The organism is Streptomyces yerevanensis (genome assembly GCF_000716805.1).
Lineage (GTDB): Bacteria > Actinomycetota > Actinomycetes > Streptomycetales > Streptomycetaceae > Streptomyces > Streptomyces flaveus.
Map to the genome: position 1 here is coordinate 168,616 of NZ_JNWJ01000009.1, position 56,200 is coordinate 224,815.

At 69.5% G+C, this 56,200-nt stretch carries 54 protein-coding genes and 2 pseudogenes (2 of these 56 running past the window's edge); 34 read left to right on the forward strand and 22 right to left on the reverse strand.

Going from position 1 to position 56,200, the window contains the following annotated elements; all coding sequences use genetic code 11:
• Positions 1-240, reverse strand: partial view of a VOC family protein gene (locus OP79_RS11870; RefSeq protein ID WP_033320067.1) — the 5' portion only. The gene continues 510 nt to the left of window position 1, outside the view; the window shows 240 of its 750 coding nt (coding positions 1-240); the start codon lies at positions 238-240; its stop codon lies off the left edge, out of view.
• Between the two features lie 156 nt (positions 241-396).
• Between OP79_RS11870 and OP79_RS11875 the strand changes: the two genes are divergently transcribed.
• From OP79_RS11875 to OP79_RS11935, 14 genes are all read left to right on the forward strand, one after another.
• Positions 397-723: a gas vesicle protein GvpO gene (locus tag OP79_RS11875; protein ID WP_033320068.1), complete on the forward strand. Its 327-nt coding sequence runs from the start codon at positions 397-399 to the stop codon at positions 721-723.
• A gap of 137 nt (positions 724-860) precedes the next feature.
• Complete coding sequence (gvpJ, locus tag OP79_RS11880; protein WP_033320069.1) at positions 861-1,268, forward strand: gas vesicle protein GvpJ; 408 nt, start codon at positions 861-863, stop codon at positions 1,266-1,268.
• 34 nt (positions 1,269-1,302) lie between these two features.
• Positions 1,303-2,082, forward strand: coding sequence for a GvpL/GvpF family gas vesicle protein (locus tag OP79_RS11885; RefSeq protein ID WP_078491741.1), 780 nt, complete (start codon positions 1,303-1,305; stop codon positions 2,080-2,082).
• A gap of 3 nt (positions 2,083-2,085) precedes the next feature.
• On the forward strand, positions 2,086-2,337 hold the full coding sequence (locus tag OP79_RS11890) for a gas vesicle protein GvpG (protein ID WP_033320070.1): 252 nt from the start codon (positions 2,086-2,088) through the stop codon (positions 2,335-2,337).
• A gap of 10 nt (positions 2,338-2,347) precedes the next feature.
• Complete coding sequence (locus tag OP79_RS11895; RefSeq protein ID WP_033320141.1) at positions 2,348-2,788, forward strand: gas vesicle protein; 441 nt, start codon at positions 2,348-2,350, stop codon at positions 2,786-2,788.
• Complete coding sequence (locus OP79_RS11900; RefSeq protein ID WP_245685287.1) at positions 2,785-3,804, forward strand: GvpL/GvpF family gas vesicle protein; 1,020 nt, start codon at positions 2,785-2,787, stop codon at positions 3,802-3,804. Before OP79_RS11895 ends, OP79_RS11900 begins: the two co-directional genes overlap by 4 nt.
• Positions 3,801-3,995 carry a gas vesicle protein GvpJ gene (gene gvpJ, locus OP79_RS11905; protein ID WP_033320071.1) on the forward strand — a complete coding sequence of 65 codons (195 nt, stop codon included), beginning with the start codon at positions 3,801-3,803 and terminating at the stop codon, positions 3,993-3,995. The genes OP79_RS11900 and gvpJ (OP79_RS11905) overlap by 4 nt, the downstream gene beginning before the upstream one ends.
• Positions 3,910-4,314: a gas vesicle protein K gene (locus tag OP79_RS11910; RefSeq protein ID WP_078491742.1), complete on the forward strand. Its 405-nt coding sequence runs from the start codon at positions 3,910-3,912 to the stop codon at positions 4,312-4,314. Before gvpJ (OP79_RS11905) ends, OP79_RS11910 begins: the two co-directional genes overlap by 86 nt.
• Before the next feature lie 153 nt (positions 4,315-4,467).
• The gene (locus OP79_RS11915) at positions 4,468-4,695 is read left to right on the forward strand and encodes a hypothetical protein (protein ID WP_033320073.1); all 228 of its coding nucleotides are present in this window, start codon (positions 4,468-4,470) and stop codon (positions 4,693-4,695) included.
• 79 nt (positions 4,696-4,774) lie between these two features.
• Positions 4,775-6,553 carry a histidinol-phosphate aminotransferase family protein gene (locus tag OP79_RS11920; RefSeq protein ID WP_033320074.1) on the forward strand — a complete coding sequence of 593 codons (1,779 nt, stop codon included), beginning with the start codon at positions 4,775-4,777 and terminating at the stop codon, positions 6,551-6,553.
• Positions 6,550-7,353, forward strand: a complete 804-nt coding sequence (locus tag OP79_RS11925) for a phosphatidate cytidylyltransferase (RefSeq protein ID WP_211270773.1) — start codon at positions 6,550-6,552, stop codon at positions 7,351-7,353. The genes OP79_RS11920 and OP79_RS11925 overlap by 4 nt, the downstream gene beginning before the upstream one ends.
• A gap of 290 nt (positions 7,354-7,643) precedes the next feature.
• Positions 7,644-8,153: a GNAT family N-acetyltransferase gene (locus OP79_RS11930; RefSeq protein ID WP_033320144.1), complete on the forward strand. Its 510-nt coding sequence runs from the start codon at positions 7,644-7,646 to the stop codon at positions 8,151-8,153.
• 30 nt (positions 8,154-8,183) lie between these two features.
• Positions 8,184-8,516 carry a maleylpyruvate isomerase N-terminal domain-containing protein gene (locus tag OP79_RS56910; protein ID WP_245685288.1) on the forward strand — a complete coding sequence of 111 codons (333 nt, stop codon included), beginning with the start codon at positions 8,184-8,186 and terminating at the stop codon, positions 8,514-8,516.
• Entirely contained in the window at positions 8,504-9,358 is an 855-nt protein-coding gene (locus tag OP79_RS11935; RefSeq protein ID WP_425428562.1) for a GNAT family N-acetyltransferase, read from the forward strand. Before OP79_RS56910 ends, OP79_RS11935 begins: the two co-directional genes overlap by 13 nt.
• A gap of 266 nt (positions 9,359-9,624) precedes the next feature.
• Here OP79_RS11935 and sodN read toward each other — a convergent pair whose 3' ends face one another.
• Positions 9,625-10,020: a superoxide dismutase, Ni gene (sodN, locus tag OP79_RS11940; RefSeq protein ID WP_033320076.1), complete on the reverse strand. Its 396-nt coding sequence runs from the start codon at positions 10,018-10,020 to the stop codon at positions 9,625-9,627.
• Positions 10,021-10,165: 145 nt separating this feature from the next.
• Between sodN and sodX the strand changes: the two genes are divergently transcribed.
• Positions 10,166-10,600, forward strand: a complete 435-nt coding sequence (gene sodX, locus OP79_RS11945) for a nickel-type superoxide dismutase maturation protease (protein WP_033320145.1) — start codon at positions 10,166-10,168, stop codon at positions 10,598-10,600.
• Here the strand turns inward: sodX and OP79_RS11950 are convergent.
• Positions 10,504-11,133: a CGNR zinc finger domain-containing protein gene (locus OP79_RS11950; protein ID WP_033320077.1), complete on the reverse strand. Its 630-nt coding sequence runs from the start codon at positions 11,131-11,133 to the stop codon at positions 10,504-10,506. The two genes, sodX and OP79_RS11950, sit on opposite strands and share 97 nt — an antisense overlap.
• A 95-nt stretch (positions 11,134-11,228) precedes the next feature.
• On the opposite strand from OP79_RS11950, the gene OP79_RS11955 reads away from it, so the two are divergent.
• Complete coding sequence (locus OP79_RS11955) at positions 11,229-11,987, forward strand: class I SAM-dependent methyltransferase (protein WP_033320078.1); 759 nt, start codon at positions 11,229-11,231, stop codon at positions 11,985-11,987.
• 59 nt (positions 11,988-12,046) lie between these two features.
• On the opposite strand, the gene OP79_RS11960 is transcribed toward OP79_RS11955, so the two are convergent.
• From OP79_RS11960 to OP79_RS11970, 3 genes are read right to left on the reverse strand one after another with little or no spacing between them, the layout of a single operon-like run.
• A complete protein-coding gene (locus tag OP79_RS11960; protein ID WP_033320079.1) occupies positions 12,047-12,808 on the reverse strand; it encodes an amino acid ABC transporter ATP-binding protein in 762 nt (253 codons plus the stop codon).
• On the reverse strand, positions 12,805-13,755 hold the full coding sequence (locus OP79_RS11965) for an amino acid ABC transporter permease (protein ID WP_033320080.1): 951 nt from the start codon (positions 13,753-13,755) through the stop codon (positions 12,805-12,807). Before OP79_RS11965 ends, OP79_RS11960 begins: the two co-directional genes overlap by 4 nt.
• 34 nt (positions 13,756-13,789) lie before the next feature.
• Positions 13,790-14,752 carry an ABC transporter substrate-binding protein gene (locus tag OP79_RS11970; RefSeq protein WP_033320081.1) on the reverse strand — a complete coding sequence of 321 codons (963 nt, stop codon included), beginning with the start codon at positions 14,750-14,752 and terminating at the stop codon, positions 13,790-13,792.
• 549 nt (positions 14,753-15,301) lie between these two features.
• Here OP79_RS11970 and OP79_RS11975 point away from each other — a divergent pair.
• The 4 genes from OP79_RS11975 (at position 15,302) to OP79_RS11990 (ending at position 18,823) form a co-directional block, all read left to right on the forward strand.
• On the forward strand, positions 15,302-16,525 hold the full coding sequence (locus OP79_RS11975; protein ID WP_033320082.1) for an NAD(P)-dependent malic enzyme: 1,224 nt from the start codon (positions 15,302-15,304) through the stop codon (positions 16,523-16,525).
• Between the two features lie 448 nt (positions 16,526-16,973).
• Positions 16,974-17,939, forward strand: coding sequence for a zinc-binding dehydrogenase (locus tag OP79_RS11980; RefSeq protein WP_033320083.1), 966 nt, complete (start codon positions 16,974-16,976; stop codon positions 17,937-17,939).
• A 90-nt stretch (positions 17,940-18,029) separates the two neighbouring features.
• The gene (locus tag OP79_RS11985; protein ID WP_010984411.1) at positions 18,030-18,239 is read left to right on the forward strand and encodes a helix-turn-helix domain-containing protein; all 210 of its coding nucleotides are present in this window, start codon (positions 18,030-18,032) and stop codon (positions 18,237-18,239) included.
• Positions 18,239-18,823 (forward strand): Clp protease N-terminal domain-containing protein, encoded by a 585-nt coding sequence (locus OP79_RS11990; protein ID WP_033320084.1) that lies wholly within the window; start codon positions 18,239-18,241, stop codon positions 18,821-18,823. Before OP79_RS11985 ends, OP79_RS11990 begins: the two co-directional genes overlap by 1 nt.
• Positions 18,824-18,889: 66 nt before the next feature.
• Here the strand turns inward: OP79_RS11990 and OP79_RS11995 are convergent, their stop codons facing one another.
• From OP79_RS11995 to OP79_RS12030, 8 genes are all read right to left on the reverse strand, one after another.
• Positions 18,890-19,939 carry a PadR family transcriptional regulator gene (locus OP79_RS11995; RefSeq protein ID WP_033320085.1) on the reverse strand — a complete coding sequence of 350 codons (1,050 nt, stop codon included), beginning with the start codon at positions 19,937-19,939 and terminating at the stop codon, positions 18,890-18,892.
• A gap of 1 nt (position 19,940) precedes the next feature.
• Positions 19,941-20,897 (reverse strand): DUF4097 family beta strand repeat-containing protein, encoded by a 957-nt coding sequence (locus tag OP79_RS12000; RefSeq protein WP_033320146.1) that lies wholly within the window; start codon positions 20,895-20,897, stop codon positions 19,941-19,943.
• Positions 20,898-21,117: 220 nt separating this feature from the next.
• A complete protein-coding gene (locus tag OP79_RS12005; protein WP_033320086.1) occupies positions 21,118-21,300 on the reverse strand; it encodes a DUF6104 family protein in 183 nt (60 codons plus the stop codon).
• A 142-nt stretch (positions 21,301-21,442) separates the two neighbouring features.
• Positions 21,443-25,294, reverse strand: a complete 3,852-nt coding sequence (locus OP79_RS12010) for a multifunctional oxoglutarate decarboxylase/oxoglutarate dehydrogenase thiamine pyrophosphate-binding subunit/dihydrolipoyllysine-residue succinyltransferase subunit (RefSeq protein WP_033320087.1) — start codon at positions 25,292-25,294, stop codon at positions 21,443-21,445.
• A gap of 248 nt (positions 25,295-25,542) precedes the next feature.
• On the reverse strand, positions 25,543-26,601 hold the full coding sequence (locus OP79_RS12015) for a HAMP domain-containing sensor histidine kinase (RefSeq protein ID WP_078491751.1): 1,059 nt from the start codon (positions 26,599-26,601) through the stop codon (positions 25,543-25,545).
• A 272-nt stretch (positions 26,602-26,873) separates the two neighbouring features.
• Complete coding sequence (locus OP79_RS12020) at positions 26,874-27,611, reverse strand: response regulator transcription factor (protein ID WP_033320088.1); 738 nt, start codon at positions 27,609-27,611, stop codon at positions 26,874-26,876.
• A gap of 112 nt (positions 27,612-27,723) precedes the next feature.
• The gene (locus OP79_RS12025) at positions 27,724-28,419 is read right to left on the reverse strand and encodes a spermidine synthase family protein (RefSeq protein WP_033320089.1); all 696 of its coding nucleotides are present in this window, start codon (positions 28,417-28,419) and stop codon (positions 27,724-27,726) included.
• Positions 28,420-28,517: 98 nt separating this feature from the next.
• Positions 28,518-28,973: an ASCH domain-containing protein gene (locus tag OP79_RS12030; RefSeq protein WP_033320090.1), complete on the reverse strand. Its 456-nt coding sequence runs from the start codon at positions 28,971-28,973 to the stop codon at positions 28,518-28,520.
• A 178-nt stretch (positions 28,974-29,151) separates the two neighbouring features.
• On the opposite strand from OP79_RS12030, the gene OP79_RS12035 reads away from it, so the two are divergent.
• Positions 29,152-29,679: an HAD domain-containing protein gene (locus tag OP79_RS12035; RefSeq protein WP_033320091.1), complete on the forward strand. Its 528-nt coding sequence runs from the start codon at positions 29,152-29,154 to the stop codon at positions 29,677-29,679.
• Positions 29,680-29,716: 37 nt separating this feature from the next.
• Here OP79_RS12035 and OP79_RS12040 read toward each other — a convergent pair whose 3' ends face one another.
• Complete coding sequence (locus OP79_RS12040) at positions 29,717-30,310, reverse strand: DinB family protein (RefSeq protein ID WP_033320092.1); 594 nt, start codon at positions 30,308-30,310, stop codon at positions 29,717-29,719.
• 165 nt (positions 30,311-30,475) lie between these two features.
• On the opposite strand from OP79_RS12040, the gene lon reads away from it, so the two are divergent.
• Entirely contained in the window at positions 30,476-32,893 is a 2,418-nt protein-coding gene (gene lon / locus OP79_RS12045) for an endopeptidase La (protein ID WP_033320093.1), read from the forward strand.
• 328 nt (positions 32,894-33,221) lie between these two features.
• Positions 33,222-33,704, forward strand: coding sequence for a MarR family winged helix-turn-helix transcriptional regulator (locus tag OP79_RS12050; protein ID WP_033320094.1), 483 nt, complete (start codon positions 33,222-33,224; stop codon positions 33,702-33,704).
• A 22-nt stretch (positions 33,705-33,726) separates the two neighbouring features.
• Here the strand turns inward: OP79_RS12050 and OP79_RS12055 are convergent, their stop codons facing one another.
• Positions 33,727-34,512 carry a protein phosphatase 2C domain-containing protein gene (locus OP79_RS12055; protein WP_033320095.1) on the reverse strand — a complete coding sequence of 262 codons (786 nt, stop codon included), beginning with the start codon at positions 34,510-34,512 and terminating at the stop codon, positions 33,727-33,729.
• Between the two features lie 357 nt (positions 34,513-34,869).
• Between OP79_RS12055 and OP79_RS12060 the strand changes: the two genes are divergently transcribed.
• The 8 genes and pseudogenes from OP79_RS12060 (at position 34,870) to OP79_RS49680 (ending at position 46,443) form a co-directional block, all read left to right on the forward strand.
• Positions 34,870-37,944 carry a sensor histidine kinase gene (locus OP79_RS12060; RefSeq protein WP_078491743.1) on the forward strand — a complete coding sequence of 1,025 codons (3,075 nt, stop codon included), beginning with the start codon at positions 34,870-34,872 and terminating at the stop codon, positions 37,942-37,944.
• Positions 37,941-38,447, forward strand: a complete 507-nt coding sequence (locus OP79_RS12065) for a roadblock/LC7 domain-containing protein (RefSeq protein ID WP_033320096.1) — start codon at positions 37,941-37,943, stop codon at positions 38,445-38,447. Before OP79_RS12060 ends, OP79_RS12065 begins: the two co-directional genes overlap by 4 nt.
• A complete protein-coding gene (locus tag OP79_RS12070) occupies positions 38,444-38,857 on the forward strand; it encodes a DUF742 domain-containing protein (RefSeq protein WP_033320097.1) in 414 nt (137 codons plus the stop codon). Before OP79_RS12065 ends, OP79_RS12070 begins: the two co-directional genes overlap by 4 nt.
• Entirely contained in the window at positions 38,838-39,476 is a 639-nt protein-coding gene (locus tag OP79_RS12075; RefSeq protein ID WP_033320098.1) for a GTP-binding protein, read from the forward strand. Before OP79_RS12070 ends, OP79_RS12075 begins: the two co-directional genes overlap by 20 nt.
• 47 nt (positions 39,477-39,523) lie before the next feature.
• Entirely contained in the window at positions 39,524-40,777 is a 1,254-nt protein-coding gene (locus tag OP79_RS12080) for a styrene monooxygenase/indole monooxygenase family protein (RefSeq protein ID WP_033320099.1), read from the forward strand.
• Between the two features lie 2,292 nt (positions 40,778-43,069).
• On the forward strand, positions 43,070-44,125 hold the full coding sequence (locus OP79_RS12085; RefSeq protein ID WP_245685289.1) for a hypothetical protein: 1,056 nt from the start codon (positions 43,070-43,072) through the stop codon (positions 44,123-44,125).
• 250 nt (positions 44,126-44,375) lie between these two features.
• Positions 44,376-44,615 carry a helix-turn-helix transcriptional regulator gene (locus OP79_RS12090; RefSeq protein WP_033320100.1) on the forward strand — a complete coding sequence of 80 codons (240 nt, stop codon included), beginning with the start codon at positions 44,376-44,378 and terminating at the stop codon, positions 44,613-44,615.
• Positions 44,616-45,205: 590 nt separating this feature from the next.
• A pseudogene (locus OP79_RS49680) lies at positions 45,206-46,443 on the forward strand (tyrosine-type recombinase/integrase).
• Positions 46,444-46,693: 250 nt separating this feature from the next.
• Here the strand turns inward: OP79_RS49680 and OP79_RS12100 are convergent.
• The 4 genes and pseudogenes from OP79_RS12100 to OP79_RS12110 all read right to left on the reverse strand — a co-directional run.
• Positions 46,694-47,824 carry a C40 family peptidase gene (locus OP79_RS12100; protein WP_033320101.1) on the reverse strand — a complete coding sequence of 377 codons (1,131 nt, stop codon included), beginning with the start codon at positions 47,822-47,824 and terminating at the stop codon, positions 46,694-46,696.
• Between the two features lie 103 nt (positions 47,825-47,927).
• On the reverse strand, positions 47,928-48,290 hold the full coding sequence (locus OP79_RS12105) for a hypothetical protein (protein WP_033320102.1): 363 nt from the start codon (positions 48,288-48,290) through the stop codon (positions 47,928-47,930).
• A gap of 10 nt (positions 48,291-48,300) precedes the next feature.
• Positions 48,301-49,173 carry a TetR/AcrR family transcriptional regulator gene (locus OP79_RS51550; protein WP_342669518.1) on the reverse strand — a complete coding sequence of 291 codons (873 nt, stop codon included), beginning with the start codon at positions 49,171-49,173 and terminating at the stop codon, positions 48,301-48,303.
• Between the two features lie 39 nt (positions 49,174-49,212).
• Positions 49,213-50,145, reverse strand: a pseudogene (locus tag OP79_RS12110) (AurF N-oxygenase family protein); the annotation flags it as partial.
• A 143-nt stretch (positions 50,146-50,288) separates the two neighbouring features.
• On the opposite strand from OP79_RS12110, the gene OP79_RS12115 reads away from it, so the two are divergent.
• Together OP79_RS12115 and OP79_RS12120 are read left to right on the forward strand one after the other, a co-directional pair.
• A complete protein-coding gene (locus OP79_RS12115) occupies positions 50,289-51,398 on the forward strand; it encodes a ferritin-like domain-containing protein (RefSeq protein ID WP_033320103.1) in 1,110 nt (369 codons plus the stop codon).
• 212 nt (positions 51,399-51,610) lie between these two features.
• Complete coding sequence (locus OP79_RS12120) at positions 51,611-52,264, forward strand: hypothetical protein (RefSeq protein WP_245685290.1); 654 nt, start codon at positions 51,611-51,613, stop codon at positions 52,262-52,264.
• 21 nt (positions 52,265-52,285) lie between these two features.
• Here OP79_RS12120 and OP79_RS12125 read toward each other — a convergent pair whose 3' ends face one another.
• Positions 52,286-52,792 (reverse strand): DUF3291 domain-containing protein, encoded by a 507-nt coding sequence (locus tag OP79_RS12125; RefSeq protein WP_033320105.1) that lies wholly within the window; start codon positions 52,790-52,792, stop codon positions 52,286-52,288.
• A 212-nt stretch (positions 52,793-53,004) separates the two neighbouring features.
• On the opposite strand from OP79_RS12125, the gene OP79_RS12130 reads away from it, so the two are divergent.
• Positions 53,005-54,966 (forward strand): sensor histidine kinase, encoded by a 1,962-nt coding sequence (locus tag OP79_RS12130; protein ID WP_078491744.1) that lies wholly within the window; start codon positions 53,005-53,007, stop codon positions 54,964-54,966.
• Positions 54,967-54,993: 27 nt separating this feature from the next.
• Here the strand turns inward: OP79_RS12130 and OP79_RS12135 are convergent, their stop codons facing one another.
• Positions 54,994-56,200: the 3' portion of a penicillin-binding transpeptidase domain-containing protein gene (locus OP79_RS12135; protein ID WP_033320152.1), read on the reverse strand. It continues 248 nt past the right edge of the window; the window shows 1,207 of its 1,455 coding nt (coding positions 249-1,455); its start codon lies beyond the right edge, outside the window; the stop codon is at positions 54,994-54,996.

Below are 56,200 nucleotides of genomic sequence, written 5' to 3' on the forward strand. Positions count from 1 at the left end.
CACCAGCGCGGGAACGTCCTCGGGGCACAGGTCCAGATGTGCGCCCCCGCCACCCGACGCGACGTCCTGTGCCTTCACGCAGGCGTCGGCGCCGTCCTGCGGCAGCAGGGTCACGAACTCGGCCCGCTCGCCCCGGGGCGGCGACAGGCGTGTCCTGGTGACCGTCGTCCAGAAGTCACAGGCCCGGCCGAAGGCCTCGGCGGGACGGTCGACGAAGGCGTACGTCCAGCGGATGGTCATCGGGCGATCGTAGGTCAGGACGTCAGCGCTCCGCCGCTTGCGACGAGGGTGAAGGCCGTCTCAGAACTGTTCTGGCTCCTGGTGGTCAGCCGACCCGCACAGGATCTTCGGCTGATCCTCTCCCCACACGGGCCGCGGACTTGGCACGGTAGGGGCATGACAAGCACCGAATCGAACGACCCCGACGCACCGAAGACCCCCGACACGGCAGGGAGTTCCGGGCGTGTGACAGCCGCTCAGGCCATGCGCGGCGCGGCGGTTCAGCTCGCCGAGTTGCTCGGCACCGACCCGGATTCCGTCTCCGCCCTCCGGCCGGCGCAGGACGGCTGGACGGCCGACGTGGAGGTCGTGGAGCTGGTACGGGTCCCCGACACCATGACCGTCATGGCCACCTACCGGGTCACGCTGGACGTGCGGGGCCAACTCCTCGGCTACGAACGGGTGCGCCGCTACGCCCGCGGCCAGCTCGACCGGGAGCGCTGAGACCCCGACCTGCCTCTGCTCCAACTCCCGCTTTCCGGCGGCGGTTTTCGGCCTCGCCCGTGAACACGGCCGCTGCGGCTCCCGTACGTACCAGTGGAACGGCCCCGTACGGAGCGCAGCGAAGGGAACCCGAACCCGTGACCGTCATGACCCAAGCAAGCGGAACGCAACCCGTTGCCGCCTCCAGTTCCAGCGGTTCGGGGACCGCCGGGCTCTACGACATTCTCGAACTCATCCTGGATCGCGGGCTCGTCATCGACGTGTTCGTCCGTGTCTCGATCGTCGGCATCGAGCTGATCAAGATCGACATACGCATCGTCATCGCCAGCGTGGACACGTATCTGCGCTTCGCCGAGGCCTGCAACCGTCTCGACCTGGAGGCGGGCCGCAAGGCGCCCGCCCGGCTCACCGACATCGTCGGCGACATGGTCGAGAGCGGAGCCAGGGGCACGACCGGCGGCGCGATCAGCGGAGCCGTCGACGGCGCCGTCGATGCGATCGGCGACCTCTTCGGCGGCGACGACGAGGAGGAGAAGAAGCGGTGAGCAACAAGGAGAAGGGGGAGAAGGAGGAGGAGCGGTGAGCGACGTCCCGACGAACCCGTCGCCGGCGGAACAAGCAGCCTCGGAGCCGGCGCCGGACTCGCCCCTGTACATCTACGCCATCACCAGCTCCGACCATCCCCTGCGGCTCGACGGCTTACGGACCGTCGGCGGCATCGGCGGCTCCCTGAGCGCGGTGGTCCGCGGCGGGCTCGCCGCCGTCGTCAGCCCCGCACCCGCCGAGCTGCGCCCCAAGCGCCGTGACCTCACCGCCCACCAGGAGCTGCAGGAGCGGCTGATGGCGGACGGGGCGGTCCTGCCCATGCGGTTCGGGATGCTCGCCCCCGACAGCGCGACCGTCGGAAGAGCGCTGGAGGAGAAGAGCGAGGAATACACGCGCAGGCTCGCCGAACTGCACGGCACCACCGAGTTCAACCTGAAGGCCGCACGCGCCCAGGACGACCTGTTGCGCGAGGTGCTGAGCGAGTCCGAAGAGGCCCGCCGTCTCAACCAGCTCACCCGTGACGGCAACGGCACCCACGAGGATCGCGTGGCCCTCGGCGAGCTGCTGGCCCGGCAGGTCGACGCGCGGCAGCGGCTGCTGGCCGAACAGGTCGTCCAGCAGCTGTCCTCACTGGCCCGCGCCAGGGTCGAAGGCGCCCCGGCGAAGGACGACTTCCTCAACGTGTCGTTCCTCGTCGCACGCGCCCAGGCCCACGAGTTCACCGAAGCGGGACAGCGGCTGGCGCGCGACTTCGGCGAGGGCTACGACTTCCGGCTGCGCGGCCCCTTGCCCCCGTACAGTTTCGCGGCCTGACCCATGGGCCTGCTGACCGGCATCCTCACCCTCCCGCTCGCGCCCCTGCGCACCACCATCTGGGTCGCCGAGCAGGTACGGGACGCCGCAGAAGCGGAGTACTACGACCCGGCCCCCGTCCAACAGGCGCTCACCGAACTGGAACGCGCCCTGCTGGACGGACGGATCGACGAGGACGAGTACGACCGCCGCGAGGACGAACTGCTGGACCGACTCGACGAGATCACCACTTGGAGACGAGCCTCCCGACCATGAGGCGATGACCATGACGCAACCGCTAGCAGGCGCACTCGGCGGATCGCCCCGCCTTCCGTCCCCGTACGACCAGGGGCCGGGCGGCCAGGGCGCCAATCTCGCCGACATCCTCGAACGGGTCCTCGACAAGGGCGTGGTGATCGCGGGCGACATCCGGATCAACCTGCTCGACATCGAGCTGCTCACCATCAAGCTGCGGCTCGTCGTCGCCTCCGTCGACAAGGCGAAGGAGATGGGCATCGACTGGTGGGAACACGATCCGTCCCTCTCCTCGCGGGCCAGGTCCGCGGACCTGACCCGCGAGGAGCAGCCGCCGGACGGGGCGCTCGCGGAGCAGCCGGACCGGCGGTCCCTCGCTGAAGATCCCGTCCGCTCCCTCGCCGAGGAGAACGAACGCCTGCGCGCGGAGATCGCCGCGCTGCGATCCGCCGACAGGAGTCCTGCCCCATGACCGACACCGATATCAAGACCGCCATCGACGCTGACATCGACATCGACGCCGAGATCAACGCCGAGATCGGCAACGACGCCAAGTCCGACCTCGACGCCGAGATGAGCAACGACGTCAAGACCGACGTCGACCAGACCGCCAAGACCGACATCGACCAGACCGCCAAGACCGCCAAGACCGACATCGTCTACGCCTACGCCGTGCTGCGCCGCACCCCGGAAGCCGCCCGTGCGGTCGCGAACCTGCGCGGAGTCGCAGGCGAGCCCATCCGCCTCCTGGAGTTCGGGGACGACGCACCGGATGGCACCCCGGATCCGGACGACACACCGGAACGCCGCCCCCCGGCGCTCGCCGCGGTCGTCGGCCCCGTCCCGGCCGCGGACTTCGACGAAGCGTCCCTCAAGGCCGGGCTGGAGGACCTGGGCTGGCTGGAAGCCACGGCCCGGGCCCACCACGCCGTGGTCGCCGCGCTCACCGGGCGCGGCATCGCCGTGCTGCCGCTGCGCCTGGTCACCGTCTACCGCGACGAGGACCGCGTACGGCAGACCCTGGAAGCGCGCCGCGACGACTTCCTGCCCCTGCTGGACCGCGTCACGGGGCACGTGGAACTGGGCGTCAAGATCTACGCGGCTCCCGACACCGAGTCATCCGACCCCGAGCCGGCCAAGGCCAAGGGCCTGGGCGTCGGCCGCGCCTACCTGGCCGGACGCCGCCGCCGTAGGCGTTCGACGGAGGACGCCTGGCAGGCGGCCACCGACACGGCCGCCCGCCTCAGGGAACTCGCCGGCACTCTGGCCGTCGACCACATGGCCTTCCGCCCTCAACGCGGCGAACTCGCAGGCTCGGTCCCCGGCCCCAACGTCAGCAACGACGCCTACCTGGTCCCCGAGGACCGCGTCGAGGACTTCCGCACCCGCGTCCTGGCAGCGGCCGAGGGCCACCCCGGCGTCCATGTGGAAGTGACAGGGCCCTGGGCCCCGTACTCCTTCTCCCTCCCCGCGGAGCCCGTCTCGTGACCGTAGCTCCTGTCGCCGACCGCCCGGTCGCCCTCATCGACCTTCTCGACCGCCTCCTCCAGGGCGGCGTCGTCATCACGGGCGACCTGGTCCTGTCCATCGCCGATGTCGATCTCGTACGCATCGATCTGCGCGCCGTCATCGCTCCGGTTGCCGCCGCGGCCGTCGACGCCGCCACCCAGCCGTTGTGAGGCCTCCATGCCCCCGCCGCCCCCACCTTCAGACACCCGCGCCGCCCACCGCCTGTCCACCGACCCGGACACCGTCGAGCGCGACCTGGTCAAGCTCGTCCTGACGGTCGTCGAACTCCTCCGCCAGCTCATGGAACGCCAGGCCCTCCACCGCGTCGACAACAACGACCTCACGGAGGACCAGGAAGAACGCATCGGCCTGACCCTGATGCTCCTCCACGACCGCATGCAAGAACTCTGCGCCCACCACGACCTCCGCCTGGAAGACCTCAATCTGGACCTGGGGCCACTGGGAACTCTGCTGCCACCGGCCGACTGAAGGCCACCGCAGATTCCCGGACGGCTCGCGGGACCCGACCAGAGGTCGCAGCCTGGAAACCGTGGACGCCGTACCGGTGACCGAGGCCCTCGGCCGGTCCGTGGGGCGGCGGACGGTACCCGGATACCGGGCCGTGTGCTCGGGAGTCGGCTGATGGACGGGAAAGCTCTGCACGCGCGCCTGCTGGGCGGCATGGATCTGCGCAGCGGAGAACGGCGGCTGGGGCCGCTGGACTCCGCTCGCGCGAAGTCGCTGCTTGCCTACCTGCTGCTGCACCGGGATGCGCCGCCGCCGATCACGCCCACCAAATCGCCTGCCACCGACCTCCGTGGACGGAGCACGCGGGGGGCGACTGCGCCTGAGTACGCGTACTCAGGCTGACTGTGTCGCTCGGCGCTGTCGCGGCCGGTCCGCGGTCCCCACGATGGGACGGGCCCACCCCGCGTCGAAAGAGGTGCTCATGGGACGTGACCTGCAGCTGCGCGCTGCCACTCCGGAGGATCTGGAGTGGATCCACGAACTGCGCCACCGGGTGTACGCACGGGAGCTGGGCCAGCATGTGCCGGATCCGTCCGGCCGGCTTCGCGACGGGCTGGACGGCGACAACGTCTACCTGGTCGCGGCGCGAGGCGCGGACCGGATCGGCTTTGTCAGTCTGACTCCGCCCTGGTTGGGGCGGTACGCGCTGGACAAGTACCTGACCCGCGACGAGCTGCCGCTGCTGACCGAGGACGATCTCTTCGAGGTACGCATCCTCACCGTCGAGCCGCGCTGGCGGACCACCGCCGCGGCACCGCTGCTGATGTACGCGGCGCTGCGCTGGATCGCCGCCCGGGGCGGTCGCCGGGTGGTGGCGATGGGGCGCACCGAGCTGCTCACCATGTACCTGGCCGCCGGCCTGCGCCCGGTCGGCCGTACCGTCCACAGTGGTGCGTTGACGTTCGAGGTGCTGACCGGCAGCGTGACCGAGCTGACGAAGGTCACGATGGACCGTTACGGCACCATGCTGGAACGTCTGCGGTCCGAAGTGGACTGGCGGCTGGACATGCCGTTCGCACCCCGGCCGGACGGCTGCGAACACGGCGGCGCCTCGTTCACCGCCATCGGCACGGACTTCCGCAGCCTGCACCGGCGCCTTCAGGTGGTCGCGGCCGACGTGCTGGATGCCTGGTTCCCGTCGGCCCCGGGGGTGCGGGCGGCGCTCGCGGAAGATCCGGCCTGGGCCGCCCGGACCTCGCCGCCGACCGGCGCCGAGGGCCTGCTGGCGGAAATCGCCGAGGCCCGGGCCCTGCCGGCTCAGACGCTCGCAGTCGGCGCCGGTTCATCCGACCTGATCTTCCGGGCGTTCGGCCAGTGGCTGACCCCGGAGAGCAGGGTGCTTCTGATGGACCCGGGCTACGGCGAGTACGCCCACGTCACGGAGCGGGTGATCGGATGCCGGGTGGACCGGTTCCGGTTGCGCCGCGAAGACGGCTGGCGGATCGATCCGGCCCGGCTGTCCGCTGCCGTCGCCTCCGGCCGCTACGACCTCGTGGTGGTGGTCAACCCGAACAACCCGACCGGACGCCACGCACCGGCCGCGGAGCTGCGCTCGGTGATCGCCGCCGCGCCGGCCCGGACCCGCTGGTGGATCGACGAGGCGTACCTGGGCTATGTCGACCTGACCGAGTCGCTCGCCGGCCTCGCCGCGACGGATCCGCGGGCAGTGGTCTGCAGCTCACTGTCCAAGATGTATGCGCTGTCCGGTATGCGTGCTGCGTACCTGGTGGCCGAGCCGACCACCGCGGCGCGGCTGCGCCTGCGGACACCACCCTGGCCGGTCAGCCTCCCGGCACAGCTGGCCGCCGTCGCAGCCCTGCGCGACCCGGCGTACTACAGCGACTGCTGGCTTCGTACCCACGCGCTGCGCCGGCAGCTGGCCGCAGACCTGGCCGGGCTGGATGAGGCCGTGGTGGTCGAGGAGGGTGTGGCGAACTTCCTCACCGTGACCCTGCCGTCCGGCGGGCCGAGTGCCGCACAGGTGGTGAACGAGTGCCGCCGCCGCGACGTCTACCTGCGCGACCTGTCGCCGTTGTCGTCGGCTTACCAAGGGCGCACCGTGCGTATCGCGGTCAAGGACACCGCCGAGAACGCGCGCATTGTGGGCGGCTTTCAGGCCGCCCTGGATGTACTGCGGCCTGGTTCGGCCTCGCCCGTTTCGATGCCTGCGGATGTTCCCGCCGCCGGATCCGCCCGGTGATCACCGTGGCCTCCCTGGCGCCCTACCTCGGTGGGGCGCTGGCGCTTGGCGGCCTCGCGGTGGCGGCGTCCCGGCGCCGCGAGCTGCTGATCCGGTGGTGTGCCTGGGCGGTCGGAGTGCCACTGGTCACCGGTGCGTTCTGGTGGGGCAGCCCGGGCGTCGCGGCCGTCGCCATCGCCGTAGGGGTGATTGCGGCGATGGAGCTCGGCGGGCTGATGCAGCTGGGCTGGGCAGACCGGGTGGTACTGGCCGCGGCGGTGGCAGGCGTGGTGCTGGCCGCCTGGCTGGCGCCCGGACAGGAGCTCCGGGCGGTCGCGATCGGGGCGCTCGCGGTGGCCGCGGGGCCGCTCCTGTCCGGCGACGCCGACCATGGCCTGCACCGGCTCTGCGCCGGCCTGCTCGGGCTGGCCTGGCTGAGTGTGCTGGCCGCGTTGGTGCCGCTCGGGGCGAGCGCGCTCGCGCTGTTCGTGGCGGTCTCGGTCGCCGACATCGCGGCGTACTTCGCCGGTCAACGGCTGGGCGGGCCGCGGCTGTCGCCACTGTCACCGGCCAAGCGGTGGAGCGGGACCCTGGCCGGGGCCGTGGCCGGCGTCGGCGTGCTCGCCGTGCTGTCCGCGCTGAGCTGGCCGATGGCGGTCGCGGTGGCGGTCGGCGGCCCGGTCGGCGACCTTCTCGAATCCATGATCAAAAGAGGTGCGCAGGCAAAGGACGCCGGCCACTGGCTACCCGGCTCCGGCGGCCTGCTGGACCGGATCGACTCGCTGCTCATCGCGCTGGCCGTCCTGCTTGTCCTGCGCTGACCTCTGAGCGACGTTCCGGTGAGACCGAGCTCTACGCGCTGATCGATGCCAAGCCGCGCAAGGAAGAGAACCTCGAACTCGGCTACCTCCGCGGCCTTTACGGCGGGATTCCGCGGATCACAGCGGGAGGGATCAAGCGCGAACTGTCGTGGCAGGAGGCGAAGGAAACAGCGTGAGCGGGTGGGGTGCCTCAAGAGCAAGCCCGAGCAGTCCACTTCACGCCGCTCAGAAGGCGCGTAATTGGATAATTGGATGGACACGGCTCGGCACCGTGACCGATGATCTCCGGCATGATCCGTGCCGCCACAGTGAACGACGTCGCGGAGATCCGCGCGATGATCCGCGAACTAGCCGAGTACGAACGGGCTGTTGAGCAGGCCCGTACGACCGAGGAGCAGCTCCGCGAGGCGCTGTTCGGAGAATCTCCCGCTGCGTTCGCACTGATCGCCGAGGACGACGAGACGGGCAAGACGGTGGGCTATGCCCTGTGGTTCCCCCGTTTCTCGACCTGGACCGGCACACGTGGCATGCACCTGGAGGACCTCTACGTACGGTCGCACGCCCGAGGCGGCGGACACGGCAAGGCTCTGCTCGCCTCCCTGGCCGCGATCTGCGAGCGACACGGCTACGAACGCTTCGAGTGGTGGGTCCTGGCCTGGAACGAACCGACGATCGACTTCTACAAGTCGCTCGGCGTGGAACTCCTGGACGAGTGGACCGTATGCCGACTGAGCGGTGAACCTCTCCAGGAACTCGCTGCCCGGGCCCCGGCTGTCCGCAACCAGAGCCCGGCCCTGTAGGGCGGGGGCACGCAACCTCCTGTCGCGGCAGTGATCGAAGCCCACGGGACGCTGGAAAGGCTCGTCGCCGGACTGAACGACCAGCAGGTCGCCGAGGCATCCGTCCTTCCGGGACGGTCACGCGGCCATGTCCTGGCGCATCTCACCGACAACGCGAGAATGTTCGCCCGTCTCGAGGAGCATGCCCTGCACCTCTGCCGTCACCGCGCTACGGATCTACGCCCACCTGTGGCCCGGTGGTTGCGTCGGTGTGAGGCAGCGACACATGACGGCTGGACCGTCTTCCTCCGCGGCGTGAACGGCAGCCGGCCGCAGATCTCGGATGCGGTGCGGCACCGTCCCGTGGTGGGATGCGCCGCATGAGCGACTGTCTGCGTGCCCGCATCGAGCAGTACTACGCCACCGTGCCGTTGCTGTTCGCTGACGCCGAAGAGTTCGGTTCGTTACGGCTTTTCGTGCGCAGGAAGCCGGGTGCCCCGTACTACGGCGGCCCCGGCCATGCCCAACCCACCGCGGAGGGGGCCTCGTCCGTTACCGCTGTGGACATCGCCCGGGTACGGGCCCGGCAGCGCGAGCTCGGCGTGCCAGAGGCTTTCGAGTGGCTGGCCGAGGCGGCGCCGACGCTGCGTTCCTGTATCGAGGCCGCCGGCCTGCCCGTGGCGGAACGCCCGCTGATGGCTCTGGATCCGCACCACCGGATCAGCCCGCAACCGTTGCCCGAGGGCGTGACGCTACGTGCGCTGAAAGCCGACGACCCCGCGTTGCCCGCAGCCCTCGCCCTGCCCCGCCTGGCCTTCGCGGAGGAAGGCACCGCGGTGGGCTCGGCGGGCCGTAAGGAACTGTCGGTGGTGGCCGAGGAGTTGACCGAGGACGGCACCGTGGCAACGACCCGCCCCACGATCCGCGCCGGGCACAAAACGCTCATCGCCGCCCTCGCCCCGGACGGCACCCCGCTGGCCGTCGGCCACTACCACCCGGCGAACGGCACCACCGAGATCGGTGGCATCGGCACCCTTCCCATCGCCCGCCGCCAGGGCCTGGCCGCCGCCGTCACGGCGGCCCTGGTCACCCACGCGCGCGACCACGGGGTGAACACCGTCTTCCTCGCCTATGCGGAGGACGCCGTCGCTCGCGTCTACTCACGCCTGGGCTTCCGCCCCGCCGGCAGCATCCTTCTGATCGCCAACCAACCCGCGCGATCGTAAGTTCGCAGACTGGAAAGAGATGGCCTTGTCGAGGGACGATCCGGCTTCCGGGCGGCCGGGGGCCGGCCAGGCGTGCAGTCCCGACGGATCGCCGCGTACAACTCCACCTTGGACCTCGACGCCATCGACATACCCGGCCGGACAAGCCGGACAAAAGGACCGCACCCGATCCATCACGGCCGCCGTTCTGGGCGACCCGAGGACCGGGTGCGGAAAGGGAGACGCTGCAACCAACGTAATCGCAGGTCAGAGAGCATGATCGAAGATCAGGCCTTCTTGGTCTCCCAGAAGATCTTGTCGACCTGGGCGATGTAGTCGAGCGCCTTCTGGCCGGTCGCCGGGTCCGTGGAGCCCTTTGCGGCCGAGATGGACTTCAGGGTGTCGTTGATCAGCTGGTGGAGCTCCGGGTACTTCTCGAAGTGCGGCGGCTTGAAGTAGTCGCTCCACAGCACCGAGACGTGGTGCTTGGCGAGCTCGGCGCGCTGCTCCTTGATGGTCGTCGCCCGGGCCTGGAAGTGAGGGTCGTCGTTGCCGGCCATCTTTTCCTGGATGGCCTTCACCGACTCCGCCTCGATGCGGGCCTGGGCCGGGTCGTACACACCGCAGGGCAGGTCACAGTGTGCGCTGACCTTGACCTTGGGGGCAAACAGGCGGGAGAGCATTGAGCTGTCCTTCCTCGTGATCGTCTTCTCAGGTGGGACATTACTCCGTGCTGGACGGGATTTCGCGAGTGCCCCCATGGGCTTAGGACAAAAGTCCGGGGTCAGACTGAGACTGGTGGAGGATCGGACCGGGGAGGTGCCGGTGATGCCGGAGCTGTCGCAGGAGACCGAGCGCGGGAGGGCTGTCGTGCCTTTCGGGGTGGCCGAAGTGACCGGGCCGTCCATGGTGCCCACGCTGTATCACGGGGATCTGCTCGTGGTGCAGTACGGGGCGCGGATCAGGCCCGGTGACGTGGTCGTTCTGCGTCATCCGTTCCAGCAGGACCTGCTGGTCGTCAAGCGTGCCGTGGAGCGGCGCGAGGGCGGCTGGTGGGTGCTCGGGGACAACGCGTACGCGGGTGGGGACAGCACGGACTACGGGACCGTGCCCGAGGAATTCGTCCTCGGGAAGGCGTGGTTCCGGTACCGGCCCCTGAAGGACGGTCAGCGTTCGCCGCTCGCGGTCGCGCGCTGGGCGTTCTCGGCCGCGCGGCCGGTGTTCCCCGACCGGTCGGCCTCCAGGCGCTTGCGGGCGCGGTAGGCGGCGACGTTGGCGCGGGTCGCGCAGCGGTCCGAGCAGTAGCGGCGGGAACGGTTCGTCGAGGTGTCGAGGTAGGCGTTGCGGCACGGCGCGGCCTCGCACAGGCCGAGGCGGTCCACGCCGTACTCGGTGAGGTGGAAGGCCAGGCCCATCGCGGCGATCGCGGCATAGCCGGCGGTCGCGTTCGAGGGGTGGTCCGCCAGGTGCATGTGCCACAGCGGGCGGCCGTCGTCGTCCCGGAAGTCGTGCCCGGAGATCTGCGGGCTGACGGGGAATTCGAGGAGGAGCGAGTTCAGCAGGTCCACGGCGAGTGTTTCGTCGCCGCCGTCCGCCGCCTCGAAGACCGCTCGCAGCCGCCCCCGTACGCCCCTGAAGCGGGTGACGTCCGCGTCCGTGGCCCGGCGGGCCGCCGAGGCGTTGCCCCCGAAGAGGTCGCGGACGGCCTCGACCGAGGTGAGTGAGTCCTTGCCCCGGGCCGGTTCCTCGCTGTTGACGAGACGTACGGCGTAGTCCGAGTAATAGGCCAGTTCCACTTGTAGTCCTTACGAGGGCGCTCTATGGTCGTGCTGCGAGCGCGTAATGGCTGACTGTGATTCCAGGGTATTACTCCTGGAGGGGAGGGGCTTCCATGACCACCGTGACCGGAGCCGACTGGCCTGCATGGCAAGCGAGCTGGGATGCACAGCAGGAGTGGTACCTCCCGGATCGTGAGGAACGCTTCCGGGTCATGCTCGACATGGTCGAGGCCCTGGTGGGCCCCACACCGCGCGTACTCGACCTCGCGTGCGGTACGGGAAGTATCACGGCCCGGCTCTTGAAAAGGTTCCCGGAGGCCGTCAGCACCGGGATCGACCTCGACCCGGCGCTCCTGGCCATCGCCGAGGGCACCTTCGCGGACGACGACCGCGTCACCTTCGTCACGGCCGACCTGAAGGACCCCGACTGGACGACCAGGCTGCCGTACGACTCGTACGACGCCGTCCTCACCGCGACCGCCCTGCACTGGCTGCACCTCGAACCCCTCGCGGCCCTCTACGGTCAGGTCGCGGAACTCGTCCGCGACGGCGGTGTGTTCATGAACGCGGACCACATGATCGACGAGTCCACCCCGCAGATCAACGCGGCGGAGCGCGCGCAGCGGCACGAGCGCATGAACCGCGCCAAGGAGGCCGGCGTACTCGGCTGGACCGAGTGGTGGCAGCTCGCCGCCCAGGACCCGGTACTCGCCGAGCCGACCGCCCGCCGCTTCGAGATCTACGGGGAGCACGCCGAGGGCGACACCCCGTCCGCCGAGTGGCACGCGCGCGTGCTGCGCGAAAAGGGCTTCGCCGAGGCCAGGGCTGTGTGGCGGTCACCGTCGGACGCGTTGGTCCTCGCGCTCAAGTGACGACGGCATGAGGAAGGGGTGGTACGGAGGACCCGTACCACCCCTTCTCGTCCGTACCCTCAGAGAACCTTGGACAGGAACGACTTCGTCCGCTCGTGCTGCGGATCCGTCAGTACGTCGCGGGGGTGGCCCGACTCGACGACCACGCCGCCGTCCATGAAGACCAGGCTGTCGCCGACCTCGCGGGCGAAGCCCATCTCGTGAGTGACGACGATCATCGTCATGCCGGACTCGGCGAGGTCGCGCATGACGTCGAGGACGTCGCCGACCAGCTCCGGGTCGAGGGCCGAGGTCGGCTCGTCGAAGAGCATCAGTTTCGGCTCCATGGCCAGCGCACGGGCGATCGCCACGCGCTGCTGCTGGCCGCCGGAGAGCTGCGAGGGGTAGCTACCCGCCTTGTCGGCGAGGCCGACGCGTTCGAGCAACTGGCCCGCGCGCTCCCGCGCCTGTGCCCTGCTGACGCCCTTGACCTGGACCGGGGCCTCCATGACGTTCTCGAGCGCCGTCATGTGCGGGAACAGGTTGAAGCGCTGGAAGACCATGCCGATGTCCCGGCGCTTCAGGGCGACCTCGCTGTCCCTGAGCTCGTACAGCTTGTCGCCCTTCTGCCGATAGCCGACCAGCTCCCCGTCGACGTACAGACGGCCGGCGTTGATCTTCTCGAGGTGGTTGATGCACCTGAGGAAGGTCGACTTGCCGGAGCCGGACGGGCCGATGAGGCAGAAGACCTCGCCGGACTGCACTTCCAGGTCGATGCCCTTGAGGACCTCGACCAGGCCGAACGACTTGTGGACGCCCTCGGCCTTCACCATGGCGGTCATGCGGCACCTCCCGGCGTCGATCCCGGACGGTTGGACAGGGACAGCATGTTCGCCTTGATCTTCTGGAACGGCGTGTCCGGGAGCGTGCGGCTGGAACCGCGGGCGTAGTACCGCTCCAGGTAGTACTGGCCGACGCTGAAGACCGAGGTCAGCACCAGGTACCAGGCCGCGGCGAGGAACAGCATCTCGGCCGGGGCGCCGGAGGTCTGGCCGATGTCCTGGGCGACACGGAGCAGCTCCGAGTACTGGACCACGGACACCAGCGAGGTCGTCTTCAGCATGTTGATGACCTCGTTGCCCGTGGGCGGCACGATCACGCGCATCGCCTGCGGGACGACGATCCGGCGCAGCGTCTTGCTGTGGCTCATGCCCAGCGCGTGCGAGGCCTCGGTCTGGCCCTCGTCGACCGAGAGCAGACCGGCGCGGCAGATCTCCGCCATATACGCGGCCTCGTTGAGGCCGAGGCCCAGCAGCGCCGTCAGGAACGGGGTCATGAACTGCGACCACTCGTCCTTGTAGACCGGCCCGAGGTTGATGTACTCGAAGACCAGACCCAGGTTGAACCAGACGATCAGTTGGACCAGGACCGGGGTGCCGCGGAAGAACCAGATGTAGAACCACGCGATGGACGAGGTGACCGGGTTCTTCGACAGGCGCATCACCGCCAGCAGGATGCCGCCGACGACGCCGATCAGCATGCACAGCACCGTGAGCAGGATCGTGTTGCCGACGCCGCTGAGGATGCGGTCGTTGAAGAAGTAGTCCGGGATCGCGCCCCAGTTGATCCTGCCCTGGGAGAACGCGTAGATGACCCCGCCCAGCAGGGCGAGGGCGATGACGGCGGAGACGTACCGCCCATAGTGACGGACCGGGATGGCCTTGATGGCCTCCGGGCCGGCCGGCGGGGTGTCCGCCGGTCCGTCCGTCTTGTCGATGTCAACAGTCACGGGTGTTGCCTCTCAGTGCCCGCCGGCCGCGCGGTCACTTGCCGCCGTTGATGGTGGCCTTCGTCACGGCGCCGTCCTCGACGCCCCACTTCTTCATGACCTTCTCGTATTCGCCGTTCGCGATGATCGCGTCCATCGCGGCCTGGAGGGCGTCCCGCAGCTGGGTGTCGCCCTTGGCGACCGCGATGCCGTACGGGGCGGCCTCGACCTGCTCACCGACGAGCTGGAAGTCCTTGCCGCCGCCGGAGTTCGCGACCGCGTACGCGGCTACCGGGAAGTCGGACGAGCCGGCGTCCGCGCCACCCGCGCGCAGGCGGGTCTGGGCCTGCTGGTCGTTGTCGAAGGACTCGATGGTCAGCTTCTTGCCGCTCGGGCACTTCTTGGCCTCGGCCTTGGCGAGGTCCTCGGAGACCGAGGCACGCTGCACCACGATCTTCCGGCCGCACAGGTCGGACCAGGTCTTGATGTCGGTGTTCTTGCCCTTCTGGGTGTAGATCGAGACACCGGCGGTGAAGTAGTCCACGAAGTCGACGCCCTCACCGACCTTCTTGCCGGTGTCGGAGTCGACGCCCTCCTGGCGGTCCTTGGTGTCGGTCATCGCGGACATGGCGATGTCGTACCGGTCGGAGCGCAGACCGGTGATCAGGGTGTCGAAGGTGCCGTTCTCGAACTCGAACTTCACGCCGAGCTGCTTGCCCATCGCGGCCGCGAGGTCGGGGTCGATGCCGGCCGTCTTGCCGGAGCTGTCCTTGAACTCGACCGGCGCGTACGCGATGTCGGAACCGACCTTGACGACGCCCGCGTCACGGATCTCCTTCGGCAGCTTGTCGGCCAGCGGGGCCGCACTCGCCGAGGGGGTGTCGGTGCTTTCCGAGCTGCCGCTCTCGGTCTGGTCACCGCAGCCCGTGAGCAGCAGGGCGCCGGCGACCGCGATCGCACCGACCGCGGCTATCCGGGAGTGCGCGGCGGTCGTACGACGGGTGGAGCTTGCGGTCATGGTGATTCCTCCGGCGGAAGGGTGGAGTGCCGATGGGTCGAGAGAACACACACCTTTGGGTGTCGCGACCTCGTGTGATGACGGCAATCTTGCCATTCGGACGGATGCCCCCAGGGTGCCCGCCATGTCAAAATCGGATAACGGGTGACCCCCGAACCGTGCCGGACCGGCCCATCCTGACCGGATCATGTACGGATTTTTCTCCTTCCGGCCGGAAGATCTTCGGCGCTTCGCGCGATGCGAACGACCGCATCTCCGCACTTGCGGCGCCCTGTTGACCTGTCAGGATATGTCCAGGCATTCAGGTACAAGTCATGTCAGCGTCATGTGACCTTCGTGTTATGGACTCGTCGGCGATGCCGTCCGTCCGGTAAGAAGGTTCCTTACACCCCTCATCCGGGGCTCAGGGCGCGTGTGCGGCGCGCCCGTCGCGTATGTGCCCGTACGTACCCGTACGTAGCCGTCACATCAGGGACATACGCGGTGCCCGCCCACCCCTCACCCGGAGTGGACACCCTCAACCGTTCAAGACTTAAGGGGTAAAACAAAGTGGCAGCGGAGATCGTCAATCCTCGCAGCGACAGCAGTACGGGGCAGGAGGCCGGGGCCGAGCCCCTCGATTCCTTCGATCCGGCGTTCGCGTTGCACCGCGGCGGCAAGATGGCCGTGCAGGCCACCGTGCCGGTCCGCGACAAGGACGACCTGTCCCTCGCGTACACGCCCGGCGTCGCGAAGGTGTGCAGCGCCATCGCCGAGCAGCCGGAACTCGTCCACGACTACACGTGGAAGTCGTCCGTGGTGGCCGTGGTGACGGACGGTACGGCCGTGCTCGGGCTCGGGGACATCGGCCCCGAGGCCTCCCTCCCCGTGATGGAGGGCAAGGCGATCCTGTTCAAGCAGTTCGGTGGGGTCGACGCCGTGCCGATCGCTCTGGGCACGACGGACACCGACGAGATCATCGAGACCGTGGTGCGGCTCGCGCCGTCCTTCGGCGGGGTCAACCTCGAGGACATCTCGGCGCCCCGGTGCTTCGAGATCGAGCGGCGGTTGCAGGAACGGCTGGACATCCCGGTCTTCCACGACGACCAGCACGGGACCGCTGTCGTCACGCTGGCGGCCCTTCGGAACGCGGCCCGGCTGACGGGGCGGTCGCTGGGGGATCTGCGTGCGGTGATCTCTGGTGCGGGGGCGGCCGGCGTCGCCATCGCCAAGTTCCTGCTCGAAGCAGGGATCGGCGATGTCGCTGTCGCGGACCGCAAGGGTGTCGTGTCGGCGGACCGGGACGATCTGACGCCGGTCAAGCGGGAGCTTGCCGAGCTGACCAACAAGGCGGGATTGTCCGGGTCGTTGGAGGCCGCGCTCGCCGGCGCCGACGTGTTCATCGGGGTGTCCGGCGGTACGGTTCCGGAGCCGGCCGTCGCTTCCATGGCCGAGGGCGCGTTCGTGTTCGCCATGGCCAACCCGAACCCCGAGGTGCATCCCGACGTCGCGCACAAGTACGCGGCCGTTGTGGCGACCGGGCGGTCCGACTACCCGAACCAGATCAACAACGTGCTGGCGTTTCCCGGGATCTTCGCGGGGGCGCTTCAGGTGCGGGCCTCTCGGATCACGGAGGGGATGAAGATCGCTGCGGCCGAGGCGTTGGCTGCGGTCGTCGGGGACGACCTTGCTGCGGATTACGTGATTCCGTCGCCGTTCGACGAGCGGGTTGCTCCGGCGGTCACTGCGGCGGTTGCTGCGGCGGCTCGGGCGGAGGGTGTCGCTCGGCGTTGACGCCGCCGCCTCCGCCTCCGGCGAGTGGGTTCGTTTTCGGGTGCGGGTTCGTCGTGGCTGGTCGCGCAGTTCCCCGCGCCCCTGAAAAACCTGCGACTGCCCGCGCCCCCAGAAAAGTTCGCGCCCTGAGCAAGTCCGCGCTCCGGGGGGACCCGTACCCCCGACTGCCCGCGGCTTTCCTCCGGTGGGAGGGGTCGTGGGCCGGTGCGTCGTATGCCCGTCGCTTAGGTTCGGTCTCGGAGGACCAGGGCCGTGTACCGGGCCAGGGTCGTATGCCCGGCCTGCGACGGGCTGACGCACCGGACCGCGGCCCCGCACCCCCACCCACCCAAGGGGCGCGGGGAACTGCGCGACCAGCCACAACGGGCCCTCAGTCGCCAGTGAACCGAACCCACCCACCCGGTAGGCGCCTCGCCCAACCGCCGGAGGCAAGGGCTAGGGTCAGAACATGTTTGCTGCATACGCCGCACGTATTGATCGGGATCAGCCCTTGAACGGGCTGGAGTTGGGGGAGCGGCCCGCTCCCGAGGTCCGGGACGGCTGGACGACCGTGAAGGTCAAGGCGGCCTCCCTGAACCACCATGACCTGTGGTCGCTGCGGGGCGTGGGCCTCCCGGAGGATCGGTTGCCGATGATCCTGGGGTGCGACGCCGCAGGGGTCGACGAGGACGGCAACGAGGTCGTGCTGCACTCCGTGATCGGGCAGACGGGACACGGAGTCGGACCCAAGGAGCCGCGTTCCATCTTCACCGAGCGGTACCAGGGGACGTTCGCGGAACAGGTCTCCGTACCCGCCTGGAACGTACTGCCGAAGCCCAAGGAGCTCTCCTTCGAGGAGGCCGCCTGTCTGCCCACCGCCTGGCTGACGGCGTACCGCATGCTCTTCACCAATGCCGGCGTACGGCCCGGTGACTCGGTTCTCGTACAGGGCGCCGGAGGCGGTGTGGCCACCGCCGCGATCGTGCTGGGGAAGGCGGCGGGGCTACGGGTCTTCGCCACCAGCCGTGACGAGGCGAAGCGCAAGCGGGCCGTGGACCTGGGCGCTGTGGAGGCCGTGGAGTCCGGCGCCCGGCTGCCGGAGCGCGTGGACGCGGTCATCGAGACCGTCGGTGCCGCCACCTGGTCCCACTCCGTCAAGTCCCTCAAGCCCGGCGGCACCCTCGTCATCTCGGGCGCCACAAGCGGCGACCGTCCCTCGCACGCCGAACTGACCCGCATCTTCTTCCTCGAACTCAAGGTCGTCGGCTCCACGATGGGCACGAAGGACGAGTTGGAGGACCTGTTGTCCTTCTGTGCTGCCACCGGTGTGCGTCCTGTCATCGATGAAGTCCTGCCGTTGGATCGTGCCCGTGAGGGCTTCGAGCGGATGGAGTCGGGCGAGCAGTTCGGGAAGATCGTCCTCACTGCCTCCTGACGCGTCGGCCTCACACTCACCCGTCTCTTGCACGCCCCTTGATGTCAACCGAGGTTGACGTCAAGGGGCGTGTCAACGTATGTTGACGTCATGACCGAAGCAACAGATCTCGCCGAGCGCGCGGGCGACCGCGATCCGCGGATCGGGCTGCGGGCCGTCTCCGCCTTGCGGCGGCTGCTGGAGCAGCTCGAAGCGGTGCAGGTGCGCAGTGCGCGCAATCAGGGTTGGTCGTGGCAGGAGATCGCCGCGGAACTGGGTGTCAGCAGGCAGGCCGTCCACAAGAAGTACGGGAGGCAGTGATGTTCGAACGGTTCACCAAGGACGCCCGCGCGGTGGTGCTGGGCGCGGTCGAGCACGCCGAGCGGATGGGTGCGGAGACGGTTGAGGAGCAGCACATGCTGCTGGCTCTGCTCGATCGTGAGGGCAGCCGCGCCTCGTTCGCTCTCGCTTCCCTGGGGCTCGACCGTCAGAAGGAGTCGGTGAAGGGAGCTCTGGCCGAGGCGAGGCGCCGGGGCGGGCTGTCGCGCGCCGAGGCGGACGCCCTGTCCGGTCTCGGCGTCGACCTCTCGGAGATTGTCTCCAGGGTCGAAGAAGCCCATGGCGTGGGCGCGTTGGGGTCCGACGGGAAGGACAAGGGGCGTGGCAAGGGGTGGTGGTCCGGGTTCATCGGTGGGCATCGTCCTTTCACTCGTGGCGCCAAGGATCTGCTTACGGAGTCCCTGCGCATCGCGATCGCTTACAAGGACCGGCACATCGGTGACGAGCACCTCCTGATCGCCCTCACCTCCCGCCCCGGTGTCCCCGCGGAGGTGCTGGCCGACCACGGCGTGACGTACGCGTCACTACGGCGCGTCCTTTACGGCGGCGAGGCGAAGGCGGGCTGAGGCGAAGGGCCAACTGGGGTGCGGCACCCGGCGCTTCCGCGGGCGCCGCACCCAAGGGCTCCCCGCTCAGCCCTTGGGCCGCAGTACCACCCCTATGTGTGCCGCCGCCGTCGACAAGTGGCGGCGGCACTCCCGCAGTTGGTCCTCCGTCACGCCGTTGTCGCGGGCCGCGTCGCGGATGTCGTCGCGGAAGCGGTCCAGGAGGCGGTCGAGGTCGCGGGTGGGTTCGCCGGTCGAATCGTCGTGTGCCCAGGCGGGTTCGTAGTCGGCGGGGAAGTCCTCGGGGGTGACCGTGTAGTCGGGCTCCGGTGTCCGCTCCCTCTCCGGCCGGTCGGCGCCGGCGTCCTTCCCGAAGCCTTTGCCGAACTCGCCGAATTCCTTGGCGAGTTCGGAAAGGCCCTCCCGTACGCCCGTCGGCCAGTCGCCCCGTGCGAAGTGGTCCTGTACCTGGTCCTGGACGCGCTTGGCGACGCGCTGGAGCTCCTGGGCCTGGGCCCGTGCCCTCTCCTGCGCCTCCTTGGCCTGGCGGCGTGCCCGCTGGGCCTCCTCGCGGGCTCGTCGGCTCTCGTCCTTCGCGCGCCGGGCCTGTTCCTTCCACTCCTGCTTGACGCGGCGCATCTCCTCCTTCGCGGTACGCCACGCCTCCTTTTCCATGTACTCGGTGGAGTCCCCGTGGGCGGTCTCGTGTTCCCCTCGCCACCCCTTGGCGCCGCCCGTGGTGGGCCCTCGGCGTGCCTCGCTCGCCGCCGCCCGCATCTCGCGGCGCAGGTCACCCGCCGCGCCCCGCACATCGGCCCGGATCTCGGCGGCCAGCTCTGCCACCGACTCGCGGATCTCCAGCTCCAGGTCGGCCAGTTCACCGCTGCGGTCGGCCAGTTCGGCGCGGCCCGCGTCCGTGATCGCGTACACCTTGCGGCCGCCCTCGGTGGTGTGGGTGACCAGGCCCTCGGTCTCCAGCTTGGCCAGCCGGGGATACACCGTGCCGGCCGAGGGCGCGTACAGGCCCTGGAAGCGTTCCTCAAGGAGCCGGATCACCTCGTACCCGTGGCGTGGCGCCTCGTCCAGCAGCTTCAACAGGTAGAGCCGGAGTCGTCCGTGGGCAAAGACGGGAGGCATGTCAGAGCCCTTTCTTGTCGTTCGGGCCGGAGGCGGGGCTGTCGGGTGAGCCCTCGGAGGGAGGGGCCGTCGGGCGGTCGGACGGTGGGGCGGGGCTCTTGTCGGATGGGCCGGTATCGGTGTCCTCCGGCTCGGCGTCCCATGGCTCGTCCTCCGCCGGAGGCCTCCGTAGCAACGCGATCGAGCCCGAGACGGTCGTCGCCTTCAGCTTGCCGGTGCCCGAGCCCAGGCGGCCGGTGATCTTGTGGGCGCCCCACTGGCCGCTGACCCGGAGGTCGTCGAAGGCGTTGGAGACGGTGCCGCTCGCGGTGTTGGCCTCGACCTCCGTGTCCGCGGGGTGCGGCAGCCGGATGGCGATCTCCCCCGAGACGTTGTTCAGCACGACGTCAGTGGGGCTGTCCGTGTCGAGGTCGACGATCATCGAGCCGCTCACCGAGTCGGCCCGCACGGTGGAGCCCGAGCCCTCGACGACGGTGAGGTCGCCGGAGACGGAGTTGAAACGCAGGTCGCCGGTGACGGCCTGGGCCTCCAGATTCCCCGAGACCGTATCGGCGCGTACGGGGCCGGAGAGGCCGACGAGTGTCGTGTCTCCCGTGACGCCCTTCACCACCGTCGGGCCGTCCACCCCGGAGACCACGGCAGCGGCGCCGACCACGCCCACCTCGACGCGCGTATGTGCCGGAACCGCCAGGGAGACCACCGCGTCGCGGCGCCAGCCCTTGCGGTCGAGCCACTTGAGGAAGCCCTTCCACGGCAGATCCTCGTACGCCACCGTGAGCGTGCCGTCCTTGTGGGTCACCGTGAGAGGCGGTCCCTCTATCTCGGTCACCTCGAGGCGGGTGGAACCCTCGTCCACCCCCACGACGTTCACCGTTCCGTTGACGAGGCGCACATGGAGCTCCGTCACGGGGTCATCGAAGGTGAGCTTCTTGGGCTCGGCGACGGACCACTCGGACATGGTGCTGACCTCCTCGACGCGAACGAACGGGACGTTGCGGAACATCGCGACAGGGGGCACCAGTCAGCACGAGCCAAGGCCGATCGCGCCATATCGCGTCTTCCGTTATTCACGATATATCGCGGTCACGGAAAGTCAAGACGCCCGTTCCAGTGATCTCGCAAGAGGTGAATGCGCAGGTTCGACGGGTCCCGGTGGGTTCGAGGGGGCGTCGCGAGCCCTACTCGTCGTCCTCGTCGTCGTCCAGTCGCGCCAGCCAGGTCGCCAGCCGCTCCACCGGTACCTCGAAGTCCGGGTTGAGATCGACGAACGTACGGAACTGCTCGGCGAGCCACTCGAAGGTGACCTCTTCCTCGCCGCGCCGCTTCTCAAGTTCCTCGATGCCACGGTCGGTGAAGTACACGGGTGCTCTCCTGGGGGCGTAGGTCTGACGTCTCCAGGTTATGCGGAGCCGGACCTTCGACCGCACGCGCCCGGATACGCCCGAGGGCCCGGCCCCGAGACGAACTCGGTGCCGGGCCCCGCAGAGGACGTACGCCCGAGGCCTACGCCTCGAACACCTCCCGAACCAGCTGCTCCTGCTCGGCCTGGTGCCGCTTGGCCGAACCCACCGCCGGAGACGAGCCGTGCGGGCGGGAGATCCGCCGCAGCCGCTCGCCGTGCGGGATGTCCGCGCCGACCGCCAGGTCCAGGTGGTCGATGAGGTTGAGGGCGATGAACGGCCAGGCGCCCTGGTTCGCCGGTTCCTCCTGGGCCCAGAGGTACTTCTCGACGTTCGGGTACTTGGCGATCTCGGCCTGGAGCTCGGCACCCGGGATCGGGTACAGGCGCTCGATGCGGATGATCGCCGTGTCCGTGATGCCGCGCTTCTGGCGCTCGGCGTCCAGGTCGTAGTAGACCTTGCCGGCCGTGAAGACGACCTTGCGGACCGCCGCCGGGTCCACCGACGCGTCACCGATGACCGGACGGAAGCCGCCCGTCGTGAACTCCTCCGCCTTCGACGCCGCCGCCTTCAGACGCAGCATCGACTTCGGGGTGAAGACGACCAGCGGCTTGTGGTGCGGGTTGTGGACCTGCCAGCGCAGGAGGTGGAAGTAGTTCGACGGGAGGGTCGGCATGGCGACCGTCATGTTGTTCTGGGCGCAGAGCTGGAGGAAGCGCTCCGGGCGGGCGGACGAGTGGTCCGGGCCCTGGCCCTCGTAGCCGTGGGGGAGGAGAAGCGTGACGCCGGACGTCTGGGCCCACTTCTGCTCCGCCGACGAGATGAACTCGTCCACCACCGTCTGGGCGCCGTTGACGAAGTCGCCGAACTGCGCCTCCCACAGGACCAGCGCCTCGGGACGGGCCAGGGAGTAGCCGTACTCGAAGCCCATGACCGCGTACTCGGAGAGCAGCGAGTCGTAGACGTTGTAGCGCGCCTGGTCGCTCGAGAGGTACTGGAGCGGGGTGTAGTCCTCGCCCGTGTTCTGGTCCACCAGGACCGCGTGGCGCTGGCCGAACGTGCCGCGGCGGGAGTCCTGGCCCGACAGCCGGACCGGGGTGCCCTCCATCAGCAGCGAGCCGAAGGCCAGGGTCTCGCCCATGCCCCAGTCGATCGTGCCGTCCTCGATCATCGCCGCGCGGCGCTGCATCTGCGGCATCAGACGCGGGTGGACGGTGATGTGGTCGGGGATGTTGACCTGCGACTCGGCGACCCGCTTCACGACCTCCTGGGAGACCGCGGTGTCCACGTGGACCGGGAACTCCGCCTCCGGCTGCGGGACGTGCACCTCGGCGGGGGCGTGGACGGCCTCGCGGACCTCGGTGAACACCTTCTCCAGCTGTCCCTGGAAGTCCTGCAGCGCCTGCTCGGCCTGTTCCAGCGTGATGTCGCCGCGACCGATGAGGGACTCGGTGTAGAGCTTGCGCACCGAGCGCTTCTTGTCGATCAGGCTGTACATCTGCGGGTTCGTGAACGACGGGTTGTCGGTCTCGTTGTGACCGCGGCGGCGGTAGCAGATGAGGTCGATGACGACGTCCTTGTTGAACGCCTGCCGGAACTCGAAGGCCAGGCGCGCGACCCGGACGACGGCCTCGGGGTCGTCACCGTTCACGTGGAAGATCGGTGCCTCGATCATCCGGGCCACGTCGGTGGAGTACATCGACGAGCGCGCGGACTCCGGCGGAGCCGTGAAGCCGACCTGGTTGTTGATGATGATGTGGACCGTGCCGCCGGTGCGGTAGCCGCGCAGCTGCGACATGTTCAGGGTCTCGGCCACCACGCCCTGGCCCGCGAAGGCCGCGTCGCCGTGGAGGGCCACCGGCAGGACCGTGAAGTCCGTGCCGCCCTTGCCGATGATGTCCTGCTTGGCGCGGGCGATGCCCTCCAGGATCGGGTCGACCGCCTCCAGGTGCGAGGGGTTGGCGGCCAGCGAGACCTTGATCTGCTCGCCGTCCAGGCCCGTGAACGTGCCCTCGGCGCCCAGGTGGTACTTCACGTCACCGGAGCCGTGCATCGACTTCGGGTCGAGGTTGCCCTCGAACTCGCGGAAGATCTGCGCGTACGACTTGCCGACGATGTTCGCCAGCACGTTCAGCCGGCCGCGGTGGGCCATGCCGATGACGACCTCGTCCAGGCGGGACTCGGCGGCGCTGTCGATGACCGCGTCGAGGAGCGGGATGACGGACTCGCCGCCCTCCAGCGAGAAGCGCTTCTGGCCGACGTACTTCGTCTGCAGGAAGGTCTCGAAGGCCTCCGCCGCGTTCAGCCGGCGCAGGATGCGCAGCTGCTCCTCGCGCTCCGGCTTGGTGTGGCCGCGCTCGACGCGGTCCTGGATCCACTTGCGCTGCTTCGGGTCCTGGATGTGCATGAACTCGACGCCGGTGGTGCGGCAGTACGAGTCGCGCAGGACGCCGAGGATGTCGCGCAGCTTCATCATCGACTTGCCGGCGAAGCCGCCGACCGCGAACTCGCGCTCCAGGTCCCACAGGGTGAGCCCGTGCTCGGTGATGTCCAGGTCGGGGTGCTTGCGCTGCTTGTACTCCAACGGGTCGGTGTCGGCCATGACGTGGCCGCGGACCCGGTAGGAGTGGATCAGCTCGAAGACGCGGGCGGCCTTCGTGACGTCGTCGTCGTGCGAGGCGTCGATGTCCTTGAGCCAGCGGACCGGCTCGTACGGGATACGCAGGGCCTCGAAGATCTCGTCGTAGAAGCCGTTCTCGCCGAGGAGGTAGTTCGCGACGATGCGGAGGAACTCGCCCGAGGCGGCGCCCTGGATCACCCGGTGGTCGTAGGTCGACGTGAGCGTCATGACCTTCGCGATGCCGAGCTTGTTGAGCGTGTCCTGGGACGTGCCCTGGAACTCCGCCGGGTAGTCCATCGAGCCGACGCCCATGATGACCGACTGGCCGGGCATCAGGCGGGGCACGGAGTGGACGGTGCCGAGGCCGCCGGGGTTGGTCAGCGAGACCGTGACGCCGGAGAAGTCGTCCATCGTCAGCTTGCCGTCGCGGGCGCGGCGGACGATGTCCTCGTAGGCCTGCCAGAACTCGAAGAAGTTCAGCGTCTCGGCCTTCTTGATGCCGGCGACGACGAGCTGACGGTCGCCGTTGGGCTTCACCAGGTCGATCGCCAGGCCGAAGTTGATGTGCTCCGGCTTGACCAGGGTCGGCTTGCCGTCCTTCTCGGCGTAGTGGTAATTCATCGACGGCATGGCCTTGATGGCCTGCACCATCGCGTAGCCGATGAGGTGGGTGAAGGAGATCTTCCCGCCCCGGGCGCGCTTCAGGTGGTTGTTGATGACGATGCGGTTGTCGAACAGCAACTTCACCGGGACCGCGCGCACGGACGTGGCCGTGGGCAGCTCCAGAGAGGCGTTCATGTTCTTCGCGACGGCGGCGGCCGGGCCGCGCAGCGGCACGTACTCAGGTCCGGCCGGAGCCTCGGTCGCGGGCGCGGCCTTGGCAGGCGCGGGCTTCGCCGCGGCCGGCTTGGCGGCGGCAGCGGGCTTGGCCGGAGCCGGAGCCGGAGCCGGAGCTTGGGCCGGGGCAGCGGCTGCGGGCTTCGGCGCCGCGGGGGCGGCCGGAGTCGGAGCGGCCGGAGCCTGACCGTCGGCGGAAGCCGGGGCAGCAGGAGCCGGAGCCGCGGCGGGCGCGGCCTGAGCCGTCGTCGTGGGGGTCCCTGCGGCCCCCGCGGCCGCAGTACGCGACGTGGCCGAGGCGGCGACGCCGCCCGGCTTGTAGTCGGCGAAGAAGTCCCACCAGGCACGGTCTACCGAATTCGGGTCCTGGAGGTACTGCTGATAGATCTCGTCGACGAGCCACTCGTTCGGACCGAAGGCGGCGGCCGGATTCTTCCCGGCCTTCCCGGCTTGGTCGTCTGTGGAGATGCTCGAGTTACTGGGGGACTGTGGCGACACGGCGGCAACCGCCCTCTTCCGCTTCACAAGGTGATGGACAGCGGGAATCAAGGCTACGCCCCCATGGCCGCCGGATGCAGACCGGGCCAGGCGATCGTCATGTAAGTCACATCGAAACGCGTGTTTCGACGCTGGAAATGGCGGGAAACAAGCGCGGTTACCCTGCGGACACCCCACGGAATCCAGGGATCTTGCGACCCGATCCGTGCATCTTGTGATGATCCTGCGACCCGGATTCGAACCGTACGTCAGCCCGTGAGCGGAGGAAGCCCCGGAAGGGTGACCTGGATTCGGCAACCGCGCTGGGATTCGGCCACCCGGATCCGGCCGCCGTGCAGATCGACGGCCCAGCGCGCGATGGCCAGCCCCAGACCCGTACCGCCGTCGCTGCCCGGACCGTGCGGTGCGACGACTCCGCCCCGGTTGAAACGCTCGAAGACCCGGTGCCACTCCGACTGCGGAATCCCGGGGCCCTCGTCCAGCACCTCCAGATCGAGCGACTCCGGATAGTCCCCGCGCCGTGCCTTCACCGTCACGCGGCCGTGCGGCGGGCTGTGCTTGACCGCGTTGTCGATGAGGTTGGCGACGACCTGGTGGATCCGCTCCGGGTCGGCGTGCGCGGTCAGCTCGGGCGGTGACACGTCCAGGTGCAGATGCACATCCGTACGCGTGTGGGTGCCGGAGCCCGAGGGGATGCCCGCGCGCGCGGAGGACACCATGTTGGCCTCCTTCAGCACGCCGGACAGATACGGCCACACCTCGAAACGGCGCCTGCGCAGCGGTACGACGCCGTTGTCCAGGCGCGAGAGGTCGAGCAGGGTCTCCACCAGGCGGCCGAGGCGTTCCGTCTGCTTCAGGGCGATGCGCATCGTCTCGGGGTCAGCGGCCGACACGCCGTCCACGACGTTCTCCAGAACCGCGCGCAGGCCCGCGATGGGGGTGCGCAGCTCGTGCGAGACGTTCGCCACCAGCTCCTTGCGCTGGAGGTCCTGGGCCTCCAGGTCGTCGGCCATGCGGTTGATCGTCTGGGCCAGGTCGCCCAGCTCGTCGCGGCGGTCGGCGCCCCTGACCCGGCTCGTGTAGTCACCGTGCGAGATGGACCGGGCCACGGTGTTCATCTCGTCCAGCGGGGCCGTCAGCGAGTGCGCCACGAACTGCGTGATCAGCAACGTCGCGATCATCGAGAAGACCGTGATGAAGCGCAGCTCGGTCTCGGTGCGCACGGCGATCGTCATCAGACCGGTGGTGATGAAGACCGAGACGACGACGAGCGTGCCGAGCTTCGTCTTGATGGAGAAGGGCCGCAGATGCTGGAGCGCCGCACCGAGAGGCCCGAAGAGCCTGCCGGCGACGGGCCCTTCCTTCGTACGGAGCACGGCTTCGGCCCGCAGGCGTGCGGCGTCGGACCGTCGGCGCAGGCTGTCGGACCGCCGGTGCAGGATCTCGGAGCGCCGCAGCAGCACGTCGGACCACCACAGCAGGGCCTTCGACCACCACAGCAGGGCGGTCGCGAGGAGCCGCCCCGGGGCGGGGCGGCGTCCCTGCCCGGCGTACGGCTCTTCCGTGCCCTCCGCCTCGCTCACGGCGTCGGCGTCTCCAGGGCGTATCCCACACCGTGCACGGTGCGGATCCTCTCGGCACCGATCTTCCGGCGCAGGGCCTTGATGTGGCTGTCCACGGTCCGGGTGCCGGAGGCGTCCGCCCAGTCCCACACCTCGGCGAGCAGCTGCTCGCGCGAGAGCACCGCACGCGGCGTGTTGGCCAGGCAGACCAGCAGATCGAACTCGGTGGGCGTCAGATGGACGTCCTCGTTGTGCACCCGCACCCGCCGCTGCGCATGGTCGATCTCCAGCTCGCCCAGGCGCAGGATGCCGGAACGGGGAGTCGACGCGGCGACCACGGCGCGCTCCACGCGGCGCAGCAGCACGTGTACACGCGCGGCCAGCTCACGCATGGAGAAAGGCTTCGTCATGTAGTCGTCGGCGCCCACGCCGAGCCCGACCAGCATGTCCGTCTCGTCGTCGCGCGCGGTCAGCATCAGCACCGGCACCGGTCGCTGCGCCTGCACCCGACGGCAGACCTCCAGGCCGTCGAAGCCCGGCAGCATGATGTCGAGGATCAGCAGGTCGGGCTGCCAGGCCTCGGCCGTGTCGACGGCGGCCGGTCCGTCACCTGCGGTCTGTACGAGAAATCCCTCGGCACGCAACCGGGCGGCGATGGCGTCCACGATCGTCGGATCGTCCTCGACCACCAGCACCCGGCGCTGTGCGCCCGGCGTGGCCGCCGTGCCGTTTTGGGATGTGTGGGTCTGCTCCATCGCCCGCCCCTGAAGTGTGCTTTCCGGAATCGTGGGGGTGATTCCATGACTGCGCTTGACGCTTGAATGATCCGCGTCGGTGAGCAGAGTACGGGCAGTTACCACCGCTCGGCTATCCAGGCCCGACCGCGAGATGCACGACGTCCGGAACGCCCCGGGCAACCGGGATCTCTTCGGTACGCACCTGCTGGAACCCGGCATTCCGCAAGGTTCCCTCGAAATCAGACGAGGGCTGGGCCGACCACACGGCCAGCACCCCACCTGGCCTCAACAACCTTGCGCACGCGGCGAGTCCGGCCGCCGAATAGAGGCTTTCGTTGCCCTCCGTCACGGTCCATCCGGGCCCGTTGTCGATGTCCAGGCACAGCGCGTCGTATGTGTCCGATGTCTCATTGACGTAAGCGACCAGGTCGTCTTCGACGATCTCGGTACGCGAATCCGCGAGCGCGGCTGCCGAGATTTCCGCCAGCGGCCCCTCCAGATGCCAGTCGATGATCGCCCGCTCCCGCTCGACCACCGCGATACGTCCCCATCGCGGATCGGCGGCCGCGTGCGCCAGCGAGAACCCGACGCCCAGTCCGCCGATCAGCACGCTCGGCTCGGGACGATCGTCCAGGGCATCGCGAGCGGCGTCGATGAGCAGCCGCTCCGAGCGGCCGTCCGACGTGTCCATCAGGAAGCACCCGTTGGCGATGATCTGCAGCAGTTCGCCGTGCCGGCGCAGGACGACTTCGCCGTACGGGCCGTCGCGGCGGTCGATGACTACGGGAGCTTCCGGGTCTACGGGGGTGTCGTACGGGGTGGTCATGGGGCCATCCTGGCAAGTCGCTCCGGCGAGGGGCAGCCGAATTGGCGGGGCCACGTGGCGTCGGTCTTGCGAGGGCGGCGTTGGCCGGGCCCGGCAGGTCAGTCGGCGGAGCGGAGGTCGGTGACGAGGTGGAAGCGTTCCAGGACTGCGAGCGTTGTGTCGTCCACGGTGAAGTCGGAGTCCTCCAGTGCCGCGCGCATCTCCTCGCTGTGCCAGAACTGCTCGTGGCCCGCCCGCCACTCGGCCACGCTGGTGTAGCCCTCACCTTCGTCCACCGCGTGGGCGAGATCCACCTGCGCCAGCGGTACGACGCGGACGTCGGTCACCTCGATGACTCCCACCGGCCGGTCGTCGGAGTCGACGACCATCGAACGGCTCCCCACCTCGGGCAGTGGCTCACCCTCGTGCTCGTAGTCGACGAGAAGCCCCGTCGTGGACGTCTTGGAACCGTCGAGGATCGCCGCGACGAGCCGGTCGCGCAGCGGGCCGGGGAAGACGAACTCGGCTCTGGGCAACGATGCGAGGTCTTCGGGCGAGGCCGAGTCGGTCGTCATGCGGTCACGGTAATCCGTGCCCGGTCACCTCTCCCGGAGGGGAGGGGGAAGGGGCGTGCGCGCGGAAATGTGACAGTGATGGGGGAGGGTGTCACATTTTCCGGACCCACCTGCCGGTGGGCAGCCGCGCTCGATGGAGCGCAGTCGCCCGCTTGGGCCGAGCCGATAGCGTGCGGCCATGGCCGAACACGCGGAGCGCCCGCTGCTCTTCCTGGACGTCGACGGAACCCTCCTGCCCTACGGGGGAGCGCGCCTTCCCTCGGCGCTTGAGGACTGGGACGCCTGGCAGGACGTATCGAATCCCCAGTTGGCGAAGATCGACCTCGCGCATGGTCCGCGTTTGCTGGCGCTGCCCTGCGCCCTGGTGTGGGCCACCGCGTGGATGGACGACGCCAACGAGGTGATAGCTCCGCTGCTCGGGCTGCCTGAACTTCCGGTGGCGGACCTGCCCGACGCGCCGGAGGAAGACGAGGCAGGAGTGCTGCACTGGAAGACCCGAGCCCTCGTCCAGGCTGCGGCGGGGCGGCCATTCATCTGGGTCGACGACGAGATCACCGACCTCGATCGCGCCTGGGTGTCAACGCACCACCCAGGGCAAGCACTTCTCCACCGTGTCGATTCAACGATCGGCCTCATTGATACGGACTTTGCCGTACTCGATGACTGGCTGCGCGAAACGTGCGGTTCGCCCCGGAGCCTGAGTTAAGAGCTCGGCGATGCCCCGCCGCACCCATCAGCCCGACTCACGCGTCTCGGTCGGCTCCCCGAGCCACACGCTCCAGTCGGCTTCGATGGTTCTCCCACCATGCCGAGTCACCCGGCGGCATGCTGTCGTTGCCCTTGTTCATCCCCACGGCGCCGTCCATGAGTTCTCGGACGATGTCGGCGTGCCCGGCGTGCCGGTGCGTATCGGCGATCACGCGCACGACGGCGTGGTGCAGCGTCACCTCGTCCCTGCCGTCGGGCCACCACGGCACCCTGCCGATCGTGTCCAGTGCCAGCGCGTCGATCGTCGCGTCCGCGTGCGCCCACGCCCGGCGGTAGAGCCCCACGATGTACTCGCGTGACTCGTCGGCGGTGGCCCACATGTCGGCGTTGGGCTCAGCATCCTCGTCGAGCCAGGGCAGCGGCTCGCCGGACGGCCGTCCGAAGGTGTCGCCGAGGTAGCCCAGCTCCGCGGTTGCCGCGTGTTTCACCAGGCCCAGGAGGTTGGTGCCGGTCGGCGTCAGTGGGCGGCGGGTGTCGTACTCCGAGAGCCCTTCGAGCTTCCACAGCAGGGCATCGCGGGCGGACTGGAGGTAGAAGTGCAGGTCGGCCTTGGGATCCGATGCGGTCATGGGGCCAGTCTGCCGCTCGCGTGATCTTTGTTCGCGGCCTTCCTCAAGGAGGAGGACTCAGGGGTCCGTGATCGCTGACAGCGAACGGTCCCCAGCGCGGGGAACATTCCACAACCCCTGTGCATTGAGTCTGCATAACTCAACTTGACTGCCATAGGGGAGACCATGACTTCGACGTCCACACCGCTCACCCTGCCCGTGCTGCCGCTCGACGAAGAGGTCGTGCTGCCCGGAATGGTGGTGCCCCTGGACCTGAACGACGCCGATGTACGAGCCGCGGTGGAGGCCGCGCAGGCCGCCGCACGTTCCAGTGGGAGTAGCAAGCCGAAGGTGCTGCTTGTTCCACGCATCGACGGGACATACGCGAGTACGGGTGTGCTCGGGACCGTCGAGCAGGTCGGCCGGCTGGCCGACGGTGACCCGGGTGCGCTGATCCGCGGGCGTGGGCGGGTGAAGATCGGGGCCGGGACCACCGGGCCCGGAGCCGCGCTGTGGGTCGAGGGGACCCGGGTGGACGAGAGCGTGCCCGACCCGCTGCCTGGTCAGGCCACCGACCTCGTCAAGGAGTACAAGGCCCTCGCCACCAGCTGGCTGCGCAAGCGTGGTGCCTGGCAGGTGGTCGACCGTGTGACGGCGATCGATGACGTGTCCGCCCTGGCCGACAACTCCGGGTACTCGCCTTTCCTGACCACCGCGCAGAAGGTCGAGCTCCTCGAGACCGCCGACCCCGTCGCCCGCCTCAAGCTCGCCACCGAGCAGCTTCGCGAGCACCTCGCCGAGCAGGACGTCGCCGAGTCCATCGCCAAGGACGTACAGGAAGGCGTCGACAAGCAGCAGCGCGAGTTCCTGCTGCGGAGGCAGCTCGAAGCCGTCCGCAAGGAGCTGCGCGAGCTGAACGGTGAGCAGGAAGGCGAGGAGTCCGACGACTACCGGGCCCGCGTCGAGGCCGCCGACCTTCCGGAGAAGGTCCGTGAGGCCGCCCTCAAAGAGGTCGACAAGCTGGAGCGGTCGAGCGACCAGTCGCCCGAGGGCTCCTGGATCCGGACCTGGCTCGACACCGTGCTCGAGCTGCCCTGGAACGAGCGCACGCAGGACGAGTACGACATCCAGGGCGCCCAGGCAATCCTCGACGCCGAGCACGCCGGGCTGCAGGATGTGAAGGAGCGGATCACCGAGTACCTGGCCGTGCGCAAGCGGCGCCTGGAGCGAGGGCTGGGAGTCGTGGGCGGTCGCCGTGGCGGTGCCGTGCTCGCGCTCGTCGGGCCGCCCGGTGTCGGCAAGACCAGCCTCGGCGAGTCCGTCGCGCACGCGATGGGGCGGAAGTTCGTACGGGTCGCCCTCGGCGGCGTACGCGACGAAGCCGAGATCCGCGGTCACCGGCGTACGTACGTGGGCGCGCTGCCCGGTCGTATCGTCCGCGCCATCAAGGAAGCCGGGTCCATGAACCCGGTCGTGCTCCTGGACGAGATCGACAAGGTCGGCTCCGACTTCCGGGGCGACCCCGCCGCCGCCCTGCTCGAAGTCCTCGACCCCGCCCAGAACCACACCTTCCGCGACCACTACCTGGAGGTCGAACTCGACCTGAGCGACGTGGTGTTCCTGGCCACGGCCAACGTCCTGGAAGCCATTCCGGAGGCGCTGCTCGACCGCATGGAACTCGTACGGCTCGACGGCTACACCGAGGACGAGAAGGTCGTCATCGCCCGGGACCACCTGCTGCCGCGGCAGTTGGAGAGGGCCGGTCTTGAGAAGGCCGAAGTCGCCCTGGACGAGAGCGCGTTGCGCAAGCTCGCCGGTGAGTACACGCGGGAAGCGGGTGTACGGAACCTGGAGCGAGCCATCGCACGGCTGCTCCGCAAGGTCGCCGCTCAGCACGAACTCGGCGAGCGGAAGCTGCCGTTCACCGTCGGCGAGGGCGATCTGCGTGAGCTGATCGGCCGGCCGCACCATGTGCCCGAGTCCGCCCAGGACCCGGCCGAGCGTCGTACGGCGGTACCGGGCGTGGCCACCGGGCTCGCGGTCACCGGCGCGGGCGGCGACGTGCTGTACGTGGAGGCGTCGTTGGCCGATCCGGAGACGGGAGCCGCGGGTCTGACCCTCACGGGTCAGCTGGGCGACGTGATGAAGGAATCCGCGAAGATCGCACTCTCCTTCCTCCGCTCGCACGGCGCCGAACTCGAGCTGCCCGTGGCCGACTTGAAGGACCGGGGCGTGCACATCCACTTCCCGGCGGGCGCGGTCCCCAAGGACGGACCGAGCGCGGGCGTCACGATGACGACGGCTCTCGCGTCGCTGCTGAGCGGACGGCTCGTGCGTACGGATGTGGCGATGACCGGTGAGGTCTCGCTGACCGGGCGGGTGCTGCCCATCGGCGGCGTCAAGCAGAAGCTGCTGGCCGCGCATCGGGCCGGTGTCACCACCGTCATCATCCCGAAGCGCAACGAGCCCGACCTGGACGACGTCCCCGCCGAGGTCCTGGAGAAGCTCGACGTCCACGCCGTCACGGACGTCCGCCAGGTGCTGGAGCTGGCGCTGTCGCCGGCTACGAACGGTGCGGCTCCGGAGGTTCCGGTGGCGGCGTGACGGACGCCATCGGGAATGAAGGCCCGGGTCCCCTCGCGGGGCCCGGGTCTTCGGCATACGGCCGGGCGGGGTGGGGGTGGATTTGGGGTTCGTTGCCGGGTGCGGGTCGTGTGTGGCTGGTCGCGCCCACGCGGCGGAGCCGCAAATCGATACAGCCCCGCGCCCCTAAAAGCAAAAGCCTGCGGCTTCCCGCGTCCTGACGGGGCGCACGTGCCCTGGTCTGCTTCTCGGGGCGCCCGCAGCCCGAGCCCGGAAATACCCCCGGAGCTGCGGGAATGACTAAGCTTCGGCCAACTTTCAGGATCGGGAAGCAGAGTCAGGGGCCGATGTGGGCGAGGGCGGAAACGGTGAGGAGCAGCCGTTGCGGTCGGGGCAGGGTGTGGATCAGGAGTTCCTGGCCCTGGAGCGGGAGTTGACCGTTCTCCTGCGGCGCGCGAGGGCCTCCTCCGGGGAGATGGCCCGGGAGGTCCACCCCGATCTGGAGTCCGCCGCGTACGGACTGCTCGCACGCCTGGATGAGCGCAGCGGTCAGCGTGCCACCGAGCTCGCCGCCTTCATCGGCGTCGGCAAGGCCACCATGTCCCGGCAGTTGAGGGCCCTCGAAGAGCTGGGCCTCATCGCCCGCGAGCCCGACCCCGCCGACGGCCGCGCCTGGCTGGTCCACCTCACGGAGGAGGGACGGGCCAGGTTCCGTACGGTCCGGGATGCGCGACGGGCGCGTTACGTGCGCCAGCTCGCGAACTGGGACCGCAAAGAGGTCGCCGAACTGGCCCGGCTGCTGAACCAGTTGAACCGGAGAAGCGAAGGCTGACCTCAGAGGGAGTACGGGTGGATCATAACTCCACGTACACCACCGTCGCGTCATCATGCGTCTTGCTCCGCCCCAGGAACTCCCGCCCCGTATCGGCCCGTTCCAGCTCCCGTACTCGGTCGACGAGCGACTGGCCGCCCTCCTTGCGTACCAGCGTGACGAGGTCGGCCCAGTCGCCCTGGCGGAACTTGTCCACCCAGCGCGTGGCGCCGTCCGTCAGGGCGGTGAGCGTGCGGACGTCGGCGCGCGGGAGCGTGCCGGTCACCGCGCGTGCCGCCACCGAGGGATCCGCGGCGGCCGTGAAGAAGCCGCCCTCCTTGTTGCGGATCGTCGCGTCGGTGATCGCGTGTGTGGCCAGGGAGGCGCGGGGGACGCGGGAGAGGCGGTCGTCGAGGAGCGGGGTGACCGTGCCGGAGGGAGACTCGGCGAGGAGGGCGGAGTCGGACAGGACCAGGTACTCGACCTCGTGCGCGGACCAGCGAGCGAGGACCACAGTGGCCTGAGGGGTTCGTGGGTGAGAAAGGTCACATGTGGTGCGATGGGCGTCAGCGGTTCGCGAGATGGCCTGGCCCAGCACCTCGGTGAGGGGCAGATCTCGGCGTGAAACGGACAGTTCCCCCAGCGCTCCGCCGAGCCGCGCCGTGAACCACGGGACCGAATGCCGACAGTCCACCTCGGTGGCCGGCGGAGTCACACCGTCAAGCACGACAAGCGAGCCGCCCTGACCGGAGGCCGGGAGCCCGGCCGCCGCGTAGTCCTCGTTCGGGCGGGCAGGGTCGCCGGGCACCGAGATCAGTTCCGTACGCATTCGGCCAGTCTGCACGAGCCCTTCACAAGCTTCTTCAAAGGCTGGCAATCGTCGCCGAATTGGCGCGGAGCGGCAGGTCACGCGCCTGAAATGGGGTGGAATAAAAGGCTCCGCCGGGGCGTGGCGGCGCATCTTGCCACCGGCCGCTGTGGGAGTCCAACCGGCCCGCCGCGCAAGGTCGCTGCACTGGCCAGAAGAACTTGCCCACCCCTGCCCCACCGGGGTTCACTCCTTTGGGTGGTGGGTCAGGCGTTGCGCGGCCACCGCCCACCGGCACTGGGAGGGTCGGAAGCCGTAACGGTGGCGACACGTCTGTTTACTGATCGTCACCCGGGCCCATGGGTACACGAGTCAAGAATGCGAGCATCGGTGCAGAAGATGCGGCCTCGGCGCAAAGGCAATCAGACGGCCTCGAACGAGGCCTCCGGGCGCCCGCCGGGCTCCCCGAACTCCCCGGAGCGGGAGCCGGAGCACCCGCGGAACTCCCCGGCGCGAGAGCCCGGTCGCCCCGACCCCGCAGGAAAAGGCCGCCCCGCCCACGTACGCACCCGGCTGATCGTCGCCGTCGCCGTCGTGGCCGCCGCGATCGCCGGAGCCGGTACCCCCTCCATCGTCACCGCCTCCAGCGACCTGAACGACTCCCAGAACCTGGTCACGCTCGCCGATCACACCAAGGACGCGCTGACCCTCGCCCACGCGCTCGCCGACGAACGCGACGAGGTCACCTCCTACATCGCGGCCGGCCGCCCCGACGGCGAAGGCCCCTCCGAACGGCACAGCGCCCGCGTCGACCGGCAGGTCGACGAGCTGAGCACCGAGGAGGCGCCCGCCGAGCTGCGCAAGGACCTCGACGAGATCGCCTCCGTACGCAGAGCAGCGCTCACCGGCGAGAGCACCGCTCTCGAAGCGCATCGGGCGTACTCCGCCGCCATCACCGAACTCCACGGCCTCGCCGAGGACCTGGCCGAGCAGCTGCCGCCCCGCGCGGGCTCCGGCGCGCACGCGCTCGCCGACCTCGACACCGCCGTCCAGCAGGCCGCCGCCACCCGCGGACTGCTCCTCGCCGCGCTGAACGTGCCCACCAGGACCGAGACCGTCACCGACCCGATCACCGGCGAGACCAGCAGGGAGACCACGTCTTCCGCGGCCGACACCAGGACGCGCAACGCCCTCAGCGCCGCCGCCCAACAGGCGAACGTCCGCGAGCAGGCCGCACTCGCCGACTTCCACGACGGCGCGCCCAACACCGACAGCGCCTCGTACTACTCCACGGTGACCGGCCCCGACGTCACCTCCGCCGAGAGGTACCTCGCGACCCTCGTCGACCGGGCGACCCTCTCCGAGTCCGAACTCGGCACCAACACCGAGAAACTGGACGCCGCGCTCTCCGCCCGCGTCGAGTCGATGCGCGGCATCGAGGCATCCCTCAACAGCCAACGGGCCAGGGATCTCGCCCAGTTGCGCGACGACGACGTCACCGCGCTGGAGATCCGTATCGCACTCCTCGGCTTCCTGATGCTGCTCGCCGTCGGCGTCTCCACGGCCATGGCCCGTACGCTCACCCGTCCGCTGGCCGTGCTCCGCCTCGGCTCGGCCCGCCTCGCCGCCGCCCCGGCCACCGAGGAGCCGGTGAAGTTCACCGGCCGCAACGACGAGTTCGCCCAGGTCGTACGCTCCGTCAACGCCCTGCACGCGCACGCCGTCGCGCTCCAGGAGCGGCTGAAGACCCTGGAGAGCGACCGCAAGCACCTCATCGGCGGTCGGCAGCACATGGCCGACGAGCGCGACAAGCTGCGCAGTGAACTCGCCGAGGCCACCGCCCACTTGGCGCAGGTACGGCAGAGCATCCACGGCACCTTCGTCAACCTCTCGCTGCGTACCCTCGGCCTCGTCGAGCGGCAGCTCTCCGTCATCGAGCAGCTCGAGGAGCGCGAGCAGGATCCCGACCGGCTCGGCACGCTCTTCCGTCTCGACCACTTCGCCACCGTCATGCGCCGCCACAGCGAGAACCTGCTGGTCCTCGCGGGCGCCGAACACGGCCACCAGCACCCCGAGCCGGTTCCGCTCATCGATGTCGTACGCGCCGCCGTCAGCGAGATCGAGCGCTACGAACGGGTACGGATCGCCGCGGTGCCGCCACACGCGCACCTCGCCGGGTTCGCGGCGGACGACATCAGCCACCTGGTGGCCGAACTCATGGAGAACGCCACGTCGTTCTCGCCGCCCGACATCCCCGTCGAGGTCTCCGGCTGGCTCCTGGAGAGCGGCGAGGTCATGCTCTCCGTACAGGACGAGGGCATCGGCATGACCACCGAGCGGCTCGACCAGCTCAACGCCCGCCTCTCGGACTTCAGCCCCGATGACAGCTACGACACGTACGACCAGGAGGGCGGCGAGGGTCTCGGGCTCGGCCTGTACGTGGTGGCGCGGCTCGCCCACCGGCACGGCGTACGGGTACGGCTGCGCGAGCAGAAGCAGGGCGGTATCGCGGCGGTCGTGGTCCTGCCCAAGTCGCTGCTCGCCGCCGCACCGGCCATAGCGGTCCCCTCGACGACCCATCCGGCGGTCGGCAGCGCCGGCTCGCTGTCGTTCCCTGGCGCCGACTCCGAGGTCAACTCCAATGTGCTGCACGGCCGTTCGGGCCAATCGAGCGGTTCGAGCCGGGATCCGCTGATCGCGGCGGCGGAGGGGGCGGTACGGGAGGACACCGGCGCCGACGTCGACTCCGACACCGGCGCCGAGGAAGTCGTACGCGCCGAGGAAGTCGTACGCGACGACGAGGCGTCCTACGCGCTCTCCGCACCGGGGGCCGAGCCCGCGCCCACGGAATCCGCTCAGCCCGCAGAGCTCCCGGAGCCCGCTCAGCCCGCAGAGTCCGCTCAGCCGGGCGAGGCACCAGAGCCCGCCCAGGCCCCGGATTCCGCTGAGGCCTCGGAGCCACCAGAGCCCTCCGGGCCCGAGACCACCATGGCGCTCATCGCCATCCCCGCGCAGGCCGACAACCCCGACCCCTACGCCATCGGCCCCGACTCCCACGAACGGGCCCACGACGACCGTTTCGTGGACGAGCGGGTCGCGGACGAGCAAGTCGCGGACGAGCAGGTCGCGGACGAGCCGGACCGGGTCACCGACAAGGGGCTGCCCAAGCGGACGCCCAAGATCAACGCGCCCGCACCGGCGGCCAGGCCGCGCGCGGCCTCCGTGGACGCCGAGGCGCTGCGCCGCAGGCTGGGCGGGTTCCACCGGGGCGCGATCGAGGGCCGCCGGGACGTCGAGGCGGAGCTCGCCGAGCAGCAGACGGCCGGGACGCGGGCGCCGACAGGGGAACGCGCGGAACGCGCCACAGAAACCGCAGCGGAACGCGCAGCACAAGTCGTGGAGACCGAGGGGGACAACGTCCAGGGGGACACCGTCGAGGAGGCAAGCAGTTGAAGGCGCCGAGTACCTTCGGACTGAGTAATGAGGCCCGCAATCTGCACTGGCTGCTGACGAACCTCGTCGAGGAGGTGCCGGGCATCCTGTCGGTCGCGGTGGTCTCCTCCGACGGTCTGCTGCTGCTCTCCTCCGACCCCGGGAGAAACGCGGAAGCCGTCGCCGTGGCGGGCACGGCCAGGCCCACAGGCCCCAGGGGCTCCTCCGCCGACCTCGCCACCGTCGTCTCCGGCATCGGCAGCCTCACCATCGGCGCCGCCAGGCTGATGGACTCCGGCCGCGTCAAGCAGACCATGGTCGCGATGGAGGAGGGCAGCCTCTTCGTCATGTCGATCAGCGACGGCTCGCTGCTCGGTGTGCACGGCGCGTCGGACTGCGACATGAGCGTCGTCGCGTACCACATGGCGCTCTTCGTGGGCCGCGCCGGGCACGTCCTGACCCCCGAACTCCGCAGCGAGCTGCGCCAGTCGATAGAGGACGCGTCGATAGGGAGCACCCAGTGAGCAGCCAGGCGCCCAAGCTTCCGGTACGAGGTGCCGACCGGAAACCGGCCCGCGTACGTCCCTACTCGCTCACCGGCGGCCGTACGCGCTTCGGGCACGTACTGCTCGTCGAGACCTTCGTCGCCAGCACCGCCGCGCTCGAAGCCCCCGAAGAACGGCGGGAGTTGACGAACGGCTCGCTCAACACCCGCGTCATGCCCGAGATGCGGGCCATCGTCGAACTCTGCCGCCGGATGCGCACGGTGGCCGAGATCTCCGCGCTGCTGAAGATGCCGCTCGGCGTGGTCCGCGTACTCATCAGCGATCTGGCGGACCAGGGAAAGATCCGCGTGTACGGAACCGGTCACGGCACCGGACAGCCGGACCGCGCACTGCTCGAAAGGGTGCTGAATGGACTCCGCCGTCTCTGAGGCCGTCGCCGAACCCATAGCCGTCCCGGACGCGGACGAGAACCTCCAGGCCTGGCAGACGGACCCGACACGCGCCCCGATCGCCACGAAGATCGTGGTGGCGGGCGGCTTCGGCGTCGGCAAGACCACGCTCGTCGGCGCCGTCTCGGAGATTACGCCCCTCGAGACCGAGGCGCTGATGACCGAGGCGAGCGAGGACACCGACGACCTCAGCGCGACGCCCGAGAAGCTGACGACGACCGTGGCCATGGACTTCGGCCGCATCACACTCGACGACGACCTGGTGCTCTACCTCTTCGGCACACCGGGCCAGCAGCGGTTCTGGTTCATGTGGGACGACCTCGTACGCGGGGCGATCGGCGCGGTCGTCCTCGCCGACACCCGCCGCCTGAAGGACTGCTTCCCCGCCCTTGACTACTTCGAGAGCTGCGGACTGCCGTACGTCGTCGCCGTCAACCACTTCGACGGCACCGACCGGTACGAGCCCGAAGACGTACGCGAGGCCCTCACCGTGCCCGCACACATACCTGTCATGATCATGGACGCGCGCCGCCGGATCTCGGTGATCGAGACCCTGCTGGCCCTCGTCGGCCACGCGCTCGAAGTAAGCCCCGAGTAGTCGCCAGTAGTTCAGGCCAGTAGTTCCAGGTAGGAGACAGGACCCGCATGCGGAAGATACTCGTCGTCGGAGCCGGTCAGTCCGGACTCCAGCTCGCCCTCGGACTCCAGTCGCACGGGTACGAGGTCACCCTGATGTCCAACCGGACGGCGGACGAGATCCGTACCGGCCGCGTCATGTCCACGCAGTGCATGTTCCACACGGCCCTGCAGCACGAGCGCGATCTCCAGCTGAACTTCTGGGAGTCCCAGGCCCCGAAGATCGAAGGACTCGGCGTCTCGGTCGCCGCCCCCGGCTCGCATGACCCGGGCCCCACGCAGCGTGCGATCGACTGGGTGGGCAGCCTCGACGGGTACGCGCAGTCCGTCGACCAGCGCGTGAAGATGGCCGGCTGGATGGAGACGTTCGCGCAGCGCGGCGGCCAGCTCGTCATCCACGGCGCGGCGGTGTCCGACCTCGACTACTTCTCCCGTACGTACGACCTGGTGCTGGTGTCGGCGGGCAAGGGTGAGCTGGTCTCCATGTTCGGCCGGGACGCCGCCCGCTCCCCATACAGCGAGCCGCAGCGCGCGCTGGCCGTCGCGTACGTGCACGGCCTCGGCCCGCGCCCCGAGCACCCGGACTACGAAGCGGTCCGCTGCAACCTGATCCCCGGCGTCGGCGAACTCTTCGTCATGCCCTGCCTCACCAACTCCGGCCGCGCCGACATCCTCTTCTTCGAGGGCATACCCGGCGGCCCGCTCGACGTCTTCCAGGGCGTCAAGGACCCGGCCGAACACCTCTCCCTGACCCTGGAACTCATGGAGCGGTTCGTGCCGTGGGAGTACGCGCGGGCCACCAAGGTCGAACTGACCGACGCCAACGGCACGCTGTCCGGTCGCTACACCCCCACCGTCCGCAACCCCGTCGGCCGACTGCCCGGCGGCGGCCTGGTCCTGGGCGTCGCGGACGTCGTCGTGGCGAACGACCCGATCACCGGCCAGGGCTCCAACTCCGCCTCGAAATGCGCGGCTTCGTACCTGGACTCGATCCTCTCGCACGGTGAGCGGGAGTTCGACGAGGCCTGGATGCGGGGGACCTTCGAGCGTTACTGGGACACCGCGCAGTACGTCACCAAGTGGACCAACGCGATGCTCGGCGCCCCGCCGGAGCACGTCCTGAACCTGATCGGCGCCGCCGGCCAGCTCCCGCCGGTCGCCGACCGCTTCGCCAACGGCTTCAACGACCCGGCGGACTACGAGAACTTCTTCTACGAGCCCGAGAAGACGGGCGCCTACCTGGCCTCGGTCACCGGAGCCTGACCGGCTTCTGACCAGCAATCCAGCTGTCGTCACCTGTCGTTGTCTGTCGTCGTCGGCTACCCTCGGACGGCCCACAGACGGCCCGGCGAAGGGCCCGCTGAGCAGCTAGCGGCTTGTCGCGTCGCTTGTCGTCTGGCTTGTCGCTTGTCTTGTCGCTTGTCGGGTCGCAGGTCAGACAGGGTTTCCGCCCTCAGGGCAGGAGCGGGGGCGTCCTTATCCCTGAGGGTGACAAGCGACAAGACAAGCGGGCGCTGGCAGGGAAGGGCTGGCGGCCGTTGCGTGGGAGGAAGAGCAAGAAGGACCGCCCTTCGGGCGGACGCTCGTTGGGCGCCCTCCCCAGGCCGTGGCTCTGGCATCGTCGGCGGCTACTGGGTAGTGGGGTCCCCAGTAGAAACACCTCGGTAGGAGCCCTCTGAGCGCGCTACTGGGGTGTCCTACTGGGTAGTGGGTGCGCCCCACTACCCAGTAGCACCGCACGGAGGCATTTGGGGCGGGGCGAACCCGCGGCGCCCCAAATGCCTCCGTGCGAAACGACTCGTGAAACGAAATGGCCCCGCTCACCCGGCGCCTGAAAAGCCGTCTGCCGCCCGGACCGCCGACGACTTCCCGGATCGAGTTACCGGCTACTGGCAACCTTGCCACTAGCCAGTAGAAGGCGTTCACCAGCGGCTATCAGGCCCCGAGAAGGTGTTCCGGCTTGCCAGTAGCCAGTAGCCAGTAGCCCGACGGGCGGGTCCGTCCTGACACCCCCGTGCGTGCCTCAGAACGGCAATCCAGGGCGGGAGCTCCGGCCGCCGTCGGAGCGAAGGCCGTGGATGCCCCTCAGGGCGCCTGGACCCCCTTGCGTGGGGTTGGAAGGCCCCCAAGGTCGCGAACGGCCACCCGTGACCTCACGGAGATGCTGTGTGACGGAAGTTTCCGCTTCCCTACACGCGCGTGCGCGTATGGGCCCCTCCCCGGAAACCCCGGCAACTTGGAAACCCGCAGGTCAGAGGCGGTTGCGGGGGTCAACCGGCGCTGTCACTGCAACCGACGGCATCAACCGCCGTAAATCGGGCGGGATGGCGACCCGGCATAACGACCGCCCACGCAAGCAAGAGGAGCACGCCCCGCCCGTGGTGCTCCTCTTGCTTGTACGGGCGTGACGGCTTTTACCTCCGGGGGCAAGGACGGCCACCCCGCCGGTAAAAGCCGTCCTGGGCGCCTTCCAAGTGGCAGGCGGCAGACGGGGGCGGGTGCCGTCGGGCCCCACCCGCCTTGGAAGGCCCCCCATGGCTCTTCAGAGATGGGGGCAGGCGGCCGTTCGTCCCGCGATCCTGCCCTCCTGAAGAGCCTTCCTTCCTCTCTTACTAGAGAGTTGAGGGAAGATAGCGTCCGCAGCGTCCGCCGGACATCGCCCACCCCCTCTGACCTGCACTGTTTCTGTGGACGCTAAACAAAATGTTTAGCGTCCGACAGCGTCCGCAGCGTCCGGCCACGCTCCGCTACTAAGAGCGCGTTTCAGCAGGTCAGGGCGGTTCTTAGTAGGGGGTGGGTTGTGGACGCTGACCACTCCGGAATGCCGAAGAGACCACCCCCGGCCGGGCGGGGTGGTCTCTTCTTTCAGCGCCACGAGTCCGCCGGAAGCGCGCGACGGTCGTCGGCACGGTTCAGACCGGGCCCGTCGAATCTGCCGTTTCTATGCCCTTCGGGCGGGCGTTGTTCGGAAACAGCGCTGCGCTCAGGTGAAGGTGACGTACGAGGAGGAGTTTCTATGCCCTTCAGGCGGGCGTTGTTCGGAAACGGCCAGGACAACCACGGCGAAGTCGACGAGGATAACTGGTTTCTATGCCCTTCGGGCGGGCGTTGTTCGAAAACCTGACGCTAGGGCCACGTCCTAGGAAACACCGAAACGTTTCTATGCCCTTCGGGCGGGCGTTGTTCGGAAACACAAGGTCCAGTTCATCATGTGGCTGGTCTTCCCGTTTCTATGCCCTTCGGGCGGGCGTTGTTCGGAAACCCTTCGCCGATTCCACAGGATCTGACCTGGGACGATGATGCCCGTTGCGCAGGAATCACCGCAACAGTCTCCCGCCATCGGTGACTCAGGTCACATTTCCGTAGATCGTGGTCGTGACCTGCAAAGACGCGTCGCGCAGAAACCAGCCTTCTGGAGCTGTTCCGCCGTACCCCGGTAACGCCCAGGTCAGCGGGCGTGCGACACCCGATGTGCGTCATGGCCGGACCAGGTTCCAACACCCAACGTGACCCAGCAACGCAGCGGAAGGCATGCCGCGATGGTACGGCAGCGAAGTGCAGCAACCACCGCAGCCGCAGCCGACCGTCCACGCCCTCAAGCATCCCTCCGACCAGTTTCCCAGCCGAGCGCCGCGCGCGAGCGCAGCGAGCTGCCAAGGGAAGGGCGAGCAGGGCACGGGCAAGTCCAAGGCGGCGCAGATGTTCATCAACCTCGTCGACCCGTCCCCGGCGGCCAAGCGCAGCCAGCCGCGCGACGAAAAGGCGTGGTCGCGGCAGGCGTTCAGCTCATGGGCGCTGTGCCTGGACAACGTCTCCACGATTCCGCCGTGGCTGTCGGACACCCTGTGCAAGGCGGTGACCGGTGACGGTGTGGTCGACCGCGCCCTGTACACCGATGACGACGTGGTGGTCCTCACCTTCAAGCGGGTGCTGGCCCTGACCACGATCGACGCGGGAGCTCTCGCGGGCGACCTGGCCGAACGCGTGCTGATGCTGGACTTGCAGCTCATCGACTCCGACCGGCGCCGCTCCGAAGAGGAGTTGGACGCCACCTTCGAGGCGGTACGGCCCGCCGTGCTCGGCGCCCTGTTCGACGTGCTGGCGTGCGTGCTGGCGGTACTGCCCACGGTGCGGCTGGACTCGATGCCGCGCATGGCCGATTTCGCCCGCGTGCTGGCGGCCGTCGACCAGACGCAGGGCTGGCACACCCTGGAGGACTACCTGGCCACGTCGGCGAACGTGGCCACGGACGCGATGGAGGGCGACCCGTTCGCCATGGCCATCGCGCACCTGGTGGAACAGGCGGGCACCTGGCAGGGCACCGCGGCCCAGTTGCTCGAAGCACTGCCCGCGCCGTTGGTGAGGCCGCCGAACTGGCCCAAGGACGCCACCCGCGCGAGCGGACGCGTCAAGCGGCTCGCCCCGCTGCTGCGGTCCATCGGGATCACCGTGGACGACACGCAGCGTAGCCGCGACCGGCACCGCCACCGACTCCTCACGCTGTCCCGCGCACCCGACGAAGACGAGTCAGCGTCCGCACCCGACCAAGGCCCTCTCTGGCCGGAGGTGGCCCGCATCGGGCGCGGCAGAACCGAGCCTGACCAGTCCTGACGTCACCGGACCACCTGCCGGGCCGGGCCGCAGACCAGCGGCCCGGACACGTCGAAGCTGCGGACGCTACAGCCGTCCGGCGTCCGCAGCGTCCGCACCAGTGTCCGCACCCGTCAGCCGCTCTGGCCTGCACAGACGCGGGCTGTCGGACGCTGGGACGCTGCGGACGCTGAGATACCCCAACTCTCTAGGACGGCGACCGGCACCACTCCCACGCACCGCCCCACGGACACGAGGAGTCACCACCGCCATGGCCACGAACGAGCCGACCGACCCGCGCGCGATCCTGCGCGGCCACCTTCCGGACCGCTACCTCACCCCCGAAGACCTGGTCACCATGTTCAGCCTGCCGAGTGTGGAGACCGTCTACCAGTGGCGCCGCAAGCGCATCGGCCCGCCCGGCTTCCGCGTCGGCCGCTACCTCCGCTTCAACCCCGCCGCCGTACAGGCCTGGGAGGCCGAACGGACTGCCCTCGACGACGCGGCCTGAGCCACACGGCCCGGCGGGGAGGCACCGCCCGCCGGGCCGGGGAGGCGGGGAGAACTCCCCAACCGCCTCCCCTCCCCGCGTCCCCCGCACTGATCAGTACAAACGGCGGTTCGGGGAGGCGGGGAGGCACCGCCGGAAGCCTCCCGAAAACCGCCCCTGGCGGCCGTTGCTGGCCCCTGTCTCCGCCTCCCCGCCGGGGCCCCGGCGAACACCACGAGCGGCAGGGAGGCACCGCCCGCCGACCGAGGGAGGCAGGGAGAACTCCCTGACCGCCTCCCTGGCCCGCATCCCTCCACCTGATCAGCGCATACGGCCTCTCAGGGAGGCAGGGAGGCACACCCCCAGCACCCGCGAAAACCCCCTCAGGAAGCCCCCCCGGCATCCCCTGTCTCCGCCTCCCTGAGGCACCACCCAGGGGTGCTACCGGTAGCGGCCGCACCCGCTACCGGTAGCAACCTCGCTAGCAGCCCAAACCCCCAGTGATCAGGCCCGTAGCAAGTAGCGGGCTTGGCCCAAGCACACCCCGAAACCGGCCGGACGGGCGCCATCGGACCCCGCCCCGCCCTGCTACCGAGAAGGGACTCAGCCTCATGGCTGGCCACATCCAAGACCGCTGGTACAAGACCGAAACCGCCACCGACGGCAAGACCGTCCGCGTTAAGACCGACCGACACGGGACCGGACTGCGGTACCGCGCCCGGTACATCGGCCCGGACGGCACCGAGAAGTCCAAGAGCTTCCGCGACGGACAGAAGCGCCTCGCGGACCAGTGGCTGAAGGACATCGAGGCGGACATGTCGAACGGTCAGTACGTCGACCCGCGTGCGGCCAAGACGACGTTTCAGCAGTACACCGAGAAGTGGCTCAGCACTCTCGGGGCCGACCCCAACACCATCGAGTCCATGAACTCTCAACTCCGGCTGCACGCCTTCCCGTACATCGGGTCGCGCCCGCTCGGGTCGTTCAAGCCGGAGCACATCCGCGAGTGGGTGGCCAAGCTCGAAGCGAGCGTGCCCGGCTCGTACGGCCGGATCATCTACGCGAACGTACGCGGCGCCCTGAGCGCCGCCGTTGACGACGGATACCTGAGCCGCAATCCGGTTTCCGCGCGATCCGTGAAGCCGCCGGCGCTTGACCCTAAGCGCGTGGTGCCGTGGTCGGCCGAGCGCGTGTTTGCCGTACAGGCAGCGATGCCGGAGCGGTACCGGGCGATGGTCGACCTGGGAGCGGGCTGCGGCATGCGACAGGGGAGATCCTGGGTGTTGCCGTAGACGCGCTCGACTTCGATTCCGACACGCTTCATGTGGTCCAGCAACTCAAGCTCAGTCGCAGTAAGCCCGTGTTCGCCTTGCCCAAGGGCGGCAAAACGCGGGACGTGCCGCTTCCGGGCCCCGTGGCCGACGCGCTTCGGGCCCACATGAAGCAGTTCCCGCCGGTTGAGATCACGCTGCCCTGGAAGACGCCGGACGGACCGAAGGTGACCAGGCGGCTCATCTTCATGGCGCCGGGCGGAAACCACGTGTGGCGCCCGAACCTGAACGAGGAATCATGGAAGCCCGCCCTCGTCGCGGCCGGAGTCATCCCCGAGCCAGAGGCGAAGGCAGACGGCTATGCCGCCGCGCGCGAGCACGGCATGCACGCGCTGAGGCACTTCTACGCGTCCGCCCTCCTGGACGGCGGGGAGAACATCAAGGCTGTCAGCGAGTACCTTGGCCACAGCAACGCGGCCCTGACGCTGAGGATCTACGCCCACCTCATGCCGAGCAGTCAGGAACGCACGCGTACGGCGATCGCGACCGTCTACGACAGGGCCCGGCGCTCGGTCTGACGGCCCACAGACGGCCCACGGCCCCCTACGGGAAAGTCAGTTGGGGAAAACCCGCTGGTAGAACGCCTGTAGGGCCGTGGGCTTGCTTCTCCGAGCCCGAGAAGACCGAGGCCTATCTGGCGTCGGTGGCGGGCGCGTAAGCGCTCCGCTGGAGGTGCAGTGATTCGGCTGCGAGTCGGTCGTGGCTGGTCGCGCAGTTCCCCGCGCCCCTTACGGGGCGCGATATCGCACCGGACTTCACCAAGGTCGCTCAGCTCTCACCCTCGTACCCCTCGTCGGATCCGTCCGTCGCGCCCGGGGGGAGCTTCGGTGGTGTGTACTGCCGCAGGGGCTCCCCGGCCGGGTCCGGGCGGACCGCGCCGAGGACGGGGTTGGCCGCGAGCGGTGAGACCTTGACCGTCGTGTCCGGACGGGGTGCGTGGATCACCATGCCGTCGCCCAGATAGAGGGCGACGTGGGTGGCCTCGGGAAAGTAGACCACCAGGTCACCGGGCCGCAGCTCGCTCAGCGGAATCCGGGGCAGCCGGTCCCACTGCTCCTGGCTGGTACGGGGGGTGGGCTGCCCCGCGTGCCCCCAGGCCTCGGACGTCAACCCCGAGCAGTCGTACGTGTCCGGCCCCTCGGCGCCCCACTCGTACGGCTTGCCGATCTGCTCCACGGCGTACCGCAGCGCCGCCTCGCCCTGCCGCGAGGGCGGGCGCACGCTGCTGTCGAGCGCGCCGGAGGCCACCAGCTCCTCCTGCGCCTCGGCGACCTCGACCTTCTCCAGCTCTGCCAGTTCGGCGAGCTGATCCGCGCTGAGGGAGGTGAGTAGTTCCTCGACGTCCTCGAGGCGCTGCTGTACGGCGTCACGGTCCTTCTTCTGCCGTTCGGCGAGGGCGAGTTGGCCGTCGAGGGCCTTGCGGGCGGCGCGGGCGAGTGCGTCGGTCTTCTTCTCGCTCCCGATCAGCCGGTTCACCGTCGCGGCCCGCCGCTTGGAGAGCTGCCGGATCACATGCCCCTGGTCGAGAGCGTGCTGTGGGTCGCGGGCGAGGAGAAGGCGTACGTACGGGGAGATCTCGGTGCTGCTCTGGTACTGCTGCCGGGCGAGCCGTGCGGCGGCGCTCCGACTGTCGTGCAGGGAGAGCCGGGCCCTGGCGAGCCGCCGGTTCAGTTTCGCGACCTCGGCGCGCTGGTCGGTCAGCTTCTCCTCGGTGGCGTTGTAGGTCTCGGTGGCCTGCCCGGTTTCCCGGTAGAGGCGCTGAAGGTCTGTCAGCAGCTCGGCCACGGGCCGTTCGCCGGGGTCGCCGGGCTCCGCGACGGCTGCTGTGGGTGCGGGCGAGAGAGCTGCGCCGGCCGCGATCGCCGCCGTACAGACCAGACGCAGAAACCTTCCTGACACGTCATCACCTCCGGTACGGGGTGGCCCCTCCACCCCGTACCGCGAGCATCAGACGGCTGCGTCGCGCTCGCGCGCGGGCAGTGGTCGGTTCGGCCCAAGGGGGTCACTCGTCGGCGTCGTCGGGCTTGCCGCGCGGCGTGGCGTCTGGATCGGTGTGCGGTGCGGCATCCGGTTCGGTGTTCTGTGCGGCGTCCGGCCTGGACTCCGGCTTGGACCACGGCCACTTGAGCTTGCCGCCTTTGTCGCCCTCGGGGTCGAACTCGTACTTCCACCCCGGGTGCAGAGCGAGCTTTCTGCCCTGCGCCGCCGGTACGCGCCGGTAGACCAGAACCGTCGGCGGACCGCCCGCCGCGTCCGGCACCGGAACCCGGTACACCTTCGGCGGGTGCCCGGTCATGCCGAGCAGAACCGGCAGTACGCGCCCGTCGAGAGGGCCACCCACGAAGGGAGTGTCTTCGCTCTTCACGGGGCCAGTCTCACAAACGGGCGTCGCCGACCACGGGGAGCACCCTGCGGACCAGCTCGCCGAGCGGTCCCTCCGCGGTCTCCAGCGCGAGCGCGGCCCGTACGACGCCGGCGGTCTGCGGGTCGCGTCCGGCGGTCGCCACGAGACAGGCCACGAACTGCTCGACCAGCCAGTCGCGCAACTCGTCCAGCGGCGGTTCCTTCTCCTCGTCCAGCCAGATGAGGGAAGCGGCCTCGACGGCGGTGATCCACATCCGTACGGTCATCCGGAGCCGTGGCCCGGGCTCTTTCACGTCCAGGTGACTCAGGATGTGCTCGGCGGCGGCCCGTCGTACGCCGTCCACGATGGCCGTGGTCCGGGACGTTTCGATGACGCTGCCGCCCTGGAGGAGGGCGCTGAATCCCGCGTCGTGCTCGTCCACGAAGGCGAGATACCGGTCGAGCGCGCGAGCGAGCCTCTTCGTCAGCGCGCCCTCCGGGGGCTCGGCGAAGCAGTGCTCCAGCTCTTCGGCGGCGGAACGCAGGGCGGCCTCGTACAACTGCTGCTTGCCGCCCGGGAAGTACCGGTACACGAGCGGCCGCGACACTCCGGCGGCCTCCGCCACGTCGTCGAGCGACACGTCTTCCGGCACTCGGTGGGCGAACAAGTCCAACGCCGCGTTCAGTAGCTGGCCGCGGCGTTCTTCGACTGAGAGTCGGCGGTATGTGCGGGTGGGGACCTCGGAGGCCATATGGCTCAGCGTATCCCTCCGGGGGTTGGGCGGTTGGGTTCGTTGTTTGGTGCGGGGTGCGTTGTGGCTGGTCGCGCCGTTCCCCGCGCCCCTTGGGTGGGTGGGGGGTGCGGGGTCGTGGGCCGGTGCGTCAGCCCGTCGCAGGGCGGGCATACGGCCCTGGCCTGGTACAGGGTGCGGGTTCTCCGAGACCAGCAACCCCGACGCCCTCCACAAGCGCCGCCCCGCCCCCCGCAGCACCCCGATGTCGTCGAGGAAGTCCGTCAGGCGCCTGGCTCCGGTCTGCATGACCTCACGCCGATGCGCGCTGGCCCGGACCTGGGCCAGCGCCTCGCCCCGGTCGAGCCCGACGTTCGCGTACACGTCGGGATTGATGAACGCGAGGGAGAAGACGCGTGCGAACTCCCCGGAGGAGACGCGCGTGAACTCCTGGGACCAGCGCGGCGCGGTCACCATCTGCCGGCGGAGTTCCTCGCGGGCGTAGCGCACATGACGGGACTCCTCCACGACGTGGATCCGCGTCACGCCCCGGATCAGGGGCTGGACGCGTTCGTCCGGGAACGTCAGGCGTTGCATCCAGTCGAGGACCTCCTCGCCGAGCAGCGTCGCCGTGAAGGAACCCGGGGTGGTGGAGATGGTCTTGAAGAGGCGGCCCAGGTTGTGGTGGAGGCGGCTCACCGGGTAGTACGGGGTGTCGCCCCGGCTGATGAGGCGGGCGAACATCTTGGAGTGGCGGCACTCGTCCTCGATCTCCGTGAGCGCGTACCGCACGTGGGCACTCGTCGCCGCCTTGTCGTAGATGTGCCGTACGAGCAGCTGCATCAGGATGATCTCGAACCAGATCCCCAGCGAGGCCAGCGCCGCGGCCTCGTGCCGGGAGAGGAGTATCCGCTGCTCCTGGGACATCCGCTGCCACATCGGCGTGCCGTACAGCGACACCAGCTCCGGCGGCCAGAACCACTTGCCCTCCTCGAAGGGCGCGTCCCAGTCCAGCTCCTCGTCGGGGTCGAAGGAGTGCTTCGCGGACGCGTCGAGCAGCCGTGCGGCCACCTGTTCCCGGTCCTTGAGCAGGCCGAGCGCGTCGCGCACACCGTCGAGCGCGTCGGCTTCCGTCACGGGCGTCATGGTCGCGCCACCTCTTCGAAGATCCGGACAGGCCAAGGGAGTTACCGACGGTCAAGGCTTATGAGACCGCTTGTCAGCAAGCTCGTCAATCCCTTGCGTAAGACTTGTTGACACTTCGTCTAGCACGCGAGAGCCTGCGCATCATGCCGACCTATGACCTCTACGCCCAGGACCCTGGAGACCCCCTCTGGCAGGTGCCCGCGAGCGGTGCGGCACGGTTCAGCTGGGAGTACGACGACGGACGCGACCGGCTCCTTGCCCTGTACCAGAAGGGCAAGGACAAGCAATGGGACGGACAGCGGCGGATCGACTGGCACCTCGAGGTGGACCCGTACGATCCGCTAGGAATCCCCGACGAGTCACTCACCCTCTACGGCACCCGGCACTGGGCGAAGATGACGGAGCGGGACAAGGGCGAGCTGCGCAAGCACTACGCCTCCTGGCAGTTCAGCCAGTTTCTGCACGGCGAGCAGGGCGCGATGGTGTGCGCGGCCCGGATCGTGGAGTCCGTGCCCGACCTGGACGCCAAGTTCTACTCCGCGACCCAGACGATGGACGAGGCCCGGCACGCGGAGATCTACGGACGCTTCCTGCACGAGAAGATCGGGATGGTCTACCCGATCAACGACAACCTCCAGTCCCTGCTCGGCGACACACTGCGCGACTCGCGCTGGGACATGCCGTATCTCGGAATGCAGGTCCTGATCGAGGGCCTCGCTCTCGCTGCCTTCGGCATGATCAGGGATACGACCGACAAGCCGTTGCCGAAGCAGATCCTCGCGTACGTCATGCAGGACGAGGCCCGTCACGTGGCCTTCGGCCGCATGGCGCTGCGCGACTGCTACAAGCAGCTCTCCGACGCCGAACTGCGCGAACGCGAGGAATTCGTCATCGAGGGCTGCTACTTGATGCGCGACCGGCTGCGCGGCGTCGAGGTCCTGGAGAACTTCGGCATCCCCAGGGCGGAGGCCGAGGAGTACAGCGAGCAGTCCGAATTCCTCGCCCTCTTCCGTCAGTTGCTCTTCAGCCGCATCGTCCCCTGCGTCAAGGACATCGGCCTGTGGGGCAAGCGCCTCCAGCAGGCGTACGTCGACATGGGCGTCTTCGAGATGGGCAACTCGAATCTGGATCTGCTGATGGCGCAGGACGAGGAGATCGCGGAGAAACTGGACGCGGAGCGCTTCGCGGTGGAGGAGCGGGAGCGGATGGCGGAGGTGGGGGAGGCGATCGAGGCGGGGGCCGCGGAGAGCTGAGACTCACTCACGTGGAGTAACGTACTGTCGTGTCCACGCCTCCTGAGCCTCAGAATCCCTACGCGCCGCACACGCCTCCCGCGCCGGGACCGTACGCCCCGCAACCGCCCACTCCCCAGGGTCCGTACGCCCCATACGGCAGTCAGCAGCAGCCGGCCCCGCCGTACGGAGCCCCCCACCCTCAGCAGCCCTACGGCTGGGGTGCCCCACCCATGGCCCCGCCCCCGAAGAAACGGCGGGTCGGGCTCGTCGTCGGCATCGTGGGCGGCGTCGTGGGCGTGGTCGTGGCGATCGTGGTGGCGCTCGCGCTGATCGGTCAGGCGGCCGGAAGCGACTTTCCGGAGGCGAAGTTCCGGCTGACCCTGCCCGAGACGCTGGCCGACGGCCGCTTCGAGCTCGCCCAGGACCTCTCCGACACCGAGGGGCAGAAGGTCCTGGACGGGGCGGACGGAGCCTGGGACGCCAAGGTCACCGATGCCGTGGTCGGCCAGTACAACCAGGGCGGCGACGACACCAAGGGCGTGCTGGTGATCTCCGGCATGTACGGCCGGTTCAAGAACACGGACGAGGCCCGCGACAACATGCTCGAGGGCGTCAGCACGGCGGACGGCGTGACGGTGGCCGTCGGGCCGAAGGACTTCACCCAGGGCGGCTCACCCACCGTCAGCTGCCAGGTGGTCACCCAGAAGCAGCTGGGCACGACCCTGACGTACCCCGTGTGCGGCTGGGCCGACGGCAACACGGGAGCCGCGGTCGCCACGATCACCGCCGAGGCGGCCACGGAGGACTCCTCCGACGTGGACCTGGCGTTCCACGCGAAGTTCACGCTCCAGATCCGTTCCGAGATGATGAAGCCGATCGGCTGACCGCCCGCGTCGGCCGCCGCCTCAGACCCCGCAGCCCAGCCCCTCCGGCACCTCGCCGAGCACCGGCTCCGAGGCTCCCGGCGGGAACGACGTCCGCAGCGTGAACGCGTACGGCGTGGGCCCGTGTGTCCGCAGGTGCAGCAGACGGGCCTCCGCCTCCGCGACCGTGGGGCGGTGTCCGGCCGGGACCCACCACAGGGCCGTCACCGCCTCCTGGAGCTTCTCGAACCACTCCCTGCGCCGGGCCAGCAGCTCCCGGTGCTGGCCCTGGTACATGAAGGCCGTGAGGGCGTTGGTGTCGCGCCATACCGTCATGTTGATGATCAGCCAGTCGTCGCCGAAGACGGGGACGTCCGTCGCGTTGCCCGAGTCGCTCTGCAGGCGCCAGACGAAGCCGTCCGAGGAGTCGGCGACCGCGTTCACCGGGTCGAGAGCGTCGACGAAGTCCTTCAACTGAGGGGAATCCAGCGGGGCCTTGAGGCGGGCGATGTTGACCTGGGCGAGTTCGTACGCGGCGGGTTGTGTCATGGACCGAACGTTAGGTCGGCTCGGTGGCGCGCTCAAGGCCTTTCTCGACCCTCGGACACGAACCCGTCCGGCCGGGCGGGCGATGTGGGCGCGCCTCCGTCCCGTACCTCCCCTTCTCACAACTGCCCCCGACGCAGCGTGAGTTCCTGTGAACCGACGTCTTACGGGCGGGAAACCGCCGCCTGACCGGCCCGCCCGTAGCCTCGCGGAGCATGACGGGGAACGTACTGACCAAACTTCCCACTCTTCCTGCCCTTCCCGGCTGGAACTCCATCCGTGGGCGCATGGCCATCGTGCTGGCCGTGCCGACCTGCCTGCTGCTCGTGCTGACGGGGCTGGGCGTCGCCGACCGCGCCGCCGACTGGTCCGCCGCGCGGGGGACCGAGGCGCAGGTGGGCGTGCTGTTGCGGGTGCAGGATCTGGTACGGGAAGTGCAGCGTGAACGCGGGCTCACCAACGGGCTGTTGGGTGGTGCCGAGGAGTACCAGGACGACGTACGGAACCAGCGGGACCGTACCGACGACGCCCGCTCCGCATTGCGAACGGTGCTCTCGGAGGAGAGCGGTGATCTGCCGGACGCCGCCGCCTCCGCCCTCGACGATGCCCAGGTTCCCCTCGCCGACCTTCCCGCCACCCGTGCCGAGGTCGACGCCGGCACCGCCGACCGGGCCGACACCCTGGCCTACTACACGAAGGCCGTCACCGCCCTCATCGACGCCGAGTCCGCGGGCGCGGCCCACGGCGAGCGCCGTATCACCGAGGGCGTCCAGGCACTGCAGGCCCTGGCCCGCGCCACCGAGGCCGTGGCCCTCGAACGCGGTTCGCTCAACGGGGTGTTCGCGGCCGGACGCTTCCGCGGCGGCGAGTACCTCGACTTCACCGAGATCCGCGCCACCCGCCTCGCCGCGCTCGGCCAGTTCCGCCAACTCGCCACCCCCGCCCAGCAGTCCGACCTCGACGCCGCCTTCAGGACGGCCGCCGCCCGGCGCGTCAGCGGCTACGAGACACAGGCAGCGCAAGGCGCCGACGGCTCGCGGCTGACCGTCGCCCCGGCCCGCTGGTGGCGCGACATGACGACCCTCGTCGACGACCTGCATGACGTGCAGCGCACCGTCGGCGACGACGTACGCGCCGACGCCGCCGACAGCGGCAGCGCCGCCACCCGCGAGCTCGGCGGCTTCCTCGGGCTCGGCGCGCTGATCGTCGCCGTGGCCGTCGCGCTCGCCGTCATCTCCGCGCGCTCCATCACCCGCCCCCTCGGCGCCCTCGCCGACGAGGCCGACGCGGTCGCGGGCACCCGGCTGCCGACGGTCGTCAAACGCATCCAGGAGGCCGACCCCGACACGCCCCAACCGGGCGACCCGGACGGTCAGGACCGGACCCGACTCCCGGGCAGCGCACGAGAGATCACCCGCCTGGCCGCCGCCCTGCGCAACGTCGAGCACACCGCCGTGGGCCTCGCCGCCGAACAGGCCGTCCTGCGCCGCAACAGCACCGAGTCCCTGGCCAGCCTCGGCCGCCGCAACCAGACGTTGCTCAGGCGCCAGCTCGGCCTGATCACCGCCCTGGAGAACCAGGAAATCGACCCGGACGCCCTCGCCGAACTCTTCGAGCTCGACCATCTGGCCACCCGCATGCGCCGCAACGCCGAGTCCCTGCTCGTCCTCGCCGGCGAGGAGGCGCCCGCCCGTTCCTGGCCGGGCATGGTCTCCGTCACCGAGGTGGTGCAGTCGGCAGTCTCGGAGGTCGAGCAGTACCGCCGGGTCACTGCCGTCGACGTCGCGGCCTGCCGCATCCGCGGCCACGCCGTCGCCGAGCTGTCCCATCTGCTGGCCGAACTCCTCGAGAACGCCCTGATGTTCAGCCCGCCCCAGCAGCCCGTCGAGGTCTACGGCTGGCAGGACGGCGCCGAGTACTGCCTGGCCGTCGTCGACCGTGGCATCGGCATGACCCTGGAACGCATGGCCGAGGCCAACGCCCTGCTCTCCGGCAGCGGCTCCTTCCTCACGGCACCCACCCGCTTCCTCGGCCACCACGTCGTGGGCGCGCTCGCCTCCCGCCTCGGCGCCCATGTGGAGCTGCGACCCACGGCGGGCTCGGGCGTCACGGCGTACGTGGCCCTGCCCGCCGTGCTCGTACAGGAACCGTCGCCAACGGCCATGGTGAGCGGGTGAGTTGAATACCGGTCGGTCGAGTACCGGTCAGTCGAGTACCGCTTTCATCACGGCCCGTGCGATCGGTGCCGCGTCCCCGCCTCCGCTGATCTCGCCCCGGTCGGCCGCCGCGTCCTCGACGACGACCGCCACGGCGACCGCCGGTTCCACGGTGTCGCGGGCCCGGGCCCAGGAGATGAACCAGGCGTACGGGGTACCGGCGTTGCCGATGCCGTGCTGGGCGGTGCCCGACTTGCCGCCGACCTCGGCGCCGGGGACGGCGGCCTTCCGACCGGTGCCCTTGCGCACCACGTCCGTCATCAACTCCCGTAGCAGCCTGGCCGTGGACGGGTTCATGACCCGGCTTTCGGCCCGCGGGCCGGTGGTCGACACCGGGGTGCCCGCGGCCGTGGTCGTCCGCTCCACCAGATGGGGCGCGCGCACCGAGCCGCCGTTCGCCACCGCCGCCGCGACCATCGCCATCTGCAGCGGTGTCGCCCGGGTGTCGAACTGGCCGATGGAGGACAGTGCGAGCTGCGCCTGGTCGAGGCCGCTGCCGAACGTGCTGGTGGAGACCGGGAACGGGATCCTGGGCCCCGGGTCGTTGAAGCCGAAGCCGGAGGCAGTGCGCGTCATGTCCGCCAACCCCACGTCCACGCCCAGCTTGGCGAACACCGTGTTGCACGACCAGGCGAAGGCGTAGCGCAGCGAGGCGTCGGCGCAGTCGTCGACCGAGTTCGTCAGCCGCGTCGAACTGCCCGGCAGCCGGTACGGATCGGGCGCCTTGAGGGGCGCGTCCAGGTCCTCCACCACGCCCACGTCCAGCGCCGCCGCCGCGGTGACCACCTTGAACGTCGAACCCGGCGGATAGGTCTGGTGGACGGCCCGGTTGAGCATCGGCCGGTCCGCCGCGCCGTTCAGCCGCGCCCAGGCCTTCGCCACCGCCTTGTCCGTCCCGGACAGCTCCTGAGGGTCGTAGGAGGGGGTGGAGACGAGCGCCAGGATCCGGCCCGTCGAGGGTTCGACGGCGGCCACCGCGCCCCGCCGGTCGCCGAGTCCGTCGTACGCCGCCTGCTGCGCGGCCGCGTCGAGGGTGGTGACGACGTTGCCGCCGGGGTTGCGGGCGCGCGTGAGGTCGTTCCACAGGGGGAGCGGGGAGAGCATCGGGTCGGTGCCGGAGAGGAGGTCGTTCTCGGCGTTCTCCAGGAGAGTCGTTCCGTACGTCTGCGAGGCGAAGCCGGTGACGGGTGCGTAC

What these genes read in the sequence shown, in the direction of transcription:
- OP79_RS11875 (WP_033320068.1), top strand. Translation starts at nt 397, where the DNA reads ATGACAAGCACCGAATCGAACGACCCCGACGCACCGAAGACCCCCGAC.
- OP79_RS11890 (WP_033320070.1), top strand. Translation starts at nt 2,086, where the DNA reads ATGGGCCTGCTGACCGGCATCCTCACCCTCCCGCTCGCGCCCCTGCGC.
- OP79_RS11895 (WP_033320141.1), top strand. Translation starts at nt 2,348, where the DNA reads ATGACGCAACCGCTAGCAGGCGCACTCGGCGGATCGCCCCGCCTTCCG.
- OP79_RS11900 (WP_245685287.1), top strand. Translation starts at nt 2,785, where the DNA reads ATGACCGACACCGATATCAAGACCGCCATCGACGCTGACATCGACATC.
- OP79_RS11910 (WP_078491742.1), top strand. Translation starts at nt 3,910, where the DNA reads ATGTCGATCTCGTACGCATCGATCTGCGCGCCGTCATCGCTCCGGTTG.
- OP79_RS11915 (WP_033320073.1), top strand. Translation starts at nt 4,468, where the DNA reads ATGGACGGGAAAGCTCTGCACGCGCGCCTGCTGGGCGGCATGGATCTG.
- OP79_RS11920 (WP_033320074.1), top strand. Translation starts at nt 4,775, where the DNA reads ATGGGACGTGACCTGCAGCTGCGCGCTGCCACTCCGGAGGATCTGGAG.
- OP79_RS11930 (WP_033320144.1), top strand. Translation starts at nt 7,644, where the DNA reads ATGATCCGTGCCGCCACAGTGAACGACGTCGCGGAGATCCGCGCGATG.
- OP79_RS11935 (WP_425428562.1), top strand. Translation starts at nt 8,504, where the DNA reads ATGCGCCGCATGAGCGACTGTCTGCGTGCCCGCATCGAGCAGTACTAC.
- sodN (WP_033320076.1), bottom strand. Translation starts at nt 10,020, where the DNA reads ATGCTCTCCCGCCTGTTTGCCCCCAAGGTCAAGGTCAGCGCACACTGT.
- sodX (WP_033320145.1), top strand. Translation starts at nt 10,166, where the DNA reads ATGCCGGAGCTGTCGCAGGAGACCGAGCGCGGGAGGGCTGTCGTGCCT.
- OP79_RS11955 (WP_033320078.1), top strand. Translation starts at nt 11,229, where the DNA reads ATGACCACCGTGACCGGAGCCGACTGGCCTGCATGGCAAGCGAGCTGG.
- OP79_RS11960 (WP_033320079.1), bottom strand. Translation starts at nt 12,808, where the DNA reads ATGACCGCCATGGTGAAGGCCGAGGGCGTCCACAAGTCGTTCGGCCTG.
- OP79_RS11970 (WP_033320081.1), bottom strand. Translation starts at nt 14,752, where the DNA reads ATGACCGCAAGCTCCACCCGTCGTACGACCGCCGCGCACTCCCGGATA.
- OP79_RS11980 (WP_033320083.1), top strand. Translation starts at nt 16,974, where the DNA reads ATGTTTGCTGCATACGCCGCACGTATTGATCGGGATCAGCCCTTGAAC.
- OP79_RS11985 (WP_010984411.1), top strand. Translation starts at nt 18,030, where the DNA reads ATGACCGAAGCAACAGATCTCGCCGAGCGCGCGGGCGACCGCGATCCG.
- OP79_RS11990 (WP_033320084.1), top strand. Translation starts at nt 18,239, where the DNA reads ATGTTCGAACGGTTCACCAAGGACGCCCGCGCGGTGGTGCTGGGCGCG.
- OP79_RS11995 (WP_033320085.1), bottom strand. Translation starts at nt 19,939, where the DNA reads ATGCCTCCCGTCTTTGCCCACGGACGACTCCGGCTCTACCTGTTGAAG.
- OP79_RS12000 (WP_033320146.1), bottom strand. Translation starts at nt 20,897, where the DNA reads ATGTCCGAGTGGTCCGTCGCCGAGCCCAAGAAGCTCACCTTCGATGAC.
- OP79_RS12020 (WP_033320088.1), bottom strand. Translation starts at nt 27,611, where the DNA reads ATGGAGCAGACCCACACATCCCAAAACGGCACGGCGGCCACGCCGGGC.
- OP79_RS12025 (WP_033320089.1), bottom strand. Translation starts at nt 28,419, where the DNA reads ATGACCACCCCGTACGACACCCCCGTAGACCCGGAAGCTCCCGTAGTC.
- OP79_RS12030 (WP_033320090.1), bottom strand. Translation starts at nt 28,973, where the DNA reads ATGACGACCGACTCGGCCTCGCCCGAAGACCTCGCATCGTTGCCCAGA.
- OP79_RS12035 (WP_033320091.1), top strand. Translation starts at nt 29,152, where the DNA reads ATGGCCGAACACGCGGAGCGCCCGCTGCTCTTCCTGGACGTCGACGGA.
- OP79_RS12040 (WP_033320092.1), bottom strand. Translation starts at nt 30,310, where the DNA reads ATGACCGCATCGGATCCCAAGGCCGACCTGCACTTCTACCTCCAGTCC.
- lon (WP_033320093.1), top strand. Translation starts at nt 30,476, where the DNA reads ATGACTTCGACGTCCACACCGCTCACCCTGCCCGTGCTGCCGCTCGAC.
- OP79_RS12055 (WP_033320095.1), bottom strand. Translation starts at nt 34,512, where the DNA reads ATGCGTACGGAACTGATCTCGGTGCCCGGCGACCCTGCCCGCCCGAAC.
- OP79_RS12060 (WP_078491743.1), top strand. Translation starts at nt 34,870, where the DNA reads ATGCGAGCATCGGTGCAGAAGATGCGGCCTCGGCGCAAAGGCAATCAG.
- OP79_RS12075 (WP_033320098.1), top strand. Translation starts at nt 38,838, where the DNA reads ATGGACTCCGCCGTCTCTGAGGCCGTCGCCGAACCCATAGCCGTCCCG.
- OP79_RS12080 (WP_033320099.1), top strand. Translation starts at nt 39,524, where the DNA reads ATGCGGAAGATACTCGTCGTCGGAGCCGGTCAGTCCGGACTCCAGCTC.
- OP79_RS12090 (WP_033320100.1), top strand. Translation starts at nt 44,376, where the DNA reads ATGGCCACGAACGAGCCGACCGACCCGCGCGCGATCCTGCGCGGCCAC.
- OP79_RS51550 (WP_342669518.1), bottom strand. Translation starts at nt 49,173, where the DNA reads ATGCCCGCCCTGCGACGGGCTGACGCACCGGCCCACGACCCCGCACCC.
- OP79_RS12115 (WP_033320103.1), top strand. Translation starts at nt 50,289, where the DNA reads ATGCCGACCTATGACCTCTACGCCCAGGACCCTGGAGACCCCCTCTGG.
- OP79_RS12120 (WP_245685290.1), top strand. Translation starts at nt 51,611, where the DNA reads ATGGCCCCGCCCCCGAAGAAACGGCGGGTCGGGCTCGTCGTCGGCATC.
- OP79_RS12125 (WP_033320105.1), bottom strand. Translation starts at nt 52,792, where the DNA reads ATGACACAACCCGCCGCGTACGAACTCGCCCAGGTCAACATCGCCCGC.
- OP79_RS12130 (WP_078491744.1), top strand. Translation starts at nt 53,005, where the DNA reads ATGACGGGGAACGTACTGACCAAACTTCCCACTCTTCCTGCCCTTCCC.